Raw genomic sequence first — 46,332 nt, forward strand, 5'->3', positions numbered from 1 at the left:
GATAAAAGAGGTTAGAAACCTATGGCATCATTCACTACTTCTTACGTTCAAATGGATGAATCGAAGGAGTCAAAGAAGAAGTTTTAAATTGGAAAGGTTCTGCGAGATATGGAATGACCGAATCATTCACCCATATATCCATGTTGATATTTGGAGCGGTGACAAAGTCATCTATAACAAGAATGTTTAAAGTAACAGTGGGGAGCCGTATGCGGGAAAACTGCACGTACGGTTCTTAGAGGAGTTTATCTCCTACTGTTTATTTAGTGAAGGAGATAAATTTACTTATGTACTTTGGGAGAAGACTCATAATATGAATTCAGTCATTGATTCATAATAAAAAGCTGTGGACTAAGCGATGTTAAAATCACTATCTGTCTCACAGCTTTTTCTTTCTTTTACTATGAATGGTAAATGGAACAAACTTAGTCCAATCACTCCAAGCATGATGACTCTAAATAAATAGATATAGTATCCATGACTTAGGTTAAGGAATGGAAGTCCTTCTAATGGTGGTCTTACAATAAACATAAAGTTTGTATCATAGACTGCCAAAATAGAATTCATATATAGGTTAAAAATCAATAACGCAAATAATACGACTAAATTGTCTTTAAATGCCTGCATACCTAGGTTTGCATGTTTGAAACGAATCAAATATAAAGAAAACCATGTTAATGCTGCATGATACATGAAGCATTGATATACATTGGCTACATTAAATTCAACGCCATACGTTGGAATCAAGATTGCCGCGATTCCTCCGCAAGTACCGACAACCGCAAAGAAGTTGATCATTTTTTGTTTTAGTGGACCATCCTTTCCAAAAGTAATGTAGGCCGCAATAAACAATAAGATACTGCAGATATGGAATGGAAGGGATTGCGGATTTAAGTGCATTCCTCCATGTACGCTAGGGATCATATCTGACATCATTTTTGTGGTTTCGCTAAGTAAACATATAAACATGAAGAAGTAACAAGCATTTTGTAGCGTGAAATCTTCTTTTTTCGCATAGTGATTCATAATTAGAATGAATAGAATACAAATTCCTATCCATATAAAGTGTTTTGTAGTAAACATATGCCCTCTCCTTGTAGTCCACAGATTATACCATTCAAAACATAAGTAAACAATGACAAAATTCTTAACCTTATCTTAAATTAAGTGGTATACTATGTCGTTAGTGAGGCTTTTATGAAGAGAATTGATTTTGAGAATGATACAGTGACAAAAAATATTATAAATGCTGCTTTCCCTTTATTGGTAGCACAAATAATGAGTTTGTTATATAACGTTGTGGACCGTATCTATATTGCTCGAATTCCTAGTATTGGAACATACGCATTGGGTGCAATTGGCTTATGTTTTCCTTTAATTGTGATAATAAATGCATTCGCAAATCTATTTGGCAGTGGAGGAGCTCCACTATTCTCCATTAGTCGTGGAGAAAAGAATAGTACAAAGGCAAACTTAGTCATGAATACATCCTTCACAATGTTAGTATTGTGCTCGATTGTTTTAATGATTGTTCTTTATCCTTTGTTGAAGCCAATATTAACCTTATTTGGAACATCTACATCTGCCATGAAATATGCCTATCCATATATGATGATTTATCTAATAGGAACACTACCTTCCATGCTTACTTTGGGTATGAATCCATTTATCAATGCACAAGGCTATTCAACAGCAGGTATGTGTTCGGTTTTGATTGGTGCCATTATGAATTTAGTGCTAGACCCAATATTTATTTTCCTGTTTGGACTTGGCATTCAAGGCGCTGCCATCGCAACTGTTATTTCTCAATGTGTTTCAGCTATATTTGTGTATTGGTTTTTAAAGAATCGTTCGGAATTAAAAGTAAGATTACTTAAAAAAGAGGAATGGATTGTTTGTAAAAGGTATGCACAAAATATTATTAGTTTAGGAAGCAGTAGTTTTATCATGCAGCTCACAAACAGTTTGGTTTCGATTTGTTGCAACAACGTTCTATCCATAACGGGTGGAGACATATACATTTCAGTTATGACTATCATTTCAAGTGTGAGACAATTAGTTGAAACACCGATTCACGCAATCAATGATGGTTCTAGCCCAGTTTTAAGCTACAACTATGGAGCTAGAAGAGCAGAACGTATTCGAAAGGCCATTAAGGTAATTTCTATACTTGTCTTTGGCTATACTGCCATAGTTTGGAGTTTTATTATTTTGATTCCACATATATTGATTCAAGTCTTTAGTTCAGATCCTGTATTAATAAGGAATACCGTACCAGCTTTGAACCAATATTTTGCGGCCTTCATATTCATGGATTTGCAGTATATTGGTCAAAATGTATTTAAGTCATTAAATAAAAAGAAACAAGCCATCTTCTTCTCTATACTAAGAAAAGTCATTATTGTCGTGCCACTTACATATATTATGCCACTCTACCTTCATATGGGTACAGATGGTGTATTCTTGGCAGAACCTGTATCGAATGTGATTGGTGGAACTCTTTGTTTCGTAACAATGTTAGTAACAATCATGCCAGAATTAAAGAGAATGGAAAATAAAAATGTGATAGAATGATATCCGCGAGGTAGAAAAAATGGTACAAGACCACACAAGTTACATAATGAATTTGATCCAGAAGTAAAGGCAACAGAAAACGACATCTTGTTGTGTATTGTGAATGGAAGGATCTTAATTCATTTAAACTGCTTTGAAAATAAGGAAGTTGTTTTTCCTAAAGTAAAAGAAATACAAATACATTCAGAATATCGTTATTTATTTTCAATTGATAATACGAAATATTTCTTATGTGATATGCGATTAGAAGACAATCAGATTCCATCAGAATATGGTTATGTTGAAGAGAGAAGTTTGCGTATTGAAGGGATTGGCCCAAAAGACAATTTATTTGCGGCAATCACTGGAAAACATTTGGCGGATTGGTATCGAGATACTAAATTCTGCGGAAGATGTGGACATAAGATGGTACATTCAACAAAGGAAAGAGCTATGGTTTGTCCAGAATGTCATAACACAGTGTATCCAAGAATTATGCCAGCTGTCATTGTGGGTGTAATCAATGGGGATAAGTTATTGTTGACAAAATATCGTACAGGATTTAAGTATAATGCGTTGATTGCTGGGTTTACTGAAATTGGAGAAACGGTTGAAGAAACGGTAAAACGTGAAGTTATGGAAGAGGCTGGAATCAAAGTCAATAATATTCGTTACTATAAGTCACAGCCTTGGGGAAGTGCCAATGATATTTTGTTAGGGTTCTTTTGTGATGTAAAGGGCAATGATGAAATATCTATGGATACCAATGAATTGAAATATGCAGATTGGGTTCAAAGAGATGAAATCATTCTTCAACCGGGAGAATTTAGTTTAACGAATGAAATGATGAAATTATTTAAGGAAAATAAAGTAGAGTGAAAGTATCATACTCATTCTTCTAAAAATGATGAGGATATGGTACAATAAAGCGTGTAAAAAATATTTATAGAAAATAGGAGTGAAAAATTATGGCAATTTCTGCAGGTGATTTTAAAACAGGATTAACTTTAATCGTTGATGGTGATCCTTGGGTAGTATTAGATTTCCAACATGTTAAACCTGGTAAAGGTGCAGCTATCTTAAAAACTAAGATGAAAAACTTAAAAACAGGTAATACACAAGAAAGAAACTTCAATGCTTCAACTAAATTTGAACAAGCTAACATTTCTAAAAAAGCAGCTCAATTCTCATATGAAGCAGATTCTACATATTACTTTATGGATTTAGAAACATACGATACTTATGAATTAACAGCTGAACAAGTTGATTTCAACAAATACTTTATTGTTGAAGGTGCTGAAGTATCTTTGATGTTCTTCGAAGGAGAATTATTATCTGTTTCTGTTCCAGAAAAAGTTGAATTAACAGTAGCTGAAACAGATCCAGCCATCAAAGGTGCACCATCTAACCAAACTAAAGATGCAACTACAGATACTGGATTAACATTAAGAGTTCCACAGTTCATCGGACCAGGTGAAAAAATCGTTGTATTCTCAACAGATGGAAAATATGCAGGAAGAGCTTAATCGCTCTTCTTTTTTTAACTATGAATAAAGTTGTCTTAATTACAGGTGGTGCTCGTGGTATTGGAAGTGCAATCGCATTGGAACTCGCAAAACATGGTTATGATATTGTCATTAACTATTTAACTTCTAAACAGCCTGCCAAAGAATTAAAAGAAAAAATTGAATCTCAATATCATGTTCGTTGTCTTACCATTTGTGCAGATGTATCCGATGTAGATCAAGTCAATATCATGGTTAGTGAAATTGAAGAGAAGATGGGTGGCGTAGATGTATTAATTAATAATGCGGCTGTAGATCTTTCCAATTTGTTTCATTTAAAAAATGCTGAAGAATTTAAAAGAACATTAGATGTCAATGTTGTAGGTGCTTTTAACTGTAGTAAAAGAGTGTATAAACACATGTTGGATCAAGAATATGGAAGAATTATCAATATATCAAGTACCAACGGAATTAACACATATTATCCAATGTGTATCGATTATGATGCTTCAAAAGCAGCCTTGATTTCAATGACACACAATCTTGCGGCTGAATTTGGACCATATATCAATGTGAATTGTGTTGCGCCCGGATTTATTGGAACCGATAATGAACTAGATGGCTATGACGAAGAGTTCTTAAAGGAAGAAACAGAAAAAATCATGGTGAAACGTTATGGAAAGCCAGAAGAAGTGGCATACCTTGTTCGTTTTCTAATTAGTGATGAAGCTAACTTCATCAACAATTCCATTATTCGTATCGATGGTGGACAGATGGGCAGTTGTTAAAAAAGTGGTTAAATCCCTATATTTAAAGGGTATTAACCACTTTTATTCTTTATTGATTGAAGTATCGGTTGAATCGATTTGCAACGATTCCATTATCGTTGCATATTGTTTGAAACGAAAAAAGATGCACTTGGCATCTTAGTTGTTTTTCATGTTTGTTAGGGCAAGAAGAATAGAAAGTTTTCCATATTCTAATGTTAATCCACCCTGCATATATAAAGTATATGGCTCGATGACTGGAGCATCTGCACTTAGTTCGATTGTACTTCCTTGTGTAAAGCTTCCAGCAGCCATAACTTCATCAAATGGATAGCCAGGCATTGGAGCAGCCATAACACTAACAAATGAATCAATTGGACTTGTGGATTGAATACCTTGTGTAAAGCTAACAAGATTTTCTTTCGAGCCCAGTTCTAAAGTTTGAATGATATCCGTTCTTTCATCATTATAAGCAGGAGATACATTCTTGTATCCTAATTTTTCTAGCATATAGGCTGTAAAAACTGCGGTTTTTAAAGCACTCTTAACGGCATTTGGTGCCATGAAGATACCTTTAAAGAAAGAGTTATTTAAGTTAAAGTTTGCACCCAAATCCTTACCGATTCCAGGAGCTGTTAAGCGTTCAGCTACCATGTTGATCAATTCTTTATTACCAGCTACATATCCTCCAGTAGAGGCAATTCCTCCACCTAAATTTTTCATTAAGGATCCAACCACAACATCGGCACCAATGTGTCCTGGTTCTAATTTTTCAACAAGTTCACCATAACAATTATCGACCATGATAATAACGTCTGAGTTTACTTCACGAATCTTTTTGATGATACGCTCAAGCTTTGAAATAGTTAATGATAAACGGTGGGCATATCCTCTAGATCTTTGGATTTCCACTAATTTTACATTGTTTTCTTTTAAACGAGCAACAATCTTATCATCATCAAAATCATCATTTACTAAATCAATCTGTTCATACTTTACACCATTGGCTTTTAGTGATTGTGTAGAATCACCACATAAACCAATCATTTCCTGCAATGAATCATATGGAGCACCAGAAATGGAAATCATTGTATCTCCATGTTTTAATAGAGCAGATAAAGTTAAATATAAAGCGTTTGTACCACTCATAATCTGAGGACGTACTAGAGCATCTTCACATCCGAGTACTGTCGCAAAAATACGTTCGATTTTATCACGACCTTCATCATAGTTACCATATCCGTTGATATCCGCAAAGTCAGAATAAGAAACGTGGTTCTCAATAAATGCAGCTAAGATACGATCTGAATTGTATAAACATACATCATCAATTTTTTTATAAATATCTTTTAAAACGACATCCGATTCTTCTGCCATTTTCAATAAGTCTTTATCAATTTGTTCTAAAATCATAAATAACCTCCAAAAGTCCACTTCTTCTATTATACACGATTTAAATATTTGTGGTATGCTCAAGTCAAGATATGAAGGGAGGTAAAAAATGGAAAAAGTATTATTTTTAGATTCGCCCATGAAAGAAAAGCTGTATGGTTCAAGGCGCATCCAAGAAAAGTTTGGCTTAGGTCCTATGGACAAAAAGATTGGAGAATACTGGGCTATTAGTGCACATGATAATGGCTTAAGTAAGATCAAAAATGGAAAATATAAAGGGGAAACATTAAAAGATGTATATTTAAACCACAGAGAATTATTTGCGAATGATCCTCATGCTAAGTTTCCACTATTAGTTAAAATTAATGAGATTCAAGAACCATGTTCTGTGCAGGTACATCCAGATGATGCATATGCTAGAAAATATGAAAGTGATTATGGTAAGGCTGAATTTTGTCTGTGGCTAGATGTGGAAGAAGGTACCAAAATCATTCGTGGACATAGTGCCAAGACAAAGGAAGAGTTTAGAAAGGCTATTGAAGAAAAAGCTTGGGATACTTTATTTGTTCGAAAATCGGTACACACAAATGAATTTGTCTATACGCCTGCAGGAACCATTCATGGTATTGAAGGAAAGTTAATGATGGCTGAAGTGCAACAATCCAGTGATGTCACATATCGTATTTATGATTATGACAGAAAAGATGCGAATGGGAATATGCGAGAACTACATATTGATAAGGCTATTGAAGTCACAAATATACCGCATATTGAATCAGATGTGCATCCAACAGTTACGATGTTAGAAGGAAATGAAGTCATTGAATATGTGAATGAAAAGTATTTTAGTGTGACTCGATACAAGATTCAAAATGAAATTCAGATCAAAAATCCTTCTTATTCCTTATGCTTACCATTAAGTGGAAATGGAATCTTACATATTGATGGAAAAGATTATGATATTCAAGCAGGCATTGGCTTTATCGTTACTAGTCATATAAAAAGATATTCAGTCAAAGGAAATATTGATTTGCTGGTAAGTGTGCCAAAATAAAAGATCCGATTGGATCTTATTATTTGATGAAATTCAATAAAAATTCACTGGCACCAATAGTTATAAAACCTTCTTCATCCATCATGGCTTTATAAGGTCGATTTACTACCAATATTTTTTGAATTTGATCATTTAATTTAATGAAAGGACGAATTTCTCGGTTTCGAGTTTCAGAATTTGAGATATCTGTTGAAATTTGAATGTAATATTTACGTTCATTTTTTTGTGCAAAAAAATCAATTTCATTTGTTTTTCGAACGGATTTACCTTCTTTATTTTTTTCAACTGTATCGAAAGTTCCAACATTAATGGTATATCCATTATATATGAGTTCATTGTACACAATATTTTCTAACAATTGTCCCTCATCGGGATACGCAAAATTTAATCGTGCATTTCTTAAACCTGTATCCACAAAATAGTATTTTCTTAAAGCACCAATTTCTTTCTTTCCACGAATGTCATAGCGATTCGCTTCTTGGAGAATGAAGGCATCCTTAAAATATTGAATATATTTTCCAATTGTTTGTGCATCAATGTTTTCATGTTTAACACTTTTAAATGTATTTGATAATTTCTTAGAATTCAACAATTCGCCTGTCAAATCACTAAGAATGGTACAGAGTTCATCTAAGTTTTCTGTTTTCTTTAGCTTATTATGTTCAATAATATCTTTGAAATAGGTTGTTTCAAATAATCCTTTTAAATATTGTTTCTTTGAATTTTCATCTGATAATACTGCAAGTGGCATGCCACCATACTGCATATATTCATATAAGGCATCTGTTTTAGAACCTTGTCTATAACTGTAAAACTCTTCAAAAGATAATGGATGCATATGGATTTGGCTAGCCTTGTCTCTAAATTCTGTCACAATGTCGGTTGACAACATTTTTGAATTGGATCCAGTAATATAAAGGTCTATGTTTTTTTCATGAGAAAGTCCTAATACAACATCAACAAAAGAGATGGTTTCTGTATCTTTCGCTTTGGCTAATTTGATTTTTCCACCTGTTAATGCAGGATTAACAATTGTAAAAACACGTTGAATCTCATCTAAAATGACGTAACAGTCACTCTTATCTTTAGTGATAGAACGTACATACTTTCCTAGCTCAATGGGATTTCTTAAATGGGCATTCTTATCATCATCAAGTTCAATAAGAATTATATTTTCTTCAGGTACATTATTTTCTATAAGATAATCGGTGAATATTTCATGCAACAAATAGGATTTACCAGTTCTTCTTGGTCCAGTTATGACTTTTGGAAACCCGTTGTTCTTTAATGCGATAAGTTGATTTAAGTATTTAGTTCTTTTTATCATTTTGATCACCTTTTTTGTAGAATTCTACACTTTTTCTGATTACATTTTAAAATGATTTAAAGAATAATTCAATTTATAATCATTTTTTTTGTAGAATTCTACATTTTTTCTGACTATAAATTAATGATACACAGATAAAAAGTGGCCTGTATCCTTTACTTTAGGATTTTTGACCACTTTATTTTATCTACAATCATTTTTTCTGTAGAATTCTACATATTTTAGGATTTATGAAAACTTAGAATGGATTTGAAAAGATCACCATCTGTTTCAATCATAAATGTGCCATTTTGTACTTCGGTAAAACTCTTAACAATCGCAAGACCTAGACCGCTGCCAGCTTCATGCCTTGATTTATCGCCACGCACAAAACGTTCGGTAATATCACTATCAAAATCAAGCGGTTCTTTCGAAGTGTTTTTCATTATGATCATAACCGAATTACCAATGTCTTTTACATCCAAGAATACACGTGTGTTTTCAAGTGCATACTTAGAAATATTGGTAAATAAGTTTTCAAAAATACGATACGTCTTATTTCCATCCAAACATACATGAATTTCTTTTTCTGGAAGATTTGTCACAAGCTGAAGATTTTTAGCTTGTAGAAGCTCTTCATTTTCTGCACATACTTGCTCCATGAATTCAATGATGTTGATATCTGAATATTCTAAATCAATATTACCACTATTGGCTTTGGATACTTCAAATAAGTCTGTGATTAGAATGCTTAGACGATCGGTGTATTGATTCAATCGTTCTAAATAACTCTTTTTATCTTGCTCGCTAATACTAGGATCATTTAATAACTCTACATAATTTTTAATACCTGTTAATGGTGTTTTTAAATCATGTGATACATTTGAAATTAATTCTGTCTTGAGATTCTGTGATTGTACTTGTTCTTTTACAGCTTGTTCAAAACCATCCTTAATTTGATAGATATTATTGTTTAAAGATTGGAATAAACCAGAATCTGCAGGCTTAATATTCTCAAAATTACCACTCGATAGATCTTCAGTCATATGTAATATGTCTTGGTATTGACTTTGCACATTTTTGATTTTCTTATAGCCCACAACACTAATGCCAATTAATGCTGTAACGACGATAAAGAAAGAGAAGAATGGAATGTTAAGCAATGATATAAACGCAAGAATCAAAACCAGACATATTGAGAAAATAATATACTTTTTAAGGATTTCATCCGATAAATCGGTTGAAATAATTCCTTCCACTTTATTTGAGAAATAAAGAATGAATTTCCCAATCCATGTTTTATGAAAGAACCAGTCTTTAACCGATGTTGTAAATTGACATTTTAACCAATATACGGATAAACCAATAAAGAATAAGGTGATAGACCACGCAAGAATGTTCACTCCATATACGATAGGCTGACTCAATTCAATGTGATAACGATTTAGAATGTGTAAGAATGTACCTTCAATCGAATAAGTAGTTAATATGTATGTACCACTAGCTAGTAGGGCATCAATTGTTAGAAACAAGATGAATGCAGGTTCAAATAACCAGTGATTCACATTTCTAAAGATATAGGCTTCCTTTTCATACGCATATTTATTAAGAAAGACATATAGGGCGATAATGGCACTACAAATCAAGAAGGCTGTCATAAAGAAATAGGCGTATTGATCGGCATCTAAATCTAGGAAGTCAATTAGACTTGTATTATCATAATTTAAAACAGCTGGAATATAGAATGTTAATACGACATCACTTGGCATATGAAGTGTATAGCTTGGAAATGGCTTTCCATCACAATAATATGTGCCACCATAGTATTCATAATACTTTTCACTGTTATAGTTAATAAGATTCACAATATCATCCGTCGCATTTAGAGTATCAGAATCTAATGTCTCATAATATCGAGTATCTTTTTTCTTGATATTCACATCAAATTGTTTTGAAGTGATTTTATTGTTTACATCACACGTATAAAAGAAGTTTGGATCATTCTCAAAAATGTTTTTTGCGCTAGATAAAGATGAGTCTAACCCTTTTTTTATATCCTTTTGAATATCTTCCGGTGTATCTTTTTCAAAAGTAATATATTCATACTTTGGATCTTGTTCCAATTTTTTAGCAAGAATAAAAGCTGTAAGATTCTGCTCTAAAGTTTCAGGAAGCTTTGTTGGAGTAGCGGTAGAAACATTTGGATAAAAACTTGTCACTATACAAGAACTAATGATGCATAAAGCACATAGTATTGTTAAAAATATATTCTTCTTTTTCATTGTATATTCTCCATTTTATAGCCCTGCCCCCATACAACCTTGATGTAGATTGGCTTTTTAGGGTTGGCCTCGATTTTTTCACGTAATTTACGAATATGAACCATGATCGTTTCCGTGTTGATAGCTTCTTCTTTCCATACCAATTCATAGATTTGTTGGCTAGAAAAGACTTGTCCAGGGTGCGAAATCAATAGTTTTAAAATATCAAACTCTTTTGGCGTTAATTTAATATCCTTTGAATTTAACGTCACTCTTTTTGTCGTATTATTTAAAACAAGATCACCAATCATATACTCATCTTCGTTCTTTGTCTCATTTTTTAGATTTAAGATTTGTTCATATCTTCTTAAATGCGAACGCACTCTTGCGACTAGCTCCATACTTTGAAATGGCTTGGTGATATAGTCATCGGCACCAATATTTAAACCTGTGATTTTATCGATATCTTCACTTTTTGCACTTAAAAATAGAATCGGAAAGTCATGATGTTTTCTTGCTTCCATGACCATAGAAATGCCATCCATAACAGGCATCATAATATCTACGATGGCTAAATGAATATCGTTTGTTTCAATCTTCTCTAAGCCTTCTTTTCCATTTGCGGCAAGAATCACATTGTATCCTTGATTCTTCATATAAATTCCGATGGCTTCACGAATCCCTTGTTCGTCTTCTACCACTAATATTGTATGTTCCATAAAGTTCTCCTTTTAATAATGTAAATAAAATCCAATGCATGCACATAATATTCCAATGTATAACATAATTATAACCACCTTTCGATAATTTGAAACAATTGCGTAAGACCATAAGAATAGGCAATCAAAGATAAGGGTTTACCCAAAAGAATGATCCAGACAAATTTTTTGAGTGACATATGTGTCAGTCCTGCAAGCATACACAAGAGATCATCGGGTGCACAAGGTAAGAAGATAGCTAACATAAAGAAGGTATCAAATTTTTTTTGATCATATGTATACTTCATATATTTGTCGTAATCTTTCTTTTTACATAATTTTAGAATGATTCTTTGACCATATTTACGAACAAGTAAAAAGATACATATGGATCCGATACAAATACCTATATAGTTATATATAAATCCATTGACTGCTCCAAAGGCTGTAATACCCAAGGCACTTGATGCACCGCCTGGAATAATAGGAATGATTACTTGAATGATTTGTAGAAGAATAAAAAGTAGGGGTGCCAAAATTCCTGCCTTAGATAGTGTAGCTTGTAGAAGCTGTGGATTTGTGAAGTATCCTTGTGAAAAGAAATAAACGCAAATAAGAATCATAAGGATCAGTCCAAAGTGTGTTATGTTTTGTATGTTTTTATTTGTCATAAAGTATCACCATGATTAATATAACGAATAAATATTAATTAACTTTGGTGATAAATCTTAAAGTTTTCTAAATAATTGAATCAAAAAGTTGGAAAAGTTGTTAAAAATGGCATAAAAAAGGTTTGAAAAGTGTATAAAATACAAAAATATGGGTTGGAAAAATAGTGCGAATTGTAATAAATGCTTTATATAAAAGGAAAACAAAAAACTTGTGTCAATTATACACAAGTCTTATTCATAAGCTTTGTATGTACGAATAAGCAATGGAAGTTCAGCCATCAACATACCAATCCATCCAGCTAGATAGGAGTATGGTAAAGCTTCGATGCCTAGATGTAAGCTAAATACAAGTGGCGCAGCTACAATAACTCGAACTGTCATATTCACTAGACTTGAAATGAGCGTAATTTTTAAATCGCCAATCCCTCTAAAAAAGCCTTGGATTCCATTGGTGAAGGCAGGAAGAATATACATGATGGAAATTAAATGTAGATAAGTCACTCCATGCATAATAACTTCTTCATCTTGTACAAATAGACACATCAATGGTTTTGCGAAGATAAAACATACTAGAAAGATAAATATACCGTAGATGAATTCTAAAACCATTCCGCAACAAAATCCTTCCTGCATACGATTTTTCTTTCCGGCACCCTTATTTTGTGCCATTAAAGCTGTCATAGAGTGAGCAATGTTTTGTTCCGGGGTATACGCAAAGTCATCAATTCGATTGACGGCCGTAAAGGCAGCTACAACCGATACACCCATCGTATTGACAATCATTTGAATACCAAGCTTTCCTAGTTGCACAGTCGCCTGCTGCATAGCACTTGCCCAGCCATACGCAATGGTGCGTTTTAATAATGAAATATCAAATACCAGCCACTTTTTACCCAGTTGTAGAAGTGGCACTTTCTTTTGTATATATAGAATACAGAATAGGCAACATAAAGCTTCGCTAATCACGGTAGAAATGGCACATCCTTTACTTCCTGCATGTAAAACAACCACAAAGAATAAGTCTCCAAAGATATTTAAAATGGAACTGATAATTAAGAAATATAGGGGTGATTTACTGTCGCCTAAAGCGCGTAGTGTACTCGCAAAAAAGTTGTATAAAAAAGTAAAGACTAAACCGGCAAAGATGATTTGGAGATAGGTAGTAGTCATGTTGAAAATGGATGAATCTACCTGCATAAATTTAAGAATTTGTGGTGAAAAAAATATGCAGATCAGTGTTAATACAAGTGAAAATACAAGTCCTGCAAGCATGGTTGTGCTCATTTGACGAGCAAGTTTTTTTTCATCTTTAGCCCCATAATACATGCCAATCAATATGCTTGCGCCCATACAAAGTCCATTTAGAAATAGGATGAATAATGTCGTGATCGGATTACAAATTCCGACTGCGGCCAAAGCTTCTTTTCCAACAAAGTGCCCTACAATAATACTGTCAACGGCATTATATGTTAATTGGAATAGATTGCCCAATACTAAGGGAATGGTAAAGTGAACTAACATAGGCATGATTTTACCTTGTGTCATATCTTGTGTCATAATCAAACTTCCTTTTTTTTTCCATATTTTGCGCTTTTTCATCCAAAAATTCAATATTATGTTAGAATAGTCTCATGAAAATTTCAGTAGAACAATTAAAACAATTAAATAAAGAAGAATATATCTTAATTGATATTCGTGATGCCGAAGAAGCCTTTAAAAATCCAATCGAGAACAGTATTGTATTAAGTGGAGAAAGTGTTTTATCCAAAGAATTTGATTCAACTAAGAAGATTATTGTCGCTTGCGCGCAAGGCTATGTCAGTGATATTGTTGCACAAAAATTGCAGGAAAAATATGAAGCGTATAGTGTAGATGGTGGGTATGTTTCAATCGTTATGGATAAGATGAACACAAATGTGTCGGATGATTTTTGTGCACAAGTCGAAAGAAGTATTATTAAAACGTATCGAAGAAAGATTTGGTCAAAATTTACGAAGGCTATCCGTGATTATGAGCTTGTCAAAGAAGGCGATTGCATTGCGGTATGTATTTCGGGTGGAAAAGATTCGATGTTGATGGCAAAATGTTTTCAAGAACTGCATAAACATTCACCGGTTCATTTTGATGTGAAATATATCGTGATGGATCCAGGCTATTCAAAAGAAAATCGCGAGGTTATTGAAAAGAATGCCAAAAAACTAAATATTCCAATTGAAATCTTTGAGAGTGATATTTTTGACAATGTTTTTAGTATTGAAAAGAATCCATGTTATATATGTGCAAGAATGCGAAGAGGTCATTTATATAACTATGCTAAGAATTTAGGGTGTAATAAAATAGCGTTGGGACACCATTATGATGATGTGATTGAAACCATTTTAATGTCGATGCTTTATGGGGGACAAATTCAAACGATGATGCCAAAGTTACATTCAAATAACTTTAAGGGTATGGAAGTCATTCGACCACTATACTTGATTCATGAAGATGATATTAAGGCTTGGGCTAAACACAACAATCTGTATTTCATTCAGTGTGCGTGCAAATTCACTCAGGCTTGTGCCAATGAAACATGTTTAACACAATCTAAGTCAAAGCGTTTAGAAATGAAAAACTTAATCAAGGAATTGAAGAAAGTCAATCCGTTTGTAGAACAAAATATTTTTAAGAGTGTAGAAAATGTAAGTCTTAAAACCGTGATTGCCTATAAGGATGATTATGCAAGACATCACTTTTTAGATACATATGATGAAGAGGGAAATGAATAGTTTCTCTCTTTTCATTTTTATTTACAAAAATGTAATAATTTACATTGACTATTTTTCACTACGTTCTATAATGGAATTATTGTGGAGGAAACGAATTATGTATAAAACTGAAAGCTTTAAACCAGATACTTTTAAACCCGCTCGTTTTGAGTCGGATGGAAAAATTACATTGTCAGGAAAAGAAATTCCATATCATACAATTTGCGAAGACAATGTCATCTATGGACCAGATGGAAATCCAGTCGCATCGATTTTTACGTATGCCTATTTTAGAAGCGATGTAGAAGATACAGCTAATCGTCCTGTTGTCTTTGCGTATAATGGAGGTCCTGGATCAAGTTGTATGTATGTTCATGCAGGTTTTCTAGGAACGCGTCGTATGCAGTATGATGAGGTGGATCGTGAAAGTGCTTTTGGACCTTATAAAGTCATTGATAATCCAGACTGTTTGATTGATATTGCGGATATCGTATTGATTGATCCTGTTGGAACCGGATATGGTGTATTGATTGATGAAAGTAAGAAGAAAGATTTCTTTGGCATTGAACAAGATGCAGAAGCTCTATTGACAGTTCTTGAAGCTTGGGTTCGCCGCTATAATCGTGGCTTGTCACCAAAATATTTATGTGGTGAAAGTTATGGATGTACTCGTAGTGCGGTGGCTGCTGGAATTGCTGCCACAATGGGAAGAGAAAGAGGCTATGGTATTGCCTTTGATGGTATTGTGTTCATTGGAAATACGGTTACTGTAGGTAAATACTTTGGTGAAGGCTTACCTGTTGAAACAAGTGTATTGGGTTTCCCAACATATGCAGGGGTAAACTGGTATCACAATCATCCAACCGATCAAAGCGTAGAAGACTTTGTGAAAGAAGCAAAGGCTTTCGCAGACCATGATTATGTACTTGCACTTTATAAAGGAGAAGCCATTTCGGAAGAAGAAAAAGAACATATCTTAGAAAAAGTAAGTTATTATACAGGTGTTTCTAGAGAATACTTGATTCGTCATGGCTTAAAAATTGATGATGATGACTATCGTCAAGAAGTATTAAAGACAAAAGGAAATGCTGTATCTCGTTATGATGGTCGTGTGACTCGTCCATTATTAGAGCCTGAACAAGATGAAATCAAAAAGGCATTGTGGGATGATGCGACAGCCGATCGTTACGATACATTCTTCTATGCTGCATTTACAGGAGATCTACTTCCAAAATTAAATGTAAAATTAGACCGTAACTTTATCCCAGGAACTGATTATTATATGCATTGGGATAAAGAAGAAAAGAAAGGTACAACCGCAGAAGAACTGCGTTATGCAATGACGCGAAGACCAGGAATGCGAGCATTCTTTGCGAATGGATGGTTTGATTTATGTACTGAATTTGGATATGCATGGCACACAATGGATCATGCTGGACTACCAAAAGATCGTGTATTCTGGAAAGGATACCAAAGTGGACATATGATTTATCTTGGTGAAGATAATGTTCATGAATTATGTTCAGATATTCGTGATTTTATTCTTGGTAAGAATCCTAAATCTCAATTTTAATAAATGGCTCACTTCGGTGAGTCTTTTTTTCATGTGATGATAAATAAAGGAAATATAGTGGAAAAATAGTGAACTTTTAATGGAAGAAATTGGCTTTTTGAAAGTCACAACGGAATCACCGAAATGTTTTAATGAAACATTTCTCATTTTCGTTAAAATATACAGATAAACATTTGTGAATTTCGTTAAATATGTGTATTGAACATTTTTAAAATTCGTGAGTAATTGTGATAAAAGATAAAACCGTCGGATTACTACCCAACGGTTTTCTTATAAGGCAATTTTGCACGCATATCTTTTAATCGATTTAATGCGGCAAGTAAAGTTTCATCTTTTTTCGCAAAGTGGAAACGAATATAGCGATTTTCCTCTTCTTTAAAGAAACTAGATCCAGGAACTGCCGCCACACCTACGTTTTTAATCAGGTCTACACAGAAGTCTAAATCAGAATCATATCCAAACTCACTGATATCGACCATGACATAGTAAGCTCCTTGAGGTTCTGTATGCGGAATGTTCAATTCTTTTAAGCCATTGAGGAATAGATCTTTCTTATGTGTATATAGCTTTTGTAGTTCATCATAATAAGCATCACTAAATTCAAGTCCTACTACAGCTGCTTCTTGAAGTGGAGCTGCCGCACCAACGGTTAAAAAGTCATGTACTTTCTTGATTTGTTCGATGATATTTTCTGGGGCAATACAATAGCCTAAACGCCATCCTGTAATGGAATACGTTTTAGATAGGGAGCTACAAGAAATGGTTCTTTCAAACATACCAGGTAAAGAGGCAAAATATGTATGTTTGTATGGTGCATATACAATGTGTTCATAAACTTCATCCGTAATCACATACGTATCATATTTTACGGCAAGACATGCGATATATTCCAATTCTTCTTTTGAGAACACTTTTCCGCAAGGATTACTTGGATTGCATAAAATCAATGCTTTCGGATTTTGTTTAAACGCATTTTCTAATTCTTCTTTATCAAAGTTGAATACAGGTGGATGTAAAGGAACATAGATTGGATTGGCACCACAGAGGATGGAATCCGCCCCATAGTTTTCATAGAATGGAGAGAAAACAATCACTTTATCGTTTGGATCACAAACACTCATCATGGCTGCCATCATAGCTTCGGTACTTCCACAAGTGACAACGATGTTCTTGTTTGAATCTAAATCTAGATTCATATATTTTGATTGTTTCTTAGCTAAGGCGTCTCTAAAGTTCTGGGCACCCCAAGTAATCGCATATTGGTTATAATCTTCATGAGCAACTTGTTCTAGTCGATTCAATATTTCTTTTGGTGGATCAAAATCAGGGAATCCCTGCGATAGATTGATCGCATCATATTCATTTGCGATTCGAGTCATTCTTCGAATTACAGAATCCGTAAATGTCTTGGTTCTTTTTGATAATTCTTTCATAATCACACTTCCTTTTTTCATTTTTTGCATTGTATCATTTTTTGAGGAAATGTAAAATAAAATTGAGGTGATATTCGATGGAAAAATCTAAAGTATACTATACAGATTTTCATACCCGTAAATTAGGTGAGGGCCTACCTACAAAACTGCAATTGTTGGCTAAGAAAGCAGGAATTGCCAATTTGGATTTAGATGGAAAGTTTGTCGCAATCAAAATGCATTTTGGAGAATTAGGAAACATTGCATATTTACGCCCAAATTATGCACGTGCCATTGTGGATGTGGTAAAAGAATTAGGGGGAAAACCATTTTTAACCGATTGTAATACAATGTATCCAGGATCAAGAAAAAATGCTTTGGAACATTTGGAGTGTGCCTGGCAAAATGGCTTTACACCATTAACTGTGGGATGTCCAATTTTGATAGGAGATGGACTAAAAGGAACGGATGATATTGAAGTGCCAGTCGCTGGTGGAGAATATTGTCAAACAGCTAAAATAGGTCGTGCAATTATGGATGCCGATGTCTTTATTTCTTTGACACACTTTAAAGGACATGAATCAACAGGCTTTGGTGGAACCATTAAAAATATTGGTATGGGATGTGGTTCGCGTGCAGGTAAAAAAGAACAACATTGTTCAGGTACTCCACATGTTGATGAAAAGCTATGTCGTGGTTGTAAACAATGCTTTAAAGAATGTGCGAATAATGGATTGGAATATGATGAAACAACACATAAGATGCATATTAATGAAACAAACTGTGTTGGATGTGGACGTTGTTTAGGGGCATGTAACTTTGATGCGATCTCCTTCAATAACTATAATGCGAATGAATTGTTGAATAAGCGTATGGCTGAATACACAAAAGCCGTTGTGGATGGACGTCCTAACTTCCATATTTCTTTAATTGTGGATGTTTCACCAAACTGTGATTGTCATGCCGAAAATGATTTACCAATTTTACCAAATATTGGAATGCTAGCATCTTTTGATCCACTTGCCTTAGATCAAGCCTGTGTAGATTTATGTATGAAGGCAAAACCAATGCCAGGATCCCAATTAGATAGACATCTACATGATCCAAATTTCTGTGATCATCATGACCACTTCACAAATTCTACGCCTGAATCGGAATGGAAATCTTGTTTAGAACATGCTCAAAAGATTGGTTTGGGAAATCGAGAATACGAGTTGATTGAAATGAAATAAACAGTAGCCTAGGCTACTGTTTTATTTAGGATACGAACTAAAATTGGAACGATGATCAATTGAATGATGATTCCAGGAAGGCAAGTGATAAAGCTTGCCGTCATAAATACAGATAGTGTATAGCCTTGTGTACTTAGTACAAATGTGTTGATTAAGCCATTCACAATTCTTCCTGCAAGCATCGCAATAATTAAACTTATGTATAATTTGGACATTTCGTTTTTTAAATTAATGTGTTTTTCACACAAACCAGTAACTAAACCATATACAGCTAGTTCAATCATCATTTGAGGCAAAATCATAGCTGGAGGCATTCCTGTTGTCATACTTGAAAGAAATGGTGTAATAATTCCGCATGTCAAACCATAGAAAGCTCCACAAAATAATCCACAAATCAATACAGGAATGTGCATTGGTAAAAATACACTACCTCCATTTGGAATCACGTGAAAGGCCATTGGAAGTAATACGCCTATCGCAATGCATAGAGCACCTGATACTAATTTTTTTGTCGTACTTTTCATAATCAGATTCCTCTTTCTTTCATTAAAAAACAAATTTCTTTAAGCGAGAAAATGCTTCTTCCACTAAAATTGTTGGTAAAGCTAAATTCATTCGAATCGTATTTGGATTCATAAATGGACGGCCATCTTGCCAACATACACCATAGTGAACCCCTTTCTTTAAAAGTTCATCCATCGTGATATCATGTGTATCTAAATACTTTGTGCAATCTAGATACAACATATACGTTCCTTCTGGCTTAATGACTTCAATACCTTTGAAATTGTTGTGGATAAAATCAAGTGCATAATCTATATTATTCGAAATGACTTCATTTAATTCATTGACCCAATCCAATCCCTCTTTACAATAAGCACCCATAAGAGCATGAACACTTAATATGTTAGGTGAATTGTAGTGAGATAAAGAGGCTTGTTTATTTAATCGATCACGAAGATATTTATCATATACAATATGATAAGAGCCAACTAAACCAGCAAGATTGAAAGTTTTACTTGGTGCATAAGCCGCAATCGTCCTTTTCTTGGCATCTTCACTTACAGATTGTGTAGGAATATGTGTGTTTTCTTTACGTACTAGATCGGACCAGATTTCATCGCTAAAGACTAAAACATCATGTTTTTTACAGATATCCATAAATTTCTGGATTTCTTCTTTTTTCCATACTCTTCCCGTTGGATTGTGTGGGGAACAGAAAATCGCAAAATGGATATTATGTTTGATAATCTTCTTTTCAATATCTTCATAATCCATAGCCCAGTTATCTTCTTTCTTTAACGGACTATCAATAATTTTTCTTCCTAAATTATTCAATGTGTGAATAAACCCAATATAACATGGTGACTGCACTAAAATGGGTTCGCCACTAGCACTAAAAGCCTCAAGTGCACTGGATAAAATACCAAGAACACCATTTTCATATCCGATAGCCTCTTTTTCCACATCTATGCCATGTGTTTCTTTTTGCCAGAATTGAATGGCTTTATAGTAATCTTCTGGCATTTCAAAATATCCAAAGTGAGGCTCGTTGATTCTTTCAATCATTTGTTTTTGAATATTTTCAAAAACAGGATAGTTCATATCTGCAACCCACATAGGGATTGTAGAAAAGTTTGGATCTACCTCTACATCTTTAATAGGTAGAACATCAAGGGCAAGGGCATCGTGTCCTTTTCGATTTAAAAGAGTTGTAAAATCGTATTTCATAATAAAAAATTCTCCTTAACACAATAATAGTATAATTTTTCGGAATTTGAAATATCGAACGATATCATGTATAATGCTCGCATGACAGATAGTACTTCAACTTTAAAAAAGATTGTCGACTTATTGATTGACATCATCTATAAGACACATACCTATTTCTTGAGTATGAATGACTCATTTGAAGCACAATTATCTGATAAGCAACTTCACTTCTTGATTATTGGCTTGTTGGGTATCGGAATGCTTCTTGTGATTTATCCACTATTTAAGTGGATGGCTAAAAAGAATTTAACTGTTTTAATTAGTTGGTTCTATGTATTTACTGTACTTGTAGTCATCACATTTGCGATTGAAATAGGCCAATGGTATTCGCATACAGGCGAAATGGACTTCAATGATATTTTGGCAGGCTTGGTCGGCTATTTTGCGATGTCCTTTATATTCCTGCTTGTGGTTGCGATTATCGAATTAATAAAATCGATTTTTAAGAAGAAATAATCAAAAGTTATTTCTTTTTTTTTGATTCCATTTGTGGGATGATTAAATCAGAAAGAAGGAATGCCTATGCGTACTCGTTTTTATAATGCACGTATACTGACAATGAAGGATTTTGATGTTTTTTCAGGGGAAGTCTGGATAGAAGATAATAAGATTATATATGTAGGAAAAGTGAAAACTTCTACTTTTTGTTTTGACCGAGAAATAGATGTACACCAGAATCTAATTATGCCAGGATTTATTAATGCGCATACTCATTCTGGAATGACTTTTTTAAGATCAATGGCCGATGATATGCCTTTGCAGCAATGGCTAAATGAAAAGGTATTTCCGATTGAGGAAAAACTAACACAAGAAGATATTTATTTCTTTTCAAAACTTGCGATATTAGAATATCTAACGAGTGGAATCACTACAAATTTTGACATGTATTTAAATCCTGAAGCAATTGTACATGCAAGTCTTGATATGAATTATCGAACGGTATTATGTGGTGCGGTTAATGATTTTTGTCTATCTGTAGAAGATGTAGAACGTTGCTTCAATGCATACAATCAAAAAAATAGTTTGATTTCTTATATACTAGGTTTTAGTCATGAATATACCAATTCAAAAGAAAAAATTCAACAAGTTGCAGCATTATCTCATAAATATAAAGCGCCAGTTTATACACATTTAAGTGAAACAGAATATGAAGTTAATACATGCAAAGAAAAGACGGGACGCAGTCCTGTTGAATACTTATGTGATCTAGGTGTATATGACTATGGTGGTGGAGCCTTTCATTGCGTACATATGAGCGCGCATGATTTAGATTTATTCGCCGAAAAACATTTGAATGTCATCACAAATCCAGCATCCAATCTAAAACTAGCTAGTGGTATAGCTCCAATCCAATCGATGCTTCAACGAAATATCAATGTATGTTTAGGAACGGATGGGCCAGCCAGTAATAATTGTCTGGATATGTTTAGAGAGATGTTTTTAGTGACAGGACTAGCTAAATATAAAGAGAAGGATGCTTCTGCAGTTGATGCTTATGAAGTGTTGAAAATGGCAACGGTGAATGCGGCGAAAGCTTTACATTTAAATTGTGGTGTCTTAGAAGTTGGAAAGTTGGCAGATTTAATTATTTTAGATCTACATCAACCGAATATGCAGCCAATTAACAATGTCGCAAAAAATATTGTATACAGTGGATCTAAATCCAATGTAAAATGTACTATGGTCAATGGTAAAATTCTATATGAAGATGGACACTTTCATGTGGGATTTGAGATTGAGGCACTATATGATGAAGTACAAAAAAGGGTAGAGAGGTTAATGCGATGAATATACAGATTTTTGGGAAAAACAAATGCTTTGATACAAAGAAAGCACAACGCTATTTTAAAGAAAGAAATATTAAGTTTCAGTTTATTAATTTAGACGAAAAAGAAATGAGTAAGAAAGAATTTGAGAGTGTGCTTAGACAAGTTGGCATTGATTCCATGATCGATCCAAAGGCTAAGGATAAAGAATTATTGACAATGTTGAATTACTTGGCGAATAAAGAAGATAAAGTGTATCTCAATCAGCACATATTAAAAACGCCAATCGTGCGTAACGGCAAATTGGCGACAGTAGGCTACGAACCAAATGTTTGGAAAACATGGGATTAGTCTTTGTATAAGAAACAATCTTTTTCGTGAGAATAAATCACACCGATGGCTTGAAGATAGGAGTATATAATGGTACTTCCTACAAACTTCATGCCTCTTTTTTTTAAATCATTTGATATGGAATCTGAAAGAGTCGATGTAGTTTTTCCTGTTTCATAAATAATCTTTCCATGTGTAAAAGTACATAAATAATTATAAAAAGTTTGATACTCTTCTTGAATGGATTTAAAAATCTTCGCATTTGAAATACTCGCTTTGATCTTTAATTTGTTACGAATGATATTAGGATTGTTTCTTAATTGTTCTACTTTTTCTTCATCAAATTCAATCACTTTATCAATGTCAAAGTCTTCATAAGCCTCTTTAAAAGCTTCTCTTTTATTTAGAACACACTGCCAACTAAGACCTGCCTGAAAAGATTCAAGTATCAACATTTCAAATAGATATTTTTCATCTGTATTCAGTTTTCCCCATTCATAATCATGATATTCAATATATTTTGGATTGTTTAGATTACACCACGTACATCGTTTCATAATTTCATTTTAAAGTAGATAAAATGTGAATTCAATGATAAACTTGAATCAGTTGGTTATTCTCACTCGAGAATAACGGAAAGGATTTTATGCAAGATTCATTTGGTCGAAATATAAATTATATGCGAATCTCATTAACTGACAGATGTAACTATGCTTGTTACTACTGCAAGCCAGACATTTCAAAACATCTTTGTCATTCAGATATATTGACGTATGAACAACTTTTAGATATTTGTAGATGTGCCATTACTTTAGGAATCACTCGATTTAAAATCACGGGTGGAGAACCCACACTTCGTAAAGGCTATATTGACTTCATTCGTAGGTTAAAAGAATTGGATGGAGTTGAACAAGTAACTCTCACAACCAATGGAAGTTTATTTTCTTTTACAGATTTAGATGAACTAAAAAAAATAGGGCTTGATTGTATTAACTTTTCAATTGATACACTCGATGAATCTGAATATTTAAAGATATGTAAAAAGAACAATTTGAAGAAGGTTCTTTCAAATCTAGAATATGCCTATCAGATTGGAATCTTTGTGAAAGTGAATTGTGTTGTGGACAATCTATTTTCGCTTTCTCGGTTTGAATCTATGTTAGAACTCATCAAAGATAAAAAGATTGCGTTGCGATACATTGAATTGATGCCACTAAAATATAGTGATCGAAACACTAAAATGAATGAGCTGATTGAATATGTGCAAAAGAATTACATATTAAATGTATATGATCATAAGCTTGGTAATGGACCAGCCCATTATTATACAATACCAGAGTTTCAGGGATATATTGGTTTTATTGAAGCGTTGCATAATAAGTTTTGTAGTGAATGCAATCGTGTACGCTTAAGTAGTGTAGGACGATTGAAATTATGTTTATTCCATAGTGATGGAGTGGATTTAAAACCTTATCTAAATGATTTGGAAGAACTAGAAAAAGTGATGAAAGAGTGGATATTCAAGAAGCCTAAGGAACATCATTTTGAAGAAGAACATTCGTCGACGGTGATGAATGAAATTGGAGGTTAAAATGGAATTAACACATTTTGATGAACATGGAAATGCACGCATGGTGGATGTAAGTGAAAAGGATGTTACTTCAAGAAGTGCTTGTGCGGTTGGAAGTATATTGGTAAATGAAGAAATTCTAAATAAAATTGAGCAGAGCAACATGAAAAAAGGAGATGTATTAGGTGTAGCTCGTATTGCCGGAATTATGGGTGTAAAAAAGACGAGTGAGTTAATTCCTTTATGTCATCCTTTAATGATTAATAAGGTGAATATTGATTTTGATGTTGATAGAGCAAATTGTTTGATCTATGCCTACTGTACCGTGAAGTGTAATGGGAAAACGGGTGTAGAAATGGAAGCTTTGACAGGTGTAAATGTTTGTCTTCTGACAATTTATGACATGTGTAAAGCTGTAAGTAAAGATATGGAAATCAAAAATGTACATTTGGTTTCTAAATCAGGTGGAAAAAGTGGAGATTTTGTATGGAAGGAATAATTAAAGCTATTTGTATTAGTGAACAAAAAGGAACAGAAAAACATCCGGTTCAAGATATTGATATTATTGAGAATCATGGATTAGAAAATGATGCGCATGCGGGTAAATGGCATCGCCAAGTTTCTTTATTATCTTATGAAAAGCGTGAAGAATTTAAGGCTAAAGGAGCTGATGTGGAGGATGGTGCCTTTGGCGAGAACTTACTTGTATCAGGTATTGAATTCACAAGTTATCCAGTAGGAACACAATTTAAGATTGGCGATGTATTACTAGAACTGACGCAAATAGGCAAAAGCTGTCATTCGCATTGTGCAATCTATCATCAAGTTGGGCAATGTATTATGCCTCATCTAGGAGTATTTACGCGTGTAATACATGGTGGACATATTTGCGTTGGAGATACCGTTGAAGTCATTGAAAATAAAGATTCTAGAATGCGTGTAGCCGTATTGACATTAAGTGATAAGGCAAGTACTGGACACAGAAAAGATGAGAGTGGTCCATTAATTGAAAAGATCATGACAGAACATGGATACAATGTGACAAGTGTGACAGTGATTGCGGATGATGAAAATGAAATTGTTTCGCAACTCATCAATTTAAGTGATCGTTGCCAAAATGATTTGATTCTTACAACCGGAGGTACCGGACTTAGTATTCGTGATGTGACGCCAGAAGCCACAATGAAAGTTATGACAAGAAATGTTCCAGGTATTAGTGAAGCATTGCGCTATGAATCGATGAAATATACAAATAAGGCCATGTTGTCTCGTGGTGCAAGTGTATTAAGAAATCAGACTTTGATTATTAACTTGCCAGGAAGTCCTAAGGCAGTAAAGGAAAGTCTAGATATTATTTTAGGACCATTAAAACATGGTTTAGAAATTATGAAGGGTGAAGCGAGTGAGTGCGCAAGGAAGTAATTTGGATTTAACTCCAATCTGGATATCTTTAAAAACGGCAAGTATCACAATAGTAATCATATTTATTCTTGGTTTACTGGCGGCATGGTGGATTGATTCAAGAAAGAGCGAAGCTTTGAAAATGGTCTTTGACGGAATCTTTACTTTGCCTATGGTTTTACCACCTACAGTAGCTGGATTTTTCTTGTTGATGATCTTTGGCGTAAATCAACCTATAGGAAAATTTTTTATGAGTGCATTTGGCATTCGCATCGCATTTAGCTTTAGTGCGACTGTGATCGCAGCGGTGGTTATTTCATTTCCACTCATGTATCGAAATGCCAGGGGTGCCTTTGATCAAGTGGATACGGATTTAGTGTATGCCGCAAGAACTTTAGGAATGAGCGAATGGAACATCTTCTTGAAAGTATTGATTCCCAATGCTTTACCAGGAATTATTAGTGGTGGTGTCCTTGCGTTTGCGCGTGGCTTAGGTGAGTTTGGTGCAACGGCGATGCTTGCAGGAAACATCATTGGAAAGACAAGAACACTTCCTGTAGCTGTATATAGTGAAGTGATGAGTGGAGATATGGAATCAGCTGCCTTTTATGTGTGGGTGATCATTGGCATTTGTTTTATAGCTGTGATTTTGTTGAATCTATATCAATTGTATGTTCGAAAGAAAAGGAGTTTCTAAATGTTGGAAGTACAAATATATAAGAAGCTTGCAGAATTTGATTTAGACGTTTCATTTCAAGTGAACGACAATATTTTAGGGCTTATGGGAGCTTCAGGATCCGGTAAAAGTATGACATTAAAATGTATAGCTGGAATTGAAACGCCAGATCAAGGACGGATTGTATTAAATGATCGTATTTTATTTGATTCAGAAAAGAAAATAAATGTACCGATTCAAAAACGAAATGTGGGCTATATGTTTCAAAGCTATGCTCTATTTCCCAATATGAATGTATATGAAAATATTAGTGTGGGATTAAGGGCTAGAAAAGTAAAAGATGTGGATATTGTGGTTCAAAAAGTGATGAAACAATTTCAAATTAGTGAACTTGCTTCAAGATATCCCAAACAATTATCGGGTGGACAAAGACAAAGGGTGGCATTGGCTCGTTTGATGGCTTACGAACCAGATGTTCTTTTATTGGATGAACCATTTAATGCTTTAGATGAAGATTTAAAGGAAGATTTATTAAGGGAACTTAAAAGTGAGCTTCAAATTTCAAAACCGGTTATTTTTGTATCACACAATAAGGAGGAAGTAAATGAGTTGTGTGATTTTAAATATAAAATTAAACAAGGAGAGATCGTATGAAAAACGGTTTAAGTGTTTTATTGGCTGGAGTCATGGCCACAAGTTTGTTTGGGTGTAGTTCAAACGAACCAAAAGAACAAGTAAAACTTACAATTGCGGCAGCCGCAAGTTTGGAAAACGCATTTGAAGATGAATTGATTCCAATGTTTGAAAAAGAGTATCCAAATGTAACGATTGAAGGTGTTTATGATAGTAGTGGAAAATTACAGTTTCAAATTGAAAAAGGATTAGATACCGACGTATTTTTTAGTGCAGCTACAACACAGATGGATGCATTAAAAGATGAAGATTTAGTAGATGCGGATTCAATTTCAAATGTACTAGAGAATAAATTGGTATTGATCAAAGGAAAAGACAGCACTACAACAGTCACTGGTTTTGACAATATTAGCGATGCTTCAATCGTAGCGATTGGAGATCCAGAAGTAGTTCCTGCAGGAAGCTACGCAAAGGAAGCTTTGACAAATTTAGGGGTATGGGATTCTATTCAAAATCGTTTAAGCTTAGCGGGAAATGTAACGGAAGTATTGTCTCAAGTTGAAACACAAAATGCAGAAATTGGTTTAGTTTACGCGACAGATGCTGCGAGTAGTGATAAAGTAGAGGTAGTGGCAGAGTGCGATAATTCATTATTAGCTACACCAGTACTATATCCAGTTGGTCGTGTATCGAGTACAAAGCATAAAGATGAAGCCAATTCATTGATTGAATTCTTAAAGAGCGATAAAGCTTTAAAAGTATTCAAAAAATACGGATTTAAAAAAGGAGAATAAGATGAAATTAATCAAGACACAGGATGCCGTAGGGCATGTACTTTGTCATGATATAACGCAAATCATTAAGGGTGTCACAAAAGATGCCCTTTTTCGTAAGGGTCATATTGTGACAGAAGAAGATATTCCTTTATTGTTGTCAGTTGGAAAAGAACATTTATATGTTTGGGAAAATGACGAGAGCATGATGCATGAAAATGATGCAGCTATAGTTTTACTAGATATGTGTAAAAATGAATACATGTCTTATGGTGAAATCAAAGAAGGAAAAATCGAATTAAAAAGTGAGATTCACGGGTTGTTGAAAGTAGATCGTAAGGCTTTGTTTACAGTAAATTCATTTGGACAGATGATGATCGCAACAAGACATGGAAACACAGTAGTAAATCCGGGTGATAAACTTGCGGGTATGCGTATTATTCCTTTGGTGATTGAAAAGGAAAAGATGGATAAAGTTAGATCGCTCATCACATCTCCTATTCTTGAAATTAAGCCGTTTGTATTAAAGAAAGCGGCTGTGATCACAACAGGAAGTGAAGTGTATAAAGGAAGAATTCAAGATACATTTACACCAGTTATTCAAGCTAAATTGGCTGAGTTTGGTTGTGAAATGGTGTATCATGCGATTTGTGATGATGACGATAAAATGGTGACAGAAAAAATCAATGAAGCATTGACACAAGGGGTAGATATTGTACTTTGTACAGGTGGAATGAGTGTGGATCCAGATGATAAAACGCCACTCGCAATCAAGAACACAGGTGCCAATATAATTAGCTATGGTTCTCCAGTTCTTCCTGGTGCTATGTTTTTACTTTCTTATAAAGGAGAAGTCCCAATTGTTGGTCTTCCCGGATGTGTTATGTATGCCAAAAGAACGGTATTTGATTTAGTACTTTGTCGTTTACTTGCCAAAGATGTAGTGACATATGAAGAATTGTGTGATTTAGGTGAAGGTGGATTGTGCTTAGGATGTGATATTTGCACATATCCAAATTGTGGATTTGGAAAATGAGATATAAACTAAAAATTCAAATTGGTAATAATGAACCAAATTTTGGCAAGGGCGTTGTAGAACTATTGGAATTATGCGATAAGTATGGTTCTCTATCAAAGGCTTATAAAGAAATGGGAATGTCAAATTCAAAGGCTTGGAAAATCATCAAAAGAGCTCAAGAAGATTTGGGTTATGAACTGGTTCATACGACGAGTGGTGGAAGTCTTGGTGGAGGCTCGCAATTGACTTTAGAAGGAAAAGAATTGGTACGTAAATATAAATTGTTTCAAGAAAAAATAGAAATGTATTCCGAACAAGTATTTAAGGAAGTATTTGAAAATGAATAAAGAGGAAGTATTGATTATTACTTTTAAAAGTATTCAAGATGTTCTATATTTGGAGTCTAAGACAAAAAACGGGCGTATGATACCTGTTCCAAGTTGTGTTAAGGCAGGATGTGGCATGTGTTTTATGTCGAAGGATCTAGATGAGGAAAAGTGGAAACTCTTTTTAGAAGAACAAGATGTTTTGTATGAGGATATAGTAAGGGTGAATTTTTGATGAATGAAAAAATATATTGTAAGAGTGGTGGATGTAGTGCTAAATTGGGCGCAAAGAAATTGAGTCACATTCTAGAAAAAATTGATTCTTATAAAGACAGTCATGTTTTGGTTGGATTTGATTCAAGGGATGATGCGGCAGTTTATCAAATCGATGAGAATTATGCGTTTGTATCTACTTTGGATTTCTTTCCACCTATGGTAGAAGATCCATATTTGTATGGTCAGATTGCAGCAACAAATGCACTCAGTGATATTTATGCGATGAATGGTACGCCTAAAACAGCTTTAAATATTGTGTGTTTTCCAGACAATGAGGATTTGAATATTTTAGGTAAAATCATTGAAGGAGGAAATTCTAAGCTGGTTGAAGCTGAGTGTGCACTAGCTGGAGGGCATTCCATTCGTGATGATTCAATTAAATATGGTTTGAGTGTGACGGGTTTGGTAAATCCAAAAGACGTAAAGAAAAATAATGGCACGCAATGTGGGGATGTCTTGATTTTGACGAAGCCTTTAGGTGTTGGTTTGACTTTAAATGCGTTGCGTATGGATGATTGTTCTAAAGAAATGCAGGAAAGAGTCTTTAAAAGTATGACTACATTAAACAAGTATGCTTGTGATGTTTTAAAAAAATATGATGTGCATGCTCTAACCGATGTAACAGGTTTTGGCTTATTGGTGCATTTAAATGAGATGCTAGACGAAAAAAATAGTGCAGTGATTTATAAGGATTCGATTCCATATTTTGATGACTGTCAAAAGTATGTCGAAGAATTTTATTTAAGCGGTGCTGCCCAGACCAATCGCAATAGTGTAGAGGGTAAGATTAGTTTTGATTGTGATTTCTTTACAGAAGAAATCTTGTTTGACCCACAAACGAGTGGTGGCTTATTAGCTAGTGTATCTAAAGCGGATTTAGAAATGCTAGAGAAAGATTTTAAGGAAAATAATCTTGAATTGTATGTTGTGGGTGAAGTCATTGAGAAAAATGAATATAATGTATATGTAAGAGGTAGGAAGATATGAAAACTTTAGATTGTAGAGGCTTAGAGTGTCCACTTCCAGTTGTAAAGACAAAGGAAGCTTTAAAAGAAGAAAATGTAGTTTCAACAATTGTGGATAATGAGATTGCGGTTGAAAACTTAACGAAGTTTGCGAAAGTAAAAAATTATACGGTAAATTCTAAAAAAGAGGGTAAGGATTATATTGTTGAAATTTCAAAGGGTGATGAAGAAGCAGATTTTGAAGTGGAATACACATATGCGGACTGCAGCTTGGCTAAGCCTAAAATGGTTGTTGTGTGCGCAAGTAATGTGATGGGTTCAGATCCGGATTTAGGTGCGATTTTAATGAAATCATTTATTTTCTCTTTGACAAAACAAGATGTTTTGCCAGATGAAATGATTTTCTATAATGAGGGTGTAAAAATCACAACGACAAAGAGTGAAACTTTAGAAGATTTAAAATATTTAGCGGATAATGGAGTAGAAATTGTAAGTTGTGGAACTTGCTTGGATTTCTTCCATTTAAAAGAAGAACTTCAGGTGGGTTCAGTCACAAATATGTATGATATTGTAGAAAGAATGGAGAAGGCTGATAAAATTATCAAGCCATAAGGATTATGAATAAATGTGTTATTGTGCGTGGTGGAGGAGACATAGCGACAGGGACAATATATAAACTTGTAAAAAGTGGATTTCAAGTATTGGTGCTAGAAGTTGAAAAACCAAGCGCAATACGAAGAAATGTTGCCTTTTGTCAGGCTGTGTATGAAGGAAAATTTACGGTTGAAGATATGATGTGTGTTTTAGTTTCAACGATAGAAGAAGCTAAAGCAGTGATGGCTAAAAATCAAGTCGCAATGATGGTAGATCCAAATGGTGAAATGATTTCTAAAATAGAACATATTGCCTTGGTGGATGCGATTCTTGCCAAGAAGAATTTAGGTACGACAATAGATATGGCACCTATCACAATTGGTTTAGGTCCTGGTTTTTGTGCAGGCAAAGATGTGCATGTGGTTGTGGAAACGATGCGTGGACATAATCTAGGAAGACTGATCTACCAGGGACATGCTTTGCCAAATACGGGTGTTCCTGGAAATATTAAGGGATATTCTAAAGAAAGAGTGATTCATTCTCCTTGTGCAGGTGTTTGTCACAATGTCAAAAAGATTACAGATATCGTTGAAAAAGGAGAAATTATTGCGTATATCGATAAAACACCAGTGTATGCGAGCATGTCAGGCTTACTTAGAGGATTGATTCAGGATGGGTACAATGTAACATCTGGATTTAAAATGGCAGATATTGATCCTAGAGTGGATGAATATCAGAATTGTTTTACAATTTCTGACAAGGCACGTTGTATTGGTGGAGGTGTTTTGGAGGCGATACTGCATGGTTTATCTTGATCAGGCTGCGACTAGCTTTCCAAAACTAGATGTAGTCAAACAAGCGGTTATGGATGCATTAGATGTGGCAGGCAATGCAAATCGTAGTTCAAATATGGATTCTTCACGTTTGATTTTTGCGGCAAGAAGAAATATTGCACAGTTTTTTGGACTCTCTGATTTTCACCGTGTTATTTTAAATGGTGGAAATACCGAGAGTTTAAATACTTGCATTAAAGGAATCTTAAAAGAAAATGATCATGTGATCACTACGTATGCGGAGCACAATAGTGTGCTTCGTCCTTTATATGAGTTAGAAGAAAAGGGAATAATCACATTAACGATATGTGCTCCTTATTTAGAGGATATTAAATGTCATATTCAAAAAAATACTCGAATGGTTATCGTGACACACAGTTCAAATGTGACAGGTGAAATTTTTGATGTGGATTCTATTGGAAAGTATTGTAAAGAATGTGGCATTCTTTTTATGGTGGATGCGGCTCAAAGTGCAGGTCATATATCAGTATCTATGGAAAATATAGATGTTTTATGTTTTAGTGGCCATAAAGGTCTATTAGGGATTGGTGGTATTGGTGGTTTTTGCGTAAAGGACATTGAAGTAAAGCCACTGATTTCTGGTGGAACGGGCATCGATTCTTTTAATCCACAAATGCCAGAGGCGTATCCAGAACATTTAGAGGCGGGGACACAGAATTTTGCAGGGATTGCGGCTTTAAATGCAGGGGTTCAATATGTTTTATCACATCAAAAAGCGATTATCGAAAAGGAATACTTTTTACTTCAAAAATTATATGAAGGTTTAACGGGGTATGTAGAGTTTTATTCATCTTTAGAAAATTCTACGCCTATTGTGGCTTTGAATATCCCAGGTAAAGATAGTGCTTATGTGAGCGATTTATTGAATTATAAGTATGGTATTGTGACACGTTGTGGAGCGCATTGTGCTCCATTAATGCATAAACATTTAAAAACAGAAGAACAGGGAATTGTACGTTTATCTGTATCTTTTCAAAATACAGTAGAAGATGTGGATTTTGTGGTACGTGCAATTCAGGAGATTTCAAATGATCATTAGTGTAATTGGTTCAGGTGGAAAAACAACGTATATCCGTGAGTTAAAAGATAAATATGTTTCTATGAATAAAACCGTTTTAATGTGTACAACGACGCATATGTTGATTGAAGAAGATACATTGGTAGATCCTGGTTATGATGAAATAATGCAAAGAATTGAAACATATGGATATTGTCATGCGGGAAATCGGTGTGGTGACTTGAAAATTGAGACGTTAGATGAAGAGTTGTTTAATCAATTAAAACAAGTGGTGGATGTGATACTGATTGAGGCAGATGGTTCTAAGCATTTACCTTTAAAATATCCAAATATGAATGAACCAGTTCTTGATTCAGATACGGATGAGGTTGTGTTGATTTCAAATCTAAATGGATTAAATCAACCAGTAAAAGATGTGGTACATCGTTACAAACTTGCAAATTTAGATCCGAATGAACTTGTAACACCTAGAATTATGCAAGATTTAATACGTGCTTATTTAAAGAAACTAAATAAACCTGTAAAGATTCATGTGAACGGGGCTATGGATTTGTATACGCGTTGTGTAAGAGTTTTATTAGAAGAAAATGTCGATGTGAATATCATCCAAAAGGAATGGTTTAATATGCAGCCTAAGCTTGTGATTTTAGGCTGTGGACATGTCAGTCAATATTTAGCTAAAATGGCTAGTATATTAGAGTTGTATACGATTGTGATTGACAATCGTAAAGAATTTGCGAATCGGGAATGTTTTCCAACCGCAAATGAAATTCATTGTATCGATTATGATCAAATGGATTCTGTATTGCCAGATGAAGAGAATGCTTGTTATGTGATAGTGACAAGAGGGCATAAAGATGATCGTCTTTGTCTAGAAAAGACGATTCGTAAACCACATTTATATTTGGGTATGATTGGAAGCAAGGGAAAAGTAAAAAAGACCTTTGATGCTTTGATTGAAGAAGGATATTCTAAGGAAGAAGTATCGAATGTGCATGCTCCCATTGGCTTAGATATTAAGGCACAGACGCCTGCTGAGATATCAATCAGTATTTTAGCGGAGCTTATTGAAATAAAAAACGCAAAGTTTAGTTCGAGTGTTTCGAAAGAATTATTAGAATCCAATGTTCATGGAACTTTATGTATCATTATTGATAAAAAGGGGTCAGCACCAAGGGGGGTCGGCAGTATGATGTTAGTGCATAAAGATGGAGTCATTGATACGATTGGCGGAGGAAAAGTCGAATATCAGGCTATTTTAGATGCCAAAGAATGTAAAGAAGTTATGATCAAGGAATATGATTTATCCAATGCAGAAAGTGCTACATTAGGCATGATTTGTGGTGGATATAATAAAGTCTTGTTTATACCGGTATAGAGGAGGGATTGGATTTGAAGAAAAGAAGACGAGTAAGAAAGTCAGCGGTTTTTGTGATTTTTGTATTACTTTTGATTATTGTGTTGTTGATTTCGATGATTGCAAAAAAAGTTAGTGATAAACAGGTAAGTGAACCTAAACAAGAAAAGACAACAGAAACAAAAAAAGAGAATAAGAAGAAACAAACAAATTTACCAAAGGTGAAAAAAATAGATCAAAGTGGTGATCCATATGAGAATAAAGTAACAGTTTCGGATTTAGATTCAATCTTTATTCTTGTGAATAAGTATTCAGGATTACCAGAAGATTATGAACCAAGTGATTTAGTTCAGGTACCTTCGAGTGGTGAAAATGAGAATGTGCGCATGCGAAAAGAAGCGGCAGAGGCATTTGAAAAGTTGATCGAGGCGGCATCAAACGAGGGATTTATTTTGAATGCTTGTTCAGCTTATCGTTCTTATGCATACCAAACAGATTTATTTAATAATGGAGCTGCAAGCTACGGCGAAGAATATGCGGATCGTTATTGGACAAGACCAGGGTTTAGTGAACATCAGTCTGGTTTAGCAGTTGATATTCGTATGGACAATGATTGTAGTGATTTAGATGCCGTTCGATATAATTCGCACTATAATTGGTTGTTAGAAAATATGCATACATATGGCTTTATTTTGCGTTATCCTGATGATAAGGAAGACAAAACAAAAATTGCTCCAGAAAGCTGGCACTTGCGTTATGTGGGTGTAGATTTGGCAACGTATTTGTATGAGAATAACTTAACTTTAGATGAATATTATGGAGCTTAGGCAATCGTTGGATTGCCTTTTTTGATTTATCAAATGATGTGTTGTATACTAAAAATAACATATATAAAGGATTTAACTATGAATATAGATAAAAAGATAATAATGGGTGTAAGAAATAAGGATGCGGATGCGAAGAAAGAGCTTATTTCATTGACTCGAAATCATTTGGTACAAACAATTTATAAGCGTTATATTGGTTTAGAGGAAAAAGAAATCAATGACATCTTACAGGCAACGTATACATACGCATTTATGAATATGGATAAATTGAGTGATGATAAGAATTTTTTGAAGTGGATCACGGTTTTGTTGAATAAACAATTGCGTGAGTATATGCAGGCTAAAGAAAATATGGGTGTGACTACGGCTTTGCGTGGACTTCCTCAATATAGACAATCGGATGTGGATGAGTGTTTAAATGAGATGCCAGAAAATCAAAAGACAGTGACAATCATGCATTGTCTAGGAAAATTGAAAGAGAAGGATATCGCTAATCGTTTAAAGATGAGTGAAGAGGGAGTGGCTCGTTTATTGAAGAGTGGTAAACAAAAAGTAAAGGATGTATTAGATAAGAAGTGACAATTATGGCAATCGGTTAGGTTGCCTTTATTATTGTGTATTGTGAAAGTTTTTAATTAAAATGAATTTTATTAAAATTGATTTTAATAAAAGTATAAAGAATAATGCTATTTCGTAGTGAAGATGTATTTAAAAAGAAGTGACAATGATATTTATTATTGTCCTTTTTTTTGATTTCGCATAAAATGTAGGCATATGAAAAGAGAAACAAAAAGAGTATTGATACTATCACTTAAAATAGGCGTAGGAAGTGCCATCGCAATTATATTAGCCTACTTTTTTAAGTTGGATAATCCAACAAGTGCTGGAACGATTGCACTATTGTCTTTGTTGACGACAAAGTGGGGGACGGTGAAGCTTGTTCTTAGAAGAATTTCCACATTCTTTGTGACAATTCTATTCTGTTTTATTTTCTTTGAACTTATTCCAAGCCATTGGATAGCCTTTGGGCTTGTGATTGCGTGCTTAGTTGGGTACAGTGAGAAAATGAAATGTCAGAATACTTTAAGTGTAAATGCGATGATTGCGGTGCATTACTTGAGTTATTTGGATTTTAGTCTTCACTTCATGATGAATGAGTTTTATTTGATTTTAATTGGTGCCATTATCGCATTCTTATTGAATTTGGTTCATGATTATAGTGGAGAAGAAGAGTATTTGAATTCTTGTATGATTTATATGGAGGACAAGATTCAGAGCTTGATGTATCAAATTGTTCATTATATTCAAAGTGAGGAAAGAAATACAACGATTTGGAAAGAATTAGAGGATATTAAAGAGCAAGCTGAAAAATATATCCATATTGCGATGGAATATCAGGATAACACGTTTACGAATTTGCCAGATTATTATATTCGATATTTTGAGATGCGTGCTTTACAGTGCGATATTCTGCATATGCTGCATTATAAAATTCGAAAGATTCGTGAAATGCCAAAAGAGGCGCATGAATTGGCAAATTATATTGAATATTTAATTCCGTTTATTCATGAAAAAAATGATCCTCAGCCTCAAATTAGTTCGCTTCATAAAATGTTGAAAGACAAACAGAGTGAGGCTCTTCCTGAAAGTCGAATTGAATTTGAATCAAAGGCGATGCTTCTACATATTTATATGGATTTAGAAGAGTTTTTATACACAAAGAAGAAGTTTATTGATCAAACGACAGAGGAACAGAAAAAATTGTATTGGAGATGATTTAGATGAAATCAATTGTTATTGTTACTATTGTTTCTGTTATAGTTTCTATTGGAATCTATAAAGGAATTCGTAAAGTATTATATAAAAGGGATGTCACAAATAAGGCAAGTTTTGCCAGATTGATAAAATATGTTTTGGTTTTTATCAATAGTATGATTTTTCTTGGACAATTTGAGCAGACAAAACCTATTATGTCCTATCTTGCTGCATCCAGTGGAGTGGTTGCCCTAGTTTTAGGTGTTGCTGCTAAAGATGCCTTTGGAAATTTATGTAGTGGTTTAATGATTTTAACATTTAAACCATTTGTCGAGGGCGATTTAATTAAAGTCAATCAAGGTGAATTGATTGGGTATGTTGAAAGCATTCGTTTTCGTCATACGATCATTCGTACGTATGAAAGTAATCGTATTATTGTGCCAAACTCAACATTGAATTCGGCTACGATTGAAAATGCATTTTTTCAGGATGCGCGAAAGAATAACTATTTAGAAATTGAGGTTTCCTATGGAACGGATATTGATTTGGCGATAGATATTTTAAAGAGTTTAGTTGAAAAAACAATGGGAGAATATGATATTGAAAGTGAAACTCCAATTGAAGTAAAAGTAATCAATTTTTCTACAACTGGCATTGATCTACGTGTTGTTGTTCCAAGTAAGACAAGTCTAGATGGTTTTGATATGCTCGCAAAGATTCGTTATGAACTTGTAAAAGAGTATGGAAAAGCCAATATTCATTTTGGAAATTATTCAGTAGAGGTAAGTCAATCATGATAAAAGTATATACAGAAGTATTGGGGTTTAATAATTTAATGTATCGATACATGAGTTTACCTAACTCATTATCTTTAGCGGATTTAGCTTATTATACATTAGCATCGTATTTGTCTGAAGAATATGCGGACTTTGTGATTGAAGTGAATGGTATCCCTTTTGTATGCCCAAATTGTGAGGATGAACAATTTAATAAGTTACCTTGTGCTTCATCGATCCAGCCTGATTTCAAAGAGGGAGATACATTTAAGATGGTTTATGATTTAGAAGAGCCTTTTGAGATTGAAATTCAAGTTGAAAAAGTGGATGATATAGAAGAAGATGCGAATGTGATCAATGGTCGTGGCTTTGCGATATGGGATGGTTTTAAAGAGTTTCAGGATTATTATTATCAGTCCATGGAATTGTTTAAAGAATATGTCGAAGCCAATGAGATGAGTCTTTCGGATTTTCCAGTAGATGAAGATTTAGATATCGTTGAATTGAATAAGGTGTTGGAATATAACTTTGAAGAATTAAAAGATGTGTATGAGGGTGAGTAGATGAAAGTATATGAAATGAGTTTTCGTGACATGGACCAGAAAATGGTGGAAATCCATGGCATGAAAATGGTTAAGCTTTTAGAGAAGATGGGGTTAAAGCTAGATAATCTATATGGTGCATTAATGTATGGTTATATCGATCATAATGCGGGTTTTATTTTTGAAATCGTAGCTTTGGAAACAAAGAAACGCAATATTGAATATCGCATTGTACCGATTGGTGTATCGTGCAAGATTCCTCGTTTTGATGTGCAGGAAATGGATATTCAAATCTTGGATAATGTAAATGTGGAATTGTTTCAAGATAAGATTGATATGGTTGAAAAGGCCACAGAAGTTTCTAAGGAATTAGAAGAACTTCGTTTATATAAAGAGTTGGATCCATCAAGACATTTAGAGTATCCAGATGATATCATGGTGTATTTTCTAGACGAAGGAAAAGATGTAGAGGCATGTTGGGTTCGTCTGGAAGGAATACAAGATGGAAAGATGTATGGAACTGTATTAACGGCTTTACATCAGAATTTTGGCGTAAAAGAAAAGGATACAATTTATTTTGGCATGACAGAAATGGAAGATCACAAATTGGCGTGTGTATGGGTGAAAGAAGATGAATAAAGAGGATTCATTATATTCGATTTATGTACAAATATTAAAAGAAGAATTAGTGATGGCTATGGGTTGTACAGAGCCTATTGCGATTAGTTATGCGTGTGCTAAGGCAACGCAAGTGCTAGATCATTTACCAGATCGTATTGTTGTTAAGGCAAGTGGCAGTATTATAAAAAATGTTAAGAGTGTTATTGTACCTCATACAAATGGCTTAAAAGGGATTGAAGTTGCAGCTGCTGCAGGAGCTCTATATGGGGATGCTGACGCAAAACTTGAAGTGCTTTCTAGTGCAACGCGTGAACAAATTGAAGAATTGCCTGAATATGTTCAAAATACAAATATTACCGTACAGCACATTGAACAAGGGCATGTATTCGATTTAGAAATCCATGTGTATTATGAACAAGAACATGCCAGTGTTCGTATTGTAGATACGCATACGAATATTGTACAAATTGAAAAAAACTGGCAAGTTATTTTTGAAGATAAGACGACGAGTTTAGAACTTAAAGCCGATCACAGTGCTTTGATTATGAAACAGATTTGGGATTTTTCACAAACTGTGGATATTGATGATGTAAAAGAAATACTAGATCGTCAAATCACTTGTAACATGGCCATCGCAAATGAGGGGATTCATAATTCGTATGGTGCAAACATTGGTCATGTGATCTTGAATATGGATTCAGATTGTGTAAAGACAAAGGCCAAAGCTTATGCGGCGGCTGGATCCGACGCAAGAATGAATGGGTGTGAACTTCCAGTTGTGATCAATTCAGGAAGTGGAAATCAGGGGATTACTTGTTGTGTGCCTGTTGTTGTGTATGCCAAAGAATTAGATTGTACGCAAGAACAATTGTATCGTGCTTTGGTTTTATCCAACTTAACAGCTATTTACATTAAAACAGGTATTGGTACTTTATCGGCATTTTGTGGTGCTGTTAGTGCTGGAGCTGCTGCGGGTGCTGGTATTGCTTATTTACATAATGGAACTTATAAAGAAATTCAGCATACAATTGTCAATGCGTTGGCCATTCTTTCGGGAACGATTTGTGATGGGGCTAAGGCTAGTTGTGCAGCTAAGATTGCTTCTAGTATAGATGCCGGTATCATGGGATATTATATGTATAAAAATAAGCAACAATTCTATGCAGGTGATGGAATCGTTGCTCATAGTGTAGATGAAACAATTCAAAATATTGGAACACTTGGTTCTCAAGGAATGCTTCAAACAAATGATAAAATCATTGAGATGATGATTTCTTGCGATTAAAAGTAGATAAGCGAATGATTAACTGTGGTTCATATTCCATATGGACGATACGTTTTCGTTCGCTTTTTGTTTGTTCTAAAAGAATATCAACAGCTTCTTTTCCTTTTTCACAAGCACCATGGTCAACACTTGTAAGTTGTATTTGAGGAAAATCAGCTTCCGGAATATTGTCAAATCCGGCTACACTTGTTTTAATGTTGTGATCTTTTAAACAGGCTAAGATGCCTAAGGCTGTCATGTCATTATTTCCAATATAGGCATCGTATTTATCACTTAAGATTTGTTTCGTTAAGCGATACCCATTTTCGTATTCTCTTTTTTCGATGGGGTATAATTCAAATTGTTTAGACGAGTTAAAAAATACTTGTGTATTTGACAAGACACTTTTAACGCCTTCATATCTTTCGTTTCGCCCAATTTCCGTTGTATCTAATGGACTTGATATATACGCAATCTTTTTGTGCCCTAGCTGTTTTAAATGGTTACCTAATAATTTACCACATTTAAAACTGTTGAGTTCAATGGAATCACAATCAAGATTTTTTGGCTTATCCCCGATAATAATGCACGGTATTTGTTTGGAAAGTGCATTCCATTCATCAACAAATTTTGGGGGATATAGAAGAATGATTCCACATGGTTTTAATAGTTTTAAGTTAGAAAGGGCGTGCTTTTCAAGGTCATCTTTTCGCAATGTAGAAATAGTAAAGATTTGTGTTTTTGTCTTACTAGCCTGTTCAATGATACTTGAAACAACCATAGAATAATACGAATTGGATAAGTTGGAACAAATCACGACAATCGTATTTTTTGCGTTTGAATACCTTTTTTTAACTTCTGGCTTTTTATATCCCATTTGTTTGGCTGTCTTTTTGACGAGATTTACTGTTTCTTCTTTGAAAGATACATTCTTATTCTCACTTAGAATCATAGATACAGTGGATTGCGATACATTTGTGGCTTGGGCAATATCGCGTGTAGTTACTTTATTTCTTTTTCCCATAATAAACCTCTTTTGATTTATTTTGATTAATAAATCGATTACTAATCAAATCATTAATCAATATCTATTTTTATCTTACACTATTTTATTTGGTTGTCCAGTTATTAATCAATATTTTGATTAATAAAATGGACTTTTTTACACATTTGAAATGAAATAAAAATAAGCGTATCGTAACTTTGAAAGAGGTGCGAACTATGTACGATTGTATAATCATTGGAGCAGGTATTAGTGGTTGCTCATTAGCGTTTGAGTTAAGCAAATATAGTGGAAAAGTATTGTGGCTAGAAAAAAATAATGATGTGGCCGACGAAACAACTAAGGCCAATAGTGCTATTATTCATGCGGGGTATGATCCAGAGCTAGATACTTTAATGGCAAAATATAATATTTGGGGTAATAAAATCATTCCTACTTTATGTAAAGATTTGGATGTTCCATGTAAGAATATTGGTTCTTTGGTTGTTGGATTTAGTGAAGAGGATGATAGGACCATTGAAATGTTATATAAGCGTGGTGTACAAAATGGTGTTGAAAATCAGCGTATTATTAAACAGCCTGAGCTATCTGTTATGGAACCCAATTTAAATCCAGACTGTACAAGCGCTTTATATGCACCAAGTGCATGTATTATCAATCCTTGGCAGTTTGCGATCGCATTAAGTGAAGTGGCAATTCAAAATGGTGTAGAGCTACGTTTGAATGAAGAGGTTACGAGTATAAAAAAAGATGGAGATATCTTTATTGTGAATGATACATACAAAGCTCCATTGGTTGTAAATTGTGCGGGTGTTATGTGTGATCATGTAACTGGACTTATTAAGAAACCAGATTATAAGATTACGCCAAACAAAGGAGAATATTATTTATTAGATAAGTCACAAGGAAACATGGTTCATCATGTTATTTTCCAATGCCCTACAAAGATTGGTAAGGGTGTATTGGTAGCTCCTACAGTAGATGGAAACTTAATTGTGGGTCCTACAAGTACCAATACAGATGCAAATGATTATTCGACAACGTCTGCAGGATTAAAAATAATTCGTGAAAATGCGGTTAAATCCGTACCGAATATGAAGCTTCAAGAAAATATTCGTACGTTTGCGGGATTGCGTGCAAGAAGTGATACAAAAGATTTTATTATTGGCGAAGATAAAGATGTACATAATTTCTTCTTGATTGCCGGAATGGCAAGTCCAGGCTTAAGTAGTGCGAGCGCAATCGCATTAGACATTGTGAGAATGATGCAGGAAAAAGACTATTTCTTAAATTTAAAAAAGGATTATGTTTCTACAAGAAAAGTAGTTCGTTTTAAAGAAATGTCACATGAACAAAGAAAAGAATATATTGAAAAACATCCTGAGTATGGTCGTATTATTTGTCGTTGTGAAACCATTAGTGAGGGAGAAATCATTGATGCGATTCGTCGAAGTCCAAAACCAGTTAGTTTAGATGGAATCAAACGTAGATGTAATGCCGGCATGGGAAGATGTCAGTCAGGATTCTGTGGACCTAGAGTTCAGGAAATTCTAGCTAATGAGTTGGGTGTTAGTCAGTTAGATATTGTTTTGGATAAGAACGGTTCTTATATTTTGTGTGGAAGAACAAAGGAGAATGGCGATGAATAATAAGTATGATGTAGTAGTCATCGGTGGTGGCCCTGCTGGTCTTGCCAGTGCAATCGCCGCAAGACAAAATGGTGCCAAGTCCGTTTTGATTATTGAGCGTGATAAGGAACTTGGTGGGATTTTAAATCAGTGTATTCATAATGGTTTTGGCTTACACCACTTTAAAGAGGAATTAACAGGTCCTGAATATGCAGGAAAGTATATTGATGAAGTTGATAAAACAGATATTGATATCTTATTGGATACAATGGTAATTGAGATTACGCCAGATAAAATGGTGTATTGTTCAAGTAGTATTCATGGATATTTAATGATACAGGCTAAATCTATTATTTTAAATATGGGTTGTCGTGAAAGAACACGTGGTGCAATTGCGATTCCAGGAACTAGAGCTTCTGGTGTGTTTACGGCTGGTGCAGCTCAGCGATATGTGAATATTGAAGGTTATATGCCAGGTAAAAGAGTTGTAATCTTGGGTAGTGGTGATATTGGTTTGATTATGGCGCGAAGAATGACTTTGGAAGGCGCAAAAGTTTTAGCTGTTGTTGAGGTTATGCCGTACTCAAATGGTTTGAATCGTAATATTGTTCAGTGTCTACATGATTATGATATTCCATTGTATTTAAGTCATACAATTACGGATATTGTGGGTAAGTCTAGAGTGGAAAAGGTTGTTGTTTCTAAGGTGGATGAAAACAGAAATCCAATCAAAGGAACAGAAATGGAATTTGATTGTGACTGCGTATTGTTGTCTGTTGGATTGATTCCAGAAAATGAATTGTCGAATGAATTAGGCATTGAAATGGATCCAAGAACACATGGCCCTATTGTTTATGAAAATATGGAGACTTCTATGGAAGGGGTATTCGCATCAGGTAATGTTGTGCATGTGCATGATTTAGTGGATTTTGTAAGTTTGGAAAGTGAAAAGGCTGGAATGGGTGCTGGTCGATATGTTTCAAATGGCGAAGTATCTAAGAATCGTGTCGTAAGGACGATAAATGGGGATAATATTTCGTATGTAGTTCCTCAATATGTTCGTAAGGATAATGTAGAAAAGAGTGTTGAGCTTTCTTTCCGCGTAAGAAGACCAACGCAACAGGTAAATATTGTCGTGAAGGATGGGGATACAATCATTGCAAAATTTAAAAAGGAACATGTGGTTCCAAGTGAAATGGAGAAGGTATCAATTCCTAAAATATTGCTTGAAAAGGCAGATAAAGAATTGGTTGTATCTATTGAGGAGGATACGTAATGAGAGAGTTAATTTGTATAACATGTCCCAAGGGTTGTCATTTAAAAGTTGATGAAGAAAATGATTATAAAGTAACTGGAAATGGTTGTCCTAGAGGTGCAATCTATGGAAAGAAAGAGTGTACGCATCCAACTCGTGTTGTGACAAGTACTGTGAAAATTGTGGGTGCTGAGATTGAAAGATTGAGCGTGAAAACCAATGGGGATATTCCAAAGGAAAAGATTTTTGATGTGATGAAGGAATTGAACCGTGTGGTTGTGAAGGCACCTGTGCATCGTGAAGATGTAATTGTTTCTGATATTTGTGGTACGGGTGTTGATTTAGTTGCGACGAAAGACTTATAATATGGCTGTTAAAAAAGGGGAGCTTTTAGGCTGAGAGTAGGTTTGTCCTAGACCCTGTAACCTGATTTGGATAATGCCAACGTAGGGAATATATCTTTTTGATAGTGAGCTGCAGATTGGGTTTCTGCAGTTTTTTTCTTGGTGGAGAAAATATGAATTATTCTATTTTTGATGTGGATGGAACAATACTGGATTCAATGGAAGTATGGAATACTTTGGCAAGTCAATATGTTCAAAGTTTGGGGATGGCTCCCGAAAAAAATCTTGATGAAATTGTTTCAGATATGAGTTTAGAACAGAGTGCAATATACTTGAAGAATCATTATAAAATCAATAAACAAGAAGAACGAATCATTTCTGAGATATTGAATTTTATATCAGATTTTTATGAGTATGAAGTGAAACTTATGCCTGGGTTTAAAGAGTTTATTTCACATTATGATTCGATGAATGTGATTGGTACAAGTTGTGATGAAGAGCTTGTAAAAATTGCGTTGAATAGACTGGGTGTGTTGAATTATTTTGAAGATATTATAACTTGTTCAAAGGTGAATAAGTCAAAGGATGATCCGGATTTTTATTTGGCTTGTGCACAAGTTTTAAACCAAAGACCAGAAGATATAGTTGTGTTTGAGGATGCAGATTATTGTATAGATGTGGCGAGAAAAGTTGGATTTAAAGTGATTAAAATAAAAGATTGGAGAGATTTAAATGAAAAGTGCATTAACGATTGCGGGAAGTGATTCGAGTGGAGGAGCAAGCATTCAAGCAGACATTAAAACCATGTGTTCGCAACAAGTGCAATCACGGCATTAACAGCGCAAAACACATTGGGAGTAACGGGTATTATGGATGTAACGCCTGAATTTTTGGGCGAACAGCTAGATGCGGTATTTACGGATACTTATCCGGATGCGGTAAAGATTGGGATGGTATCAAGTTCTAGTTTGATTGAAATGATCGCAAAGAAACTAAAGGAATATAAGGCAGAAAATATTGTCGTTGATCCTGTGATGGTTGCGACAAGTGGTGCTAGATTGATTAGTGAGGATGCGATTGAAACATTGAAAAAAGAATTGTTGCCTTTAGCTACTTTGATTACTCCAAATATTCCGGAAGCAGAAGTGCTTTCTGAAATGGAAATTACGGATGAGGCTAGTATGGTTGAAGTGGCTAAAAAAATCAGTGAAAATTTTGGGCGTGCTACTTTAGTTAAGGGTGGTCATCAAATCAATGATGCGAATGATTTATTGTATAGAAACAATTCATATGCTTGGTTTAAAGGGAAACGTATCAATAATTCAAATACACATGGTACGGGCTGTACTTTGTCGAGCGCAATAGCATCAAATCTTGCGAAGGGATATGATTTGGATACTTCGGTAAAACGAGCAAAAGACTATATTTCTGGGGCATTAGGAGCAATGCTTGATTTGGGCAAAGGCTCAGGTCCAATGGATCATTCGTTTGCGATAGACAATGAATATACAACAGAATATGAAGGATAATAAGAAAACCATTCTAGTGTTGGCGTCTAGAATGGTTTCTTTTGTTTATTATTATTTTTAGGAGAGAGATATGAATATTGGTTTATTTCTATATTCATTGCCTTATCTTTAAGGCACTTATAGAATAACATTCCATGTTGTCATAATTTTAGTATAACTTTGGTAAATCTTGTGAAATCCGATTGAATTATGTGAAATTATCAAAATATGCATCTTTTTTGGAAAAGCCTCAATTTATTTCGTATATGAGATAGGGGTGATGAAATCACATGAATAAATCAAAAGAC

General features: G+C 34.3%; 48 protein-coding genes, 1 pseudogene and 1 riboswitch. Of the genes and pseudogenes, 37 read left to right on the top strand and 12 right to left on the bottom strand.

Going from position 1 to position 46,332, the window contains the following annotated elements:
- Positions 1-351: 351 nt before the first annotated feature.
- Positions 352-1,083: a YwaF family protein gene (locus tag NE544_RS05025; protein ID WP_256268564.1), complete on the bottom strand. Its 732-nt coding sequence runs from the start codon at positions 1,081-1,083 to the stop codon at positions 352-354.
- Positions 1,084-1,167: 84 nt separating this feature from the next.
- Here NE544_RS05025 and NE544_RS05030 point away from each other — a divergent pair, with 84 nt between their 5' ends.
- The 4 genes from NE544_RS05030 to NE544_RS05045 all read left to right on the top strand — a co-directional run bounded on the left by NE544_RS05030 (position 1,168) and on the right by NE544_RS05045 (position 4,846).
- Positions 1,168-2,574 (top strand): MATE family efflux transporter, encoded by a 1,407-nt coding sequence (locus NE544_RS05030; protein ID WP_256268565.1) that lies wholly within the window; start codon positions 1,168-1,170, stop codon positions 2,572-2,574.
- Between the two features lie 99 nt (positions 2,575-2,673).
- Positions 2,674-3,432: an NAD(+) diphosphatase gene (gene nudC, locus NE544_RS05035; RefSeq protein WP_256268566.1), complete on the top strand. Its 759-nt coding sequence runs from the start codon at positions 2,674-2,676 to the stop codon at positions 3,430-3,432.
- Positions 3,433-3,521: 89 nt separating this feature from the next.
- Positions 3,522-4,079 carry an elongation factor P gene (gene efp / locus NE544_RS05040; RefSeq protein WP_256268567.1) on the top strand — a complete coding sequence of 186 codons (558 nt, stop codon included), beginning with the start codon at positions 3,522-3,524 and terminating at the stop codon, positions 4,077-4,079.
- Positions 4,080-4,099: 20 nt separating this feature from the next.
- On the top strand, positions 4,100-4,846 hold the full coding sequence (locus tag NE544_RS05045; RefSeq protein ID WP_118115205.1) for an SDR family NAD(P)-dependent oxidoreductase: 747 nt from the start codon (positions 4,100-4,102) through the stop codon (positions 4,844-4,846).
- A 138-nt stretch (positions 4,847-4,984) separates the two neighbouring features.
- Here the strand turns inward: NE544_RS05045 and NE544_RS05050 are convergent, their stop codons facing one another.
- Positions 4,985-6,238 carry a methionine gamma-lyase family protein gene (locus tag NE544_RS05050; protein ID WP_256268568.1) on the bottom strand — a complete coding sequence of 418 codons (1,254 nt, stop codon included), beginning with the start codon at positions 6,236-6,238 and terminating at the stop codon, positions 4,985-4,987.
- Positions 6,239-6,326: 88 nt separating this feature from the next.
- On the opposite strand from NE544_RS05050, the gene NE544_RS05055 reads away from it, so the two are divergent.
- Entirely contained in the window at positions 6,327-7,271 is a 945-nt protein-coding gene (locus NE544_RS05055) for a type I phosphomannose isomerase catalytic subunit (protein WP_256268569.1), read from the top strand.
- Positions 7,272-7,290: 19 nt separating this feature from the next.
- On the opposite strand, the gene NE544_RS05060 is transcribed toward NE544_RS05055, so the two are convergent.
- The 5 genes from NE544_RS05060 to NE544_RS05080 form a co-directional block, all read right to left on the bottom strand.
- Positions 7,291-8,598, bottom strand: coding sequence for an ATP-binding protein (locus NE544_RS05060; protein WP_256268570.1), 1,308 nt, complete (start codon positions 8,596-8,598; stop codon positions 7,291-7,293).
- A gap of 221 nt (positions 8,599-8,819) precedes the next feature.
- Positions 8,820-10,859, bottom strand: coding sequence for a sensor histidine kinase KdpD (locus tag NE544_RS05065; protein WP_256268571.1), 2,040 nt, complete (start codon positions 10,857-10,859; stop codon positions 8,820-8,822).
- Positions 10,856-11,557 carry a response regulator transcription factor gene (locus NE544_RS05070; protein WP_256268572.1) on the bottom strand — a complete coding sequence of 234 codons (702 nt, stop codon included), beginning with the start codon at positions 11,555-11,557 and terminating at the stop codon, positions 10,856-10,858. Before NE544_RS05070 ends, NE544_RS05065 begins: the two co-directional genes overlap by 4 nt.
- 68 nt (positions 11,558-11,625) lie before the next feature.
- The gene (locus NE544_RS05075) at positions 11,626-12,159 is read right to left on the bottom strand and encodes a VTT domain-containing protein (RefSeq protein ID WP_256268573.1); all 534 of its coding nucleotides are present in this window, start codon (positions 12,157-12,159) and stop codon (positions 11,626-11,628) included.
- Between the two features lie 279 nt (positions 12,160-12,438).
- Positions 12,439-13,764, bottom strand: a complete 1,326-nt coding sequence (locus NE544_RS05080; protein WP_256268574.1) for an MATE family efflux transporter — start codon at positions 13,762-13,764, stop codon at positions 12,439-12,441.
- Positions 13,765-13,838: 74 nt separating this feature from the next.
- Here NE544_RS05080 and NE544_RS05085 point away from each other — a divergent pair, with 74 nt between their 5' ends.
- Both NE544_RS05085 and NE544_RS05090 read left to right on the top strand, forming a co-directional pair.
- Positions 13,839-14,975: an ATP-binding protein gene (locus NE544_RS05085; protein WP_256268575.1), complete on the top strand. Its 1,137-nt coding sequence runs from the start codon at positions 13,839-13,841 to the stop codon at positions 14,973-14,975.
- A 97-nt stretch (positions 14,976-15,072) separates the two neighbouring features.
- The gene (locus NE544_RS05090) at positions 15,073-16,527 is read left to right on the top strand and encodes a hypothetical protein (protein ID WP_256268576.1); all 1,455 of its coding nucleotides are present in this window, start codon (positions 15,073-15,075) and stop codon (positions 16,525-16,527) included.
- Between the two features lie 254 nt (positions 16,528-16,781).
- On the opposite strand, the gene NE544_RS05095 is transcribed toward NE544_RS05090, so the two are convergent.
- Complete coding sequence (locus tag NE544_RS05095) at positions 16,782-17,960, bottom strand: pyridoxal phosphate-dependent aminotransferase (protein ID WP_256268577.1); 1,179 nt, start codon at positions 17,958-17,960, stop codon at positions 16,782-16,784.
- Positions 17,961-18,037: 77 nt separating this feature from the next.
- Here NE544_RS05095 and NE544_RS05100 point away from each other — a divergent pair, with 77 nt between their 5' ends.
- Entirely contained in the window at positions 18,038-19,171 is a 1,134-nt protein-coding gene (locus tag NE544_RS05100) for a DUF362 domain-containing protein (protein WP_118115196.1), read from the top strand.
- Between the two features lie 8 nt (positions 19,172-19,179).
- Here the strand turns inward: NE544_RS05100 and NE544_RS05105 are convergent, their stop codons facing one another.
- Together NE544_RS05105 and NE544_RS05110 are read right to left on the bottom strand one after the other, a co-directional pair.
- Positions 19,180-19,695, bottom strand: coding sequence for an ECF transporter S component (locus NE544_RS05105; protein ID WP_256268578.1), 516 nt, complete (start codon positions 19,693-19,695; stop codon positions 19,180-19,182).
- 22 nt (positions 19,696-19,717) lie between these two features.
- Positions 19,718-20,902, bottom strand: a complete 1,185-nt coding sequence (locus tag NE544_RS05110; RefSeq protein WP_118115195.1) for a MalY/PatB family protein — start codon at positions 20,900-20,902, stop codon at positions 19,718-19,720.
- An 81-nt stretch (positions 20,903-20,983) separates the two neighbouring features.
- Between NE544_RS05110 and NE544_RS05115 the strand changes: the two genes are divergently transcribed.
- The 3 genes from NE544_RS05115 to NE544_RS05125 all read left to right on the top strand — a co-directional run bounded on the left by NE544_RS05115 (position 20,984) and on the right by NE544_RS05125 (position 23,061).
- Positions 20,984-21,400 (top strand): hypothetical protein, encoded by a 417-nt coding sequence (locus NE544_RS05115; RefSeq protein ID WP_227992738.1) that lies wholly within the window; start codon positions 20,984-20,986, stop codon positions 21,398-21,400.
- 66 nt (positions 21,401-21,466) lie between these two features.
- On the top strand, positions 21,467-22,732 hold the full coding sequence (locus NE544_RS05120) for an amidohydrolase (RefSeq protein WP_256268579.1): 1,266 nt from the start codon (positions 21,467-21,469) through the stop codon (positions 22,730-22,732).
- Positions 22,729-23,061: an arsenate reductase family protein gene (locus tag NE544_RS05125; protein WP_256268580.1), complete on the top strand. Its 333-nt coding sequence runs from the start codon at positions 22,729-22,731 to the stop codon at positions 23,059-23,061. The genes NE544_RS05120 and NE544_RS05125 overlap by 4 nt, the downstream gene beginning before the upstream one ends.
- Here NE544_RS05125 and NE544_RS05130 read toward each other — a convergent pair.
- A complete protein-coding gene (locus NE544_RS05130; RefSeq protein WP_118115192.1) occupies positions 23,058-23,597 on the bottom strand; it encodes a DNA-3-methyladenine glycosylase I in 540 nt (179 codons plus the stop codon). The genes NE544_RS05125 and NE544_RS05130 overlap by 4 nt on opposite strands.
- Before the next feature lie 89 nt (positions 23,598-23,686).
- Between NE544_RS05130 and moaA the strand changes: the two genes are divergently transcribed.
- The 21 genes from moaA (at position 23,687) to NE544_RS05235 (ending at position 40,307) form a co-directional block, all read left to right on the top strand.
- Complete coding sequence (gene moaA / locus NE544_RS05135; protein WP_256268581.1) at positions 23,687-24,631, top strand: GTP 3',8-cyclase MoaA; 945 nt, start codon at positions 23,687-23,689, stop codon at positions 24,629-24,631.
- A gap of 1 nt (position 24,632) precedes the next feature.
- Positions 24,633-25,109, top strand: coding sequence for a cyclic pyranopterin monophosphate synthase MoaC (gene moaC / locus NE544_RS05140; protein WP_256268582.1), 477 nt, complete (start codon positions 24,633-24,635; stop codon positions 25,107-25,109).
- Positions 25,097-26,032 (top strand): MOSC domain-containing protein, encoded by a 936-nt coding sequence (locus NE544_RS05145; RefSeq protein ID WP_256268583.1) that lies wholly within the window; start codon positions 25,097-25,099, stop codon positions 26,030-26,032. The genes moaC and NE544_RS05145 overlap by 13 nt, the downstream gene beginning before the upstream one ends.
- Positions 26,013-26,708 (top strand): molybdate ABC transporter permease subunit, encoded by a 696-nt coding sequence (modB, locus tag NE544_RS05150; protein WP_256268584.1) that lies wholly within the window; start codon positions 26,013-26,015, stop codon positions 26,706-26,708. Before NE544_RS05145 ends, modB begins: the two co-directional genes overlap by 20 nt.
- The gene (locus NE544_RS05155; protein WP_256268585.1) at positions 26,709-27,341 is read left to right on the top strand and encodes a sulfate/molybdate ABC transporter ATP-binding protein; all 633 of its coding nucleotides are present in this window, start codon (positions 26,709-26,711) and stop codon (positions 27,339-27,341) included.
- Positions 27,338-28,114: a molybdate ABC transporter substrate-binding protein gene (gene modA / locus NE544_RS05160; RefSeq protein ID WP_256268586.1), complete on the top strand. Its 777-nt coding sequence runs from the start codon at positions 27,338-27,340 to the stop codon at positions 28,112-28,114. Before NE544_RS05155 ends, modA begins: the two co-directional genes overlap by 4 nt.
- Before the next feature lies 1 nt (position 28,115).
- Positions 28,116-29,129, top strand: a complete 1,014-nt coding sequence (locus NE544_RS05165) for a molybdopterin-binding protein (RefSeq protein ID WP_256268587.1) — start codon at positions 28,116-28,118, stop codon at positions 29,127-29,129.
- On the top strand, positions 29,126-29,458 hold the full coding sequence (locus NE544_RS05170; protein ID WP_154555506.1) for a winged helix-turn-helix domain-containing protein: 333 nt from the start codon (positions 29,126-29,128) through the stop codon (positions 29,456-29,458). Before NE544_RS05165 ends, NE544_RS05170 begins: the two co-directional genes overlap by 4 nt.
- Positions 29,451-29,672 (top strand): DUF3343 domain-containing protein, encoded by a 222-nt coding sequence (locus NE544_RS05175; protein WP_256268588.1) that lies wholly within the window; start codon positions 29,451-29,453, stop codon positions 29,670-29,672. The genes NE544_RS05170 and NE544_RS05175 overlap by 8 nt, the downstream gene beginning before the upstream one ends.
- Positions 29,672-30,700, top strand: a complete 1,029-nt coding sequence (gene selD / locus NE544_RS05180) for a selenide, water dikinase SelD (protein ID WP_256268589.1) — start codon at positions 29,672-29,674, stop codon at positions 30,698-30,700. Before NE544_RS05175 ends, selD begins: the two co-directional genes overlap by 1 nt.
- Complete coding sequence (gene yedF / locus NE544_RS05185) at positions 30,697-31,290, top strand: sulfurtransferase-like selenium metabolism protein YedF (RefSeq protein WP_117926159.1); 594 nt, start codon at positions 30,697-30,699, stop codon at positions 31,288-31,290. Before selD ends, yedF begins: the two co-directional genes overlap by 4 nt.
- Positions 31,291-31,295: 5 nt before the next feature.
- Positions 31,296-32,087, top strand: coding sequence for a selenium-dependent molybdenum cofactor biosynthesis protein YqeB (gene yqeB / locus NE544_RS05190; protein WP_256268590.1), 792 nt, complete (start codon positions 31,296-31,298; stop codon positions 32,085-32,087).
- The gene (locus NE544_RS05195; RefSeq protein WP_256268591.1) at positions 32,074-33,165 is read left to right on the top strand and encodes an aminotransferase class V-fold PLP-dependent enzyme; all 1,092 of its coding nucleotides are present in this window, start codon (positions 32,074-32,076) and stop codon (positions 33,163-33,165) included. Before yqeB ends, NE544_RS05195 begins: the two co-directional genes overlap by 14 nt.
- On the top strand, positions 33,155-34,522 hold the full coding sequence (gene yqeC, locus NE544_RS05200) for a selenium cofactor biosynthesis protein YqeC (protein WP_256268592.1): 1,368 nt from the start codon (positions 33,155-33,157) through the stop codon (positions 34,520-34,522). The genes NE544_RS05195 and yqeC overlap by 11 nt, the downstream gene beginning before the upstream one ends.
- Before the next feature lie 14 nt (positions 34,523-34,536).
- Positions 34,537-35,328 carry a D-alanyl-D-alanine carboxypeptidase family protein gene (locus NE544_RS05205; protein WP_256268593.1) on the top strand — a complete coding sequence of 264 codons (792 nt, stop codon included), beginning with the start codon at positions 34,537-34,539 and terminating at the stop codon, positions 35,326-35,328.
- Between the two features lie 78 nt (positions 35,329-35,406).
- The gene (locus tag NE544_RS05210) at positions 35,407-35,907 is read left to right on the top strand and encodes an RNA polymerase sigma factor (RefSeq protein WP_256268594.1); all 501 of its coding nucleotides are present in this window, start codon (positions 35,407-35,409) and stop codon (positions 35,905-35,907) included.
- A gap of 195 nt (positions 35,908-36,102) precedes the next feature.
- Positions 36,103-37,104, top strand: a complete 1,002-nt coding sequence (locus tag NE544_RS05215; protein WP_186998718.1) for an aromatic acid exporter family protein — start codon at positions 36,103-36,105, stop codon at positions 37,102-37,104.
- Between the two features lie 5 nt (positions 37,105-37,109).
- Positions 37,110-37,880, top strand: a complete 771-nt coding sequence (locus NE544_RS05220) for a mechanosensitive ion channel family protein (RefSeq protein ID WP_256268595.1) — start codon at positions 37,110-37,112, stop codon at positions 37,878-37,880.
- A complete protein-coding gene (locus NE544_RS05225; RefSeq protein WP_118115768.1) occupies positions 37,877-38,422 on the top strand; it encodes a hypothetical protein in 546 nt (181 codons plus the stop codon). The genes NE544_RS05220 and NE544_RS05225 overlap by 4 nt, the downstream gene beginning before the upstream one ends.
- Positions 38,423-39,040 carry a hypothetical protein gene (locus tag NE544_RS05230; RefSeq protein ID WP_117571771.1) on the top strand — a complete coding sequence of 206 codons (618 nt, stop codon included), beginning with the start codon at positions 38,423-38,425 and terminating at the stop codon, positions 39,038-39,040. It begins immediately after the preceding gene.
- Complete coding sequence (locus tag NE544_RS05235) at positions 39,033-40,307, top strand: serine dehydratase subunit alpha family protein (RefSeq protein ID WP_256268596.1); 1,275 nt, start codon at positions 39,033-39,035, stop codon at positions 40,305-40,307. The genes NE544_RS05230 and NE544_RS05235 overlap by 8 nt, the downstream gene beginning before the upstream one ends.
- On the opposite strand, the gene NE544_RS05240 is transcribed toward NE544_RS05235, so the two are convergent.
- The gene (locus NE544_RS05240; protein ID WP_154556480.1) at positions 40,279-41,310 is read right to left on the bottom strand and encodes a LacI family DNA-binding transcriptional regulator; all 1,032 of its coding nucleotides are present in this window, start codon (positions 41,308-41,310) and stop codon (positions 40,279-40,281) included. The two genes, NE544_RS05235 and NE544_RS05240, sit on opposite strands and share 29 nt — an antisense overlap.
- A 197-nt stretch (positions 41,311-41,507) precedes the next feature.
- Here NE544_RS05240 and NE544_RS05245 point away from each other — a divergent pair, with 197 nt between their 5' ends.
- From NE544_RS05245 to thiD, 5 genes and pseudogenes are all read left to right on the top strand, one after another.
- Positions 41,508-42,938, top strand: coding sequence for an NAD(P)/FAD-dependent oxidoreductase (locus NE544_RS05245; RefSeq protein ID WP_256268597.1), 1,431 nt, complete (start codon positions 41,508-41,510; stop codon positions 42,936-42,938).
- Positions 42,931-44,193 (top strand): NAD(P)/FAD-dependent oxidoreductase, encoded by a 1,263-nt coding sequence (locus NE544_RS05250; protein WP_256268598.1) that lies wholly within the window; start codon positions 42,931-42,933, stop codon positions 44,191-44,193. Before NE544_RS05245 ends, NE544_RS05250 begins: the two co-directional genes overlap by 8 nt.
- Positions 44,193-44,537, top strand: coding sequence for a DUF1667 domain-containing protein (locus NE544_RS05255; protein ID WP_117926768.1), 345 nt, complete (start codon positions 44,193-44,195; stop codon positions 44,535-44,537). Before NE544_RS05250 ends, NE544_RS05255 begins: the two co-directional genes overlap by 1 nt.
- A gap of 5 nt (positions 44,538-44,542) precedes the next feature.
- Positions 44,543-44,642, top strand: a riboswitch (TPP riboswitch).
- 47 nt (positions 44,643-44,689) lie between these two features.
- Positions 44,690-45,280 carry an HAD family phosphatase gene (locus NE544_RS05260; protein ID WP_118115778.1) on the top strand — a complete coding sequence of 197 codons (591 nt, stop codon included), beginning with the start codon at positions 44,690-44,692 and terminating at the stop codon, positions 45,278-45,280.
- Positions 45,249-46,045 (top strand): annotated as a pseudogene (gene thiD / locus NE544_RS05265) (bifunctional hydroxymethylpyrimidine kinase/phosphomethylpyrimidine kinase). Before NE544_RS05260 ends, thiD begins: the two are co-directional and overlap by 32 nt.
- Positions 46,046-46,332: the final 287 nt, after the last annotated feature.

The organism is Holdemanella sp. MSK.7.32 (assembly GCF_024460475.1).
In the GTDB taxonomy this organism is placed as follows: Bacteria; Bacillota_I; Bacilli_A; order Erysipelotrichales; family Erysipelotrichaceae; genus Holdemanella.

What these genes read in the sequence shown, in the direction of transcription:
- yqeB (WP_256268590.1), top strand. Translation starts at nt 31,296, where the DNA reads ATGAATAAATGTGTTATTGTGCGTGGTGGAGGAGACATAGCGACAGGG.
- NE544_RS05245 (WP_256268597.1), top strand. Translation starts at nt 41,508, where the DNA reads ATGTACGATTGTATAATCATTGGAGCAGGTATTAGTGGTTGCTCATTA.
- NE544_RS05145 (WP_256268583.1), top strand. Translation starts at nt 25,097, where the DNA reads ATGGAAGGAATAATTAAAGCTATTTGTATTAGTGAACAAAAAGGAACA.
- NE544_RS05255 (WP_117926768.1), top strand. Translation starts at nt 44,193, where the DNA reads ATGAGAGAGTTAATTTGTATAACATGTCCCAAGGGTTGTCATTTAAAA.
- moaC (WP_256268582.1), top strand. Translation starts at nt 24,633, where the DNA reads ATGGAATTAACACATTTTGATGAACATGGAAATGCACGCATGGTGGAT.
- NE544_RS05250 (WP_256268598.1), top strand. Translation starts at nt 42,931, where the DNA reads ATGAATAATAAGTATGATGTAGTAGTCATCGGTGGTGGCCCTGCTGGT.
- NE544_RS05195 (WP_256268591.1), top strand. Translation starts at nt 32,074, where the DNA reads ATGGTTTATCTTGATCAGGCTGCGACTAGCTTTCCAAAACTAGATGTA.
- NE544_RS05060 (WP_256268570.1), bottom strand. Translation starts at nt 8,598, where the DNA reads ATGATAAAAAGAACTAAATACTTAAATCAACTTATCGCATTAAAGAAC.
- NE544_RS05025 (WP_256268564.1), bottom strand. Translation starts at nt 1,083, where the DNA reads ATGTTTACTACAAAACACTTTATATGGATAGGAATTTGTATTCTATTC.
- NE544_RS05230 (WP_117571771.1), top strand. Translation starts at nt 38,423, where the DNA reads ATGAAAGTATATGAAATGAGTTTTCGTGACATGGACCAGAAAATGGTG.
- NE544_RS05155 (WP_256268585.1), top strand. Translation starts at nt 26,709, where the DNA reads ATGTTGGAAGTACAAATATATAAGAAGCTTGCAGAATTTGATTTAGAC.
- NE544_RS05075 (WP_256268573.1), bottom strand. Translation starts at nt 12,159, where the DNA reads ATGATTCTTATTTGCGTTTATTTCTTTTCACAAGGATACTTCACAAAT.
- NE544_RS05210 (WP_256268594.1), top strand. Translation starts at nt 35,407, where the DNA reads ATGAATATAGATAAAAAGATAATAATGGGTGTAAGAAATAAGGATGCG.
- NE544_RS05170 (WP_154555506.1), top strand. Translation starts at nt 29,126, where the DNA reads ATGAGATATAAACTAAAAATTCAAATTGGTAATAATGAACCAAATTTT.
- NE544_RS05120 (WP_256268579.1), top strand. Translation starts at nt 21,467, where the DNA reads ATGCGTACTCGTTTTTATAATGCACGTATACTGACAATGAAGGATTTT.
- moaA (WP_256268581.1), top strand. Translation starts at nt 23,687, where the DNA reads ATGCAAGATTCATTTGGTCGAAATATAAATTATATGCGAATCTCATTA.
- NE544_RS05240 (WP_154556480.1), bottom strand. Translation starts at nt 41,310, where the DNA reads ATGGGAAAAAGAAATAAAGTAACTACACGCGATATTGCCCAAGCCACA.
- NE544_RS05080 (WP_256268574.1), bottom strand. Translation starts at nt 13,764, where the DNA reads ATGACACAAGATATGACACAAGGTAAAATCATGCCTATGTTAGTTCAC.
- NE544_RS05225 (WP_118115768.1), top strand. Translation starts at nt 37,877, where the DNA reads ATGATAAAAGTATATACAGAAGTATTGGGGTTTAATAATTTAATGTAT.
- NE544_RS05125 (WP_256268580.1), top strand. Translation starts at nt 22,729, where the DNA reads ATGAATATACAGATTTTTGGGAAAAACAAATGCTTTGATACAAAGAAA.
- yqeC (WP_256268592.1), top strand. Translation starts at nt 33,155, where the DNA reads ATGATCATTAGTGTAATTGGTTCAGGTGGAAAAACAACGTATATCCGT.
- NE544_RS05050 (WP_256268568.1), bottom strand. Translation starts at nt 6,238, where the DNA reads ATGATTTTAGAACAAATTGATAAAGACTTATTGAAAATGGCAGAAGAA.
- selD (WP_256268589.1), top strand. Translation starts at nt 29,672, where the DNA reads ATGAATGAAAAAATATATTGTAAGAGTGGTGGATGTAGTGCTAAATTG.
- NE544_RS05110 (WP_118115195.1), bottom strand. Translation starts at nt 20,902, where the DNA reads ATGAAATACGATTTTACAACTCTTTTAAATCGAAAAGGACACGATGCC.
- NE544_RS05085 (WP_256268575.1), top strand. Translation starts at nt 13,839, where the DNA reads ATGAAAATTTCAGTAGAACAATTAAAACAATTAAATAAAGAAGAATAT.
- NE544_RS05045 (WP_118115205.1), top strand. Translation starts at nt 4,100, where the DNA reads ATGAATAAAGTTGTCTTAATTACAGGTGGTGCTCGTGGTATTGGAAGT.
- NE544_RS05095 (WP_256268577.1), bottom strand. Translation starts at nt 17,960, where the DNA reads ATGAAAGAATTATCAAAAAGAACCAAGACATTTACGGATTCTGTAATT.
- NE544_RS05260 (WP_118115778.1), top strand. Translation starts at nt 44,690, where the DNA reads ATGAATTATTCTATTTTTGATGTGGATGGAACAATACTGGATTCAATG.
- NE544_RS05165 (WP_256268587.1), top strand. Translation starts at nt 28,116, where the DNA reads ATGAAATTAATCAAGACACAGGATGCCGTAGGGCATGTACTTTGTCAT.
- efp (WP_256268567.1), top strand. Translation starts at nt 3,522, where the DNA reads ATGGCAATTTCTGCAGGTGATTTTAAAACAGGATTAACTTTAATCGTT.
- NE544_RS05220 (WP_256268595.1), top strand. Translation starts at nt 37,110, where the DNA reads ATGAAATCAATTGTTATTGTTACTATTGTTTCTGTTATAGTTTCTATT.
- NE544_RS05235 (WP_256268596.1), top strand. Translation starts at nt 39,033, where the DNA reads ATGAATAAAGAGGATTCATTATATTCGATTTATGTACAAATATTAAAA.
- NE544_RS05070 (WP_256268572.1), bottom strand. Translation starts at nt 11,557, where the DNA reads ATGGAACATACAATATTAGTGGTAGAAGACGAACAAGGGATTCGTGAA.
- modA (WP_256268586.1), top strand. Translation starts at nt 27,338, where the DNA reads ATGAAAAACGGTTTAAGTGTTTTATTGGCTGGAGTCATGGCCACAAGT.
- NE544_RS05090 (WP_256268576.1), top strand. Translation starts at nt 15,073, where the DNA reads ATGTATAAAACTGAAAGCTTTAAACCAGATACTTTTAAACCCGCTCGT.
- NE544_RS05105 (WP_256268578.1), bottom strand. Translation starts at nt 19,695, where the DNA reads ATGAAAAGTACGACAAAAAAATTAGTATCAGGTGCTCTATGCATTGCG.
- NE544_RS05055 (WP_256268569.1), top strand. Translation starts at nt 6,327, where the DNA reads ATGGAAAAAGTATTATTTTTAGATTCGCCCATGAAAGAAAAGCTGTAT.
- NE544_RS05215 (WP_186998718.1), top strand. Translation starts at nt 36,103, where the DNA reads ATGAAAAGAGAAACAAAAAGAGTATTGATACTATCACTTAAAATAGGC.
- NE544_RS05065 (WP_256268571.1), bottom strand. Translation starts at nt 10,859, where the DNA reads ATGAAAAAGAAGAATATATTTTTAACAATACTATGTGCTTTATGCATC.
- yedF (WP_117926159.1), top strand. Translation starts at nt 30,697, where the DNA reads ATGAAAACTTTAGATTGTAGAGGCTTAGAGTGTCCACTTCCAGTTGTA.
- NE544_RS05175 (WP_256268588.1), top strand. Translation starts at nt 29,451, where the DNA reads ATGAATAAAGAGGAAGTATTGATTATTACTTTTAAAAGTATTCAAGAT.
- NE544_RS05100 (WP_118115196.1), top strand. Translation starts at nt 18,038, where the DNA reads ATGGAAAAATCTAAAGTATACTATACAGATTTTCATACCCGTAAATTA.
- NE544_RS05115 (WP_227992738.1), top strand. Translation starts at nt 20,984, where the DNA reads ATGACAGATAGTACTTCAACTTTAAAAAAGATTGTCGACTTATTGATT.
- NE544_RS05130 (WP_118115192.1), bottom strand. Translation starts at nt 23,597, where the DNA reads ATGAAACGATGTACGTGGTGTAATCTAAACAATCCAAAATATATTGAA.